This window comes from Paenibacillus sp. IHB B 3415, assembly GCF_000802655.2.
Classification (GTDB): domain Bacteria; phylum Bacillota; class Bacilli; order Paenibacillales; family Paenibacillaceae; genus Paenibacillus_AQ; species Paenibacillus_AQ phytohabitans.
Genome location: NZ_JUEI01000059.1, coordinates 57,672 through 101,582, shown reverse-complemented (window position 1 = coordinate 101,582; position 43,911 = coordinate 57,672). Strand labels below are relative to the sequence as shown.

Here is a 43,911-nt window from a genome sequence, read left to right as displayed (position 1 = left end):
ACGGGGTCGCCGTGGCCGCCCGGGCCCTGGGAATCGCAGCGCTGGAGCTGCGCGCGATCTCGAACCCGGTCGGCCCGCGCGACCGGGCCGCGTGGAAGATCAAAGAAGCCCTGGATGCCCTCACAGCGGCAGCGGCTATTCTACTGGAGGTGCTGTAATGACAACCGAACTTCATATTGCTTTTTCTCCATGTCCCAACGATACCTTCGTATTTCATGCCTGGGCGCACGGGCTGGTGCCGGATGCACCCAAGCTGGAGGTGACCTTTGCCGATATCGATATCACCAACGGTCTCGCGGCAGACGGAGCTGGTCCGGAAGTGCTTAAGATCTCCTACGCTGCGCTTCCCTGGGTGCTGGATAAGTACAAGCTGCTGCCTTGCGGCGGTGCGCTTGGACGGGGCTGCGGCCCGCTCGTATTGACGCGCAAAGGTGCAGGTGCCATCAAACATCCGCGTCAGCTATCCGGCCGCAGAATAGCTGTGCCAAGCGAGCGCTCCACCGCCTACCTGCTCTTCCGGCTGTGGGCTGCGCAGCAGGTGCCGGACGGCCCGGCCGAGATCGTCGTCATGCCCTTCGATGAAATCATGCCTGCAGTACAGAATGGCACGATTGATGCCGGGCTGGTCATTCATGAAGCCCGCTTCACCTACCCGTCCTACAATCTTAACCTGCTGACTGACCTCGGCAGCTGGTGGGAAAGCGACACCGGCCTGCCTATTCCGCTGGGCGCGATCATCGCCCGCCGGGATCTGGACCACGAGTCCATTACCGGCTGGATCCGCAGCTCTTTGCAGTATGCTTGGGATCATCCCCTGGACTGCCAGGAATATGTCCTGAGCCATGCCCAGGAGCTCTCCCCGGAAGTAGCCAAATCGCATATTGATCTTTACGTCAACGAGTTCACGATGAACCTGGGCGAGGACGGCTACGCGGCAATCTCTGCCCTGCTGACCCGTGCGGCTGCTGAGGGTCTTGTGCCTGCCATTGATCCGGAGCTGCTGCGCTAGCTCAGAAGTTGATAGCTTTTTATCCGCCTAGTTTATCCGGCTTCTTGAATATTGCCGCTTGGACTATCTATGATAAAGAACAAACAAAACTCCTATGGAGGCTGATTCCAATGATTCCTTCAGGCAACAGCAAGCCTAATATTGACCGCTTCTTGGGATATCAGGACGAATACGACCGTTACCGGCCCGAAGCGCCGCCGCTGGTTATTGAGCTGCTGAGTAATTACCTGGGCCGCCGTCCGGCCGTGGTCGCTGATATAGGCTGCGGCACCGGTCTGTCCACCTTCCTGTGGAAAGACGCCGCCGACTCCGTAACCGGAGTGGAGCCCAATCCGGATATGCTGGGCAAAGCGCAGGAGAAGCTGAACCGCCTGCACAACGGGGCGCAGGTCTTGTCTTTTGTCCAAGGCTACTCCAATCAGCTTCCCTTCGCCTCAGAGGGCGTCGACATCATTACCTGCTCGCAGTCTTTCCACTGGATGGACCCGGCCAGCACACTTCAGGAAATCTCCCGCTGCCTGCGTCCCGGCGGAGTGTTCGCTGCCTATGACTGCGACTGGCCTCTGGTGCTGCAGCCTGCTGTCGAAGCCCGTTACAATAGGCTGATTGCCACTTCGGATGCCCTTCTTGCCGGGCTCCAGCCCGTTGCCGATCAGGCCCGTAAATGGGACAAAGAAGGACACCTTGGCCGTATCAAAGCCAGCGGATTATTTTCCTATGCGAGAGAAATTGTTTTTCATAATACAGAATCATGCGATGCCCGGCGCTATATCGGATTGGCCCTCAGCCAAGGCGGCATCCAGTCCGTCCTGAAGCTTGGTTCTGCCTCACTAGAGCAGGAAATTGCTGAGTTCTCTGCAGAGGTGGAAGATTATTTCCAGGACCGGACATTGCAGGTGCTAATTAGCTACCGCATGCGGATCGGTGTGAAATAGAAACTTTTCCTGCTATATTCTAGTTATAATCAAGCTCGTAGACTATACTTAATAACAGCGAGACGAAGAACGTCCCGGTTTTCCCCAATTGGGGGAGCCGGGGCGTTTTCTATTTTTACGGGGAGGTTGGAGCCTAATGATATTTGAAGAAGCACATTTGAAATTTATTGACGGGCATCTGAGCAGCAGACCTGAAGGAGAACGCCGGGCGCGCTTGGAGCGGGGGCATAGGCATGCCGAGATCCTGTTTCTGAATAAAGTCTGGTGGCCGCTGCGGGGACATTTTGAAGGGCTGCATCCAGAATACGAGGTCATGGACTGGCGGGGAAGATCCTATTATGCAGACTTTGTCTGGCTGCCCGGATACGTGAAGCTGATTATCGAGATCAAAGGGTATTCCTCCCATGTACGCGACATGGACCGCCAAAAATACTGCAGTGAGCTAAACCGCGAAACGTTCCTGTATGCTATGGGCTATCATGTGATTTCATTCGCGTACGATGATGTTGAGCAGCGCCCTGAGCTTTGTATGACCCTGCTGCGAATGGTGCTGGGCAGATATCAGCCTGCTGAAGCACCTGTATCCCGTGTGCAGCTTATGGAACAGGAGGTACTCCGGCTAGCTATTCAACTCGCCCGGCCCATCCGTCCTCAGGATGTTAAGCAGCATTTCACCGTCGATTATAGAACTGCGGTCCGGACGTTACACAATCTGGCTGACAAAGGCTGGCTTCTTCCCGTCCCCACCAGTAATCAGGAACGGACCGCACGGTATGAGCTGAAGCGCAGTGTGCTTGAATATTTTAATTAGTCTGCATAAGGAGCAATCTACTTGCGGTTCCGCAGCAGACCAAATTTAATGTTACGGCTGCGGGCAGCGGACCAGCTTAATGCGACCCGTTGCGGGCCGTAGACTGACGTAGATGAACATTGCAACATCAAGTGGATCACCACTATACTTTGTCCGCTCGACGTTTGCCCAGTAACAAGTATCCGAAAAGTACGCTGAGCTTTAACAGAACCGCCACCAACCTTCAGGTGGATCGTTGAACCCGCTGCTGGCTGTAGGCTGTAGTGCCGCGAATCAACTGCTGTAACAGTAAGTGGAAAAAGGTATCTTAATTTGTCGATTTCGTAGGATCGTGGGCAAGCAAGTGGAAAAACAGCAACTAATTTGGGTGGTTTCAGCTACTTTGGGTGAAATGTAATAATTTAAGTGCTGTTTCGGTTTATCCAACTGCTGTATTCGCAGGGTTCATTCGTTCACCAGCAAGTGTAGAAAATCCAACTAATACTGCCTATTCCTTCAGTGCCGGTGAGGGCCATACAATTCTCCAACAAGTCATGTCCCCCACCTGTGCTCTGACCCTAGCCTTCCAGCTTCGTCCTTCTCTCCCTCCCTCTAACCTTATCCCTCCAGCCTCCCCCCCTTCTCTCCCCCCAGCAAAAAAAACCCGCATGCGAAACCTCCGCATGCGGGCACTCCAATGACCGGCAACCTACTTCTTATTCATCTTAAACTTCAGGAACAGCTCGTTATAATGGGCAAGCATCCGCTTGCCGAGGTTATCATAGACCTCCAGCCGGTCTGTGATCTCGGCGGGCGGGTAGAAGCGCTCGTCGCCGGAGATGTCCTCCGGCAGCAGCTTCAGGGCAGGAACGTTCGGCGTAGAGTAGCCGACGTATTCCGTATTCTGCGCCGCCACATCCGGGCGGAGCATGAAGTTGATGAACTTATGTGCCCCTTCGATATTGGCTGCTCCGCGCGGAATGACCATGTTGTCAAACCATATGTTCGAGCCTTCTTCAGGCACAACGTAATCCAGCTTGTCGTTCTCATCCATAATCTCTGAAGCATCGCCGGACCAGACGATTCCGACAGCCGCCTCTTCGTTCGCCAGCAGCATCTTGATCTCGTCGCCGACGATCGCTTTCACATTCGGCGACAGCTGGTTCAGCTTGGCCAGCGCTTCCTGCAGATGTTCTTCATTCCTGTCATTGACAGAATAGTGCAGACTGTTCAGCGCCATGCCCATCACCTCGCGTGCTCCATCGACCAGGAAGATATTATTGTCCAGCCGCTTGTCCCACAACGAATCCCAACTGCTGAAATCGATGCCCTCCGTCATCTCAGGGTTGTAGATGATACCTACCGTCCCCCAGAAATAAGGCACCGAATACAGGTTGCCGGGATCAAAGGACAGATCCATGAATTTGGAACCGATATTGGCCAGATTCGGAAGCTTGCTGTGATCCAGCGGCAGCAGCAGGTTCTCTTCCCGCATCTTGGCAATGGCATAGTCGGAAGGGACCACGACATCGAAGACCGTACCGCCCTGCTCAACCTTGGTCAGCATCGCCTCATTGGAGTCAAAGGTCTGGTAGATCACCGTAATGCCGGTTTCCTCCTGGAACTGCTCCAGCAGCTCGGGATCGATGTAATCGCCCCAGTTGTAGATCGTCAGCGTATTGCCGCCGGAATAGCCCTCGGCCGAGTTCAGCCTGGAGGCCAGGAACATCAGCCCGAATGCTACGATCAGAATCGCCAGAAATGTATTTACCAGCTGTTTCATCTAGGCACCCCCGCTTCAGCAACCGGTTCTGCAATATGCATAGCCGGACGGCTCTTCCGCTGGTTAAGGTAGTAGTAGCCTATTACCAGCAGGATGGTGAAGAGGAAGATCAGTGTCGACAGTGCGTTAATCGACAATGAGACCCCTTGGCGCGCCCTCGAATAGATCTCAACCGACAAGGTGGAATATCCGTTGCCTGTTACGAAGAAGGTTACCGCGAAATCATCCAGGGAATAGGTCAGGGCCATGAAGAATCCGCTGAAGATCCCCGGTTTGATGATCGGCAGAATCACCTTCGTGAGCACATCACGGCGCGTGGCCCCAAGATCCCGGGCGGCGTCGGTCAGTGTCGGACTCATCTCCTGCAGATGCGGCAGGATCATAATGACGGCAATCGGAATGCTGAACGCCACATGCGAGAGCAGAACGGAGGTGAAGCCAAGCTTGATCCCAACAATCGTGAACAGGATCAGGAAGGAGGCTCCGATAATTACATCCGGGCTGACAATCAGCACATTATTCAGCGAGAGCAGCGTATTCTTGGCCCGGCGGCTGCGGACATGCTGAATCGCCAGTGCTCCGATGATCGCAATCAGCGTTGCAATCGCCGAGGACAGCAGCGCAATGACCAGTGTGTTAATCATAATAATCATCAGCCGGGTATCGGCCACGACTTCGCGGTAATAATCCAGCGTGAAGCCCTCGAATTCATGCATGGTTCCGCCGCTGTTGAACGAGTAGTACATCAGATAGAAAATCGGCGCGTACAGAACCAGGAAGACCAGCACCAGATAGATATTCGCGATCCCGTTTTTATTTTTGATTTTGTTTCTATTCTTGCTCTTCACGCGCGTCCTCCTTTCCGCGAGCTGCCCGTAAGAATCATGAACAGCGCCATAATGGCGATCAGGAATACCGCAACCGTGGAGCCCATGCCCCAATCCTGTGTGACCAGGAAATGCTGCTCAATGGCGGTGCCGAGTGTAATCACCCGGTTGCCGGCAATCAGACGCGTAATCATAAACAGCGACAGCGCGGGAATGAATACCGCCATGCAGCCGGAGCGGACCCCGGAGATCGTGAGCGGGAATACAACCCGCCGGAACGTCGTCCAGCCGGAGGCGCCCAAATCACGCGCAGCATCCACCAGCGACAGATTCATCTCATCCAGTGCACTGAAGATCGGCAGAATCATGAATGGAATGAAAATATAGACGGACACAAACACAAAGCTGAAGCCGGTGAATAGGATCTGCTGCTCCCCGAGCCCCACCAGATCAAAGAAATTGTTGACCGGGCCGAAGGTGCCGAAGATACCGATGAAGGCATACGTCTTCAGCAGCAGATTGATCCATGTCGGCAGAATAATCAGCAGCAGCCACAGCTGCTTGTGCTTCGTGCGCGTCAGCAGATAAGCAGCCGGATATGCCACCAAGAGCGAGAACAGTGTGATCAGAAAAGCATACCAGAAGGAATTCAGCATCATTCTCATATATACCGGTGTGAAGAAATTGACGTAGTTATCCAGCGTCAGCTTCCCGTCCAGATCGAACAGGGAGTAATAGATAACCAGCAGCACCGGCGCAATGACAAACAGCGCGATCCACAGGTAATACGGGATGAGATAATACGACTTGCCCTTACTCTTCATGGCTCTCCACCTCGCCGTAAGCCTCCAGACGTTTGTCGAACTCTTCCTCCGTTTCACCGAAACGCATAACATGGATCGCTTCCGGATCAAAATACAGCCCGATTTCGCTGCCGACCTCCGCCTTGCGGGTGGAATGGACCAGCCATTCGTGACCCGAGCCGTCATAGCAGCTGATCTCATAATGCACTCCCCGGAACAGCTGGGAATCTACGCGCACTTTGAGCTTGCCCGCTTCAACGGTGGCAATCTCCAGATCCTCAGGACGGATCACAATTTCCACAGATTCATTCGGCTTCAGACCGGCATCGACGCACTCGAACCGGTGGCCGTTAAACTCAACCACATAGTCCTCAATCATTACGCCCGGTACAATATTCGACTCGCCGATGAAATCCGCCACGAACCGGTTGATCGGTTCATCATAGATATCATTAGGCGTACCGCTCTGCTCAATCTTTCCGCCGTTCATGACGAAGATCCAGTCGGACATTGCCAGCGCTTCTTCCTGGTCATGGGTAACGAAAATGAAGGTGATGCCCAGCCGCTGCTGCATTTCCCGCAGAATATACTGCATCTCCGTGCGCAGCTTAAGGTCCAGTGCCGATAACGGCTCGTCCAGCAGCAGAACCTGCGGCTCGTTGACAATCGCGCGTGCAATTGCGACCCGCTGTCTTTGTCCTCCGGACATTTCATTAATGGCCCGCTGGTCATAGCCGACCAGGTTGACGAAGCGCAGCGCTTCCTGCACCTTTTGATTAATAACATCCTTCTTAAGCTTCTTAATCCGCAGTCCGAAAGCCACATTCTCGAATACGTTCAGGTGCGGAAACAGCGCATAGTCCTGGAATACCGTATTGACCTGCCGCTCGTTGGCGGGAATGTGGTTGATGATTTTACCGTTCAGATAAATAGAACCTTCAGTCGGCTCGGCGAAGCCGGCGATGAGTCGCAGAATGGTCGTTTTCCCGCAGCCCGAGGGGCCCAGCAGAGTATAGAATTTACCGCGTTCAATTTCGAAGCTCACGCCTTTTAATACAGCCTCTTCGTCGTCATATTGCTTAATAACCTGATCAAATGAAATAATAGTGCCTTCCGGGGTAGCTATAGCTAACAACCTCCCTTAACTTATGTAGTACAACCTATTTTACCCGCTTCTTGCGGGAGACAATCCAGAAACAGCATGCTCAGCGCGGATAAGCGACAATTCCTCCCCATGTCGGGCAGACTTCAATATATATAGCATATAGGAATAATCCTATATATGCGATAGCTTACATTATTAAATGCATTGCAGAAACTTAACAAGTTCGTAAAAAATGGACCCGGCGGGGCCTGTTTTGAGGTGCTATAATGAAAACGGCTGAAAAACATAAAATTTTTCTTACATTTGCGAAAGAAGATGACTACCATGAACGAGGGGTTACAAGACCGCCTTGAGAAGTTCGGATTATCCCTTTATATGATACGTGTTACCCTTGCTGCATCACTATCCTGGCTCGCGGTACACAGCCTGTATGGCGACCGTTATCTGTACTTTGCGCCGCTGGCGGCGATTCTTATCACCCAGAGCAGCGTCAAAGCCTCCCTCGAAAAAGGGGTGTACCGGCTGCTCGGTATTGTGCTAGGCGGAATCGCCAGTCTGGTTGTGGGCCGCTTCTTCGATGTTGGTGCGCTCTCGATCCTGCTGATGCTGCTGCTCGGCATAGGCGTAGCCACCGCCTGCCGGATTAATATCCAGGCCGTTTCACAGGTTGGCGTCACTTCCGTCCTGGCGCTCACCTTCTATCATGATGGGTACATCGTCTGGAGAGTCGCCGAAACCTTAATCGGTGTACTGATTGCCTTAATCATAAATATGATTATCGTTCCGCCCAAGGGGTTCGTCAAGGTCAAAGACTTGGCACTGAGGGGCAGCCTGACACTGTCCGATGCCTTAACCGGCCTGACGTCCGGCGGACGGGATGCTACGCAGGCGCTGACCGCGCTTAAGCTTTCCGGTGAACTGCTGGGCAAGAGCAAGCAGCTGCAGAAGGAGCTTCACTTCACGCTCTCCCATTACCAGTGCCGCAAAGAGCTCGGTACGCTGTCACAGGCAACCTCCCATCTCAGCAGGGTGCATTCCTACGTCAAAGGAATTTCCGAAGAGCTCTCGCTGCTCCCTGCCCATTATGCCGCAGCCGACTGGATGACAGAGGTCGTGACGGCAACTGCAGACTGCATTGCCTTATATGGAACCCGGACGCTGTCGGATGCGGAATGCGGGCGTTCGCTCCCCGAGAGCCTGCGCCGCGCCCGTGATGTGCAGCTGGCCTGGTTCTCTGAGCTGCAGGGCCAATGCCCGCTCGCCGCATTCCGTGATCTTGGCGCGGTGTTCTCGCATCTGAACCGGATTCTTGAAGAGATCGAACGTGCCGATTATGCGGCAATCTCAGCCGCAGCACAGCCCGCCAAGGCTGCACCGGCGCGCGCTATACGATTCATACAAAAGGGACTCTCCCATAAGCTATAAGCTTGGGAGCGTCCCTTTTTTTCTGTGCGGTTAAGCCTATTCAGCTTTAGAATACATCCTCATGATCTGTTCCCGTAATAACACTATGCCAAGTGCTGATCTCCTGCTCGAACTGCTCCGCCTTCTCACTGTACCGGGCCAGCGTGTCAATGCCCAGCGGCAAATGTACCGGAGGATGGTCACTGCCTGCCTACATTCCAGCAGATAACCGTTATCCGGCTGGCCCGATTTCTCATATTCAACGGCGATGGACTTGGGCAGCAGCACCATTTGATTCTCCTGCACCACATGCACAAGCCCCGCATAACGGATCGTATAATTCCCTTTCGGCACGAACAGCAGCATATGATGCTCCAGGAATAAAGTGCCCTGTGAGCTCTGACTATGGGCACAGGATTCAATGACCGACAAGTCATTGAATTTCAATTCACTTCCACTCTGCCCTCTCGGTTCAACTGGAATTTACACGCATTGATTTTTAGCGGATTATTGGCAGTCATAGGGCTGAAACATATCATTGTTTGTACAATAATTCAATTAGCAGCACGGGTTGAGCAACAACGGCTTTGTCAGAAGGGGTCCTCCCATAAGCTGTAAGCGCTGGGAAACCAGTTTTTCAGGCAACTTAGAGCTGCACATTTTAAGATTATTGATAAATTGGCAGAATACAGTTGAAAAATAGCTCCTTAAGTACTAGAATTAAGCTTGTTTGCAGAAGTTCCTGCAGCGCAGGAACCAGTTATGACCTTTTTTGTCGATTACAGTCGATTGAAATCGCCTCATGCTGAGTGTATATCATTGATCTATTTCTAAAGGCAAACTTCCTGAAAGGGTAGGACGCAAAGCAATGGGCCTAAGAATGCAGAGACTCCGCGTTTATGGTCGCCAGGCTGCCAATAGAGACCACGTAAGCCATCAGTCACCGGGTGATCCCTCAGGCTTTATGATGCTCTTTTCTGTACGAATGCCATTGATTATACGAAAAAGCGAGGTTAAGCTAATGCCGCAGCAATTCATCGAACCAACCCGATATGATTTCGTGGAATCCTTGATGCTTGAACGTACCGGATTCCTGGATTCTTTCTCTGTGGAGGGCCAGACTTCCGGCGGGATGAATGGAGATAAGGATGGAATCATCCTTGTGCAGAATAATCAGATCTTCATTACTCCCCCGCTCTCTGGCGGCAAGCCCGCCCGGATCTCTGCTGTTCATCCTGTAGTGCTGAAGATCAACTGGAAGACCGTTACAGAGCCTATTGAGGTTACCTCAGCGGATCATATTACCTGGGAAATTTGCGAGAAGCCACAGTATCAGATTACAGTTTCACCTGACAAGCTCAAAGTGCATTTCACCTTGTACCGTGCAGAGAAGTACGCCTGGAATCTGGTCAATTGTCCGGCTTCCTTCGAAGCCGCAGTCCGGGCCGAGCCTAACCGGGCGATGCTGCTGTCCACGCTCACCATAGAACAGATTCTCTCTTCGCTGGATAACCGCTCCATTCTGCGGAATCTGAATATCCCGGCCCTATACGCCGAACTGAACAACCCTACATATCTCCCTGTCTGTATCGCAGAAGGGAGAGCCCCGCTGCCCGGCAAGAAATCAAGGCTGCAGCTATCCCTACCGGAGCATACGCTCACAGGCAATGGAATGCTCCGGGAGGGGCGAACTGCGGAAGCTGCAGATTCCTTAGATTATCTCCGGTTTCCGGGAGCCCCCTTCGCCAGAGAGGGAGAGGTCTTTGCCCGCAAGTTGCCGCCCGAAGAGGGATTTCCCGGATTTGACGTAGAAGGAGGCATCTTGCCTCCACCTCCACCGCAGGATATTTATTTCGCAGCCGGAGACAATGCACGGCTGCTTCCAAACGGGGAGATCGCGGCTCTGCGTACGGGCAGACCCCGCATCTGCGGAGACTCCGGCAGCGTCACAACCTGCGATTTCCCGGCCCTATGCCTCATCACCAAGGAAATGGCGGCAACGGCCCGTGAGATTATGTTTGCAGGTGACATCGTTGTACCCTCAGATATTGAAGGCCCTATGTGTATTGAGGCGTTAGGGAATGTGTATGTCTACGGCAACGTCTGCCAATCTACAATTACGGCTACCGGCAGTATCTATATAAGCGGTCAAGTAACCGGCTGCAGCCTGCACACCGGACTTGCCGGGGTACACCAGCACCGCCTGCACCGCTTCTCCAGTCTGCTGCTGACTGAAGTTGGCGGACTGCGGGAAGCCGCCCGGCTGCTGGCCAAGAATGTAGAATCCCGCCAGCAATCCGTGAAATACGGTCTGGTGGTTATGCTGCTGCTGGAGGATAAGTACAGCCATATAGAGTGTCTGATCAGCGATCTTAAATCCGCACTGCTGTGCATGGAAGGGGCTTCCCAGCCCGGTACGGATCAGCTCAAGCAGATGCTGGAGGTTTTTACCCATCCGGGGCAGTTCACCGAGTTTATCACTGACAGTGTTCTGAACAGCTTCTCCCGGCTGCTGCGTAATCTGTGTGAAGACATTGAACTGCTCCAGGAGGAGCATGTCCTCATTAATATCGCCCGTTCCCATAACAGTATCCTGGAGTCCGGCGGAGAACTGATCCTGCGGGACGCGGACGCAGAAACGGTCTAAGCCTGCTGTAATGTAACCCCTGACAAGTAAAAACGGCTGCCCCTCTTCTGAGGGAGCAGCTGCCCCTCTTCTGAGGGAGCAGCCGTTGTTTATTCCTTGCCCAGACCGGGTACCGGGGTCTGCAGGACACTCCCGGCATTCCGGCCCAGCCTGACATTCACCAGAATAATGCTGCTTACAATCAGCAGCATACCGATGACCAGATTCACCGTAATCTGTTCATGCAATAAGACTACACTGGAGCCGATGGAAATCAGCGGAATCAGAAAGGTGAACGAGCCTACCTTGCCGGCCTCTCCTTCATTGATCAGCTTGAAGTATACCATCCAGCCCAGCGCAATCACGAAGACCGCGATGAACAGTGTATTTAATATAAAAGTACTACTCCAGGTAATATCCGCCCAGCTCTCTGAAGCTGAGCCGGCCGCCAGCAGGATCACCCCGCCGATCATAATCTGCATCGCGGTCATCCACAGCATATCTACTCTGGCTGCGTTACGTTTGGTGTAGACCGTAGCCAGCGCCCAGCTGAGTGCACTGGCCAAGGCCAGCAGGACGCCTATAGGCGAGATACTTCCGGTTAATCCCCCAAGGCTTAACGAGGCTACCCCGAGGAAGCCGATTACGAGGCCGGCGATTTTAAGCCCGTACATCCGCTCGCCCAGCCAGATCCAGGCAAAGATTCCGAGCAGCACCGGCTGCAGGAATACAATGGCCGAGAAGAGGCCGGACGGTACATACTGCAGGCCAATCGTCTGGAAGCCATAGTAGAAGACGATACTGAGGAAGGCTGACACCAGATAGACGGGCCAGAGCTGCCGCAAATTCAGCTGCTTCCGCTTCGGCAGAGCCGCGATGATTAGTATAATACCGGCAATGACCGTTCGGATTCCGGCGAACAGCAAGGGCGGGGCATACGTTAAGGCAATTTTGGAGAGCGGCCAGTTGATGCCCCAGACAATAACCAGGAACACTAATAAGCCAATAGTTTGCTTCCGCTTCTGCATGAGTTCACCTCTTGTTCTGATTTCTTCCCAAATGATACAATAGATCCAGTCATAATTGAAATGAATTATTATCATGAGGGGCATACCAGATTAGATATGAATAACACTCAAATTCGCCTATTTGTCTTAATCGCTGAAAGCCGCAGCTTCACCAAGGCGGGTCTTGAGCTGAATATGACCCAGCCCGCAGTCAGCCGGGCCATCTCCGCACTCGAAGCCGAGCTGGACGTGAAGCTGCTGCTGCGCGACCGGCGCAGCGGATTGATGCTGACGGATATCGGCAAGCGGATTCTGGTTATCTGCCGCGGAATCCTCAGCGGCCTCGATAAGATTGATCAGGAGATTGCCGCCGAGAAAGGCCTGGAGAAGGGCCTCATCCGCATCGGCGCCTTTCCGGTTGCCGCTGCCTATTTTGTCCCGAAGATTATCAGTGCCATCACTGCCAAATACCCCGGAATTGAGATCAGATTGTATGAAGGTTCGGTCGCCGAGGTGAAGGACTGGCTGGCATCACGGTTCATTGACGCAGGCCTGATGATACCACCGGTCGAAGAATTCGCCTCCCTGCCGCTGTTCCGGGAGAAGCTCTACGCCGTATTGCCCGGGGATCACGAGCTTCGGCACAAGCAGATCATTTGTGTGAAGGATCTGGAAGCTCAGCCTATGCTGCTCTGCCGGTCGGGCTACGAGCCTCCGGTTGTGGACTTATTTCACCGGGCCAGAAGCAGGCTGAATGTGAAATACGAGGTCAACAGTTACATTACCGCACTGAATATGATCAAGGAGGGGCTCGCCGTCGGCGTGATGTCCCAGCTCTCTCTCTTGTCGCTGCCGCCGAATGTCGTGGTCCGGGAGCTTGCGCCTGATGCTTACCGCGATATTCATATCGCCGTCCATTCCCTGGAGGAGACTTCTATTGCCGTACAATTATTTATTGATACTGCACTGCAGCTGTTCTCCGGCAATGAAGCTGCTCCGCCGTCTCTGGCCGCAGCCGGCCTAATTAACGTTAATGATAAGGATAAGGAGTGATCATGATGCATTATAAGCGTCTCGGAAATAGCGGCCTGCAGGTATCTGCGCTGGGTCTTGGAACCAACTCGTTCGGTAAACGGGCCGATCAGGAGACATCGATCCGCATTATTCATGCCGCCATGGATCAGGGAATCAACTTCATCGATACCGCCAACATCTATGTCGGCTCCGAGTCGGAGAGGATTATTGGACTCGCGCTTGAGGGCAGACGCCATGCTGCCGTTCTGGCTACCAAAGCCGGCCTTCCAAAGCATGACGGGCCAGACGGCAGCGGCTCTTCCCGCCGCCATCTGATGCAGGAGCTGGAAGGCAGCCTGCGGCGGCTGAAGACGGATCATGTAGATTTGTATCAGATTCACACCTTCGATCCCTACACCCCGCTGGAGGAGACGCTGCGCACCCTCGATGATATGATCTCTGCGGGCAAAGTGCGTTATATCGGGGCCTCCAATTATGCTGCCTGGGAGCTGATGAAGGCGCTGGGCATCAGCGAAGCGCGCAACTGGGCCAAATATGTCTCGATCCAGTGCAGCTATTCGCTTGCCGACCGCACACCTGAAGCAGAGCTGCTTCCGCTGTGTCTGGATCAGGGACTCGGCATCATCCCGTACTTCCCGCTGGCCGGCGGCATTCTCACCGGCAAATATACCGGCAGTGCCCCTGCCGGTTCCAGAGCGGAAACCGATCCTAATTTCCGCCGCTTTCTTACCCCCGGACGCATCTCGCTCGGGGAGCAGGTTAGCAGTATAGCGGAAGAGCTGGATACTTCACCGGCGGCGCTGTCTCTGGCCTGGCTGATGAGCAGGCCGGCCGTCTCCACGGTGATTGTCGGTGCCACCCGGGTGGAGCAGGTGGAGCATAACCTGCAGAGTCTCACCGTCCGGCCGGATGCGGCAACGCTACAGAAGCTGGATCAGGCCAGCGCCGCCTTCCGCAGCGGGGAGCCGTTCGCCGTCTACCGGCTGCCGTAACAGCTGCCGGCTCATACACAAAAAAGCGGGTCCCCAGTATACCGTGGACCCGCTTTCCGGCTGCCGTAACAGCTGCCGGCTCATACACAAAAAAGCGGGTCCCCAGTATACCGTGGACCCGCTTTTTTGTGCGTTACATAGACAAACCCCGCTTTAGTCAACCACCAGACAAGTTACCGGCCCGCTGTGGGACTAGCAGAATACGGCATACATCAGATCCTCACACTTGTCTTGTTGCCGGCAGAATGAAGACTATTAAGTAAGCAGTGCAGTCATAAGTGTTGTACGTTCTACAACTTTGTTTCATAGATAGCCGGGTGTGGCGGAGGATTGTTGTATGAAATACAAGAATTGTTCCGCTAAGCCGCATGAAGCAGGAGAATTCATGCCTTTTATACAACAATTTTGGATTTGGGCCGGTTTAACAAGCAAAATGTTGTATTCCGTGCAGGATTTTAGAATATTACCGGATCTCTGTCACGAATAATGGATGAATCAGGAAATTTCTAGCATTAGCGGCCATCCGAAGGTCTTGTGAGACATAGCGCCGCAGGATAAACGGTCAATTATTCTGTATTACACCGCTGCAATAAACCGCTCCATGTCTTCCTGTACGGTGGAAATGCCGCCGATGCCAAAGCTGTCTACCAGCACCTTAGCTACATTAGGTGACAGGAATGCCGGAAGTGTAGGGCCGAGGTGAATGTTCTTCACACCCAGATGCAGCAGCGCCAGCAGCACAATTACCGCCTTTTGTTCATACCAGGCAATATTGTAGGAGATCGGAAGATCGTTGATGTCGTCCAGGCCGAAGACTTCCTTCAGCTTCAGCGCTATGACCACAAGGGAGTAGGAATCATTGCACTGGCCGGCATCCAGCACGCGGGGAATTCCGCCGATGTCGCCAAGCGCCAGCTTATTATATTTGTACTTGGCACAGCCTGCGGTAAGAATCACGGTATCCTCAGGCAGCTCCGCCGCGAAGTCTGTATAATAGCTACGGCTCTTCATCCGTCCGTCACAGCCGGCCATGACGAAGAACTGTTTGATTGCGCCGCTCTGGACGGCGCCGACTACCTCATCTGCTAGATTCATGACCGCCGCATGGGCAAAGCCGCCGATAATCTCACCTGTCTCGATTTCTACCGGAGCGCTGCACTCTTTGGCCTGCTCAATCAGAGCGGAGAAGTCCTTCACCCCGTCTGCTCCTGCTGCAATATGCTGAACTCCCGGATAACCTGTGTTGCCTGTGGTGTACAGCCGGTTCTTATAGCTTTCTTTTGGTGGTACGATACAGTTCGTAGTCATCAGGACCGGGCCACCAAAGCTATCAAATTCTTCAGTCTGCTTCCACCAGGCGTTGCCGTAGTTGCCCACGAAGTGGCTATATTTCTTGAAGGCCGGATAATAGTGGGCCGGCAGCATCTCACTATGCGTGTACACATCGACTCCAGTGCCCTCCGTCTGCTTCAGCAATTCCTCCATATCCTTGAGGTCATGTCCGCTGATCAGAATGCCGGGGTTCGTGCCCACACCTATATTCACTTTGGTAATCTCCGGACTGCCGTAAGCTGCCGTGTTCGCACGGTCGAGCAGCGCCATCACATCCACACCGAATTTGCCGCATTCCAGGACCAGGGCAGTCAGCTCGCCCCCGCTCAGGGTATCATCCAGCACGGCCGTCAGGGCTTTTTCCATAAAAGCATGTGCGCCTGCTTCATAGAATCCCAGCACCGCCGCATGCTCCATGTATGCAGCCATTCCCTTGAGACCATAGGTGAGCAGCTCACGCAGAGAGCGGATATCCTCATGCTCTGTAGCAAGCACACCCACGGTTGCCGCCTTCTCCATCAGTTCCCCGTCCGTACTGGCGCTCCATAGCGCTGCGTCATGTTCAGACAGATACGCGATCACTCCGGCATCCGCAATTCTGCTGCGCCAGTTATCCCGCAGGGCAAGCCCCTCCCGGATCTTCGCAGTGAAGTGTTCCGGAACAAAGTTAGCATTGGTAATCGTAGCGAACAGGCTCTCTATAATAAATTTCTCTGTCACCGGATCGGTAATGCCCAGCTCACGGCCGCTGCGTGCGAACACCGCAATACCTTTGAGCGTATACACCAGAAGATCCTGCAGATTGGCTACATCACTGGTCTTGCCGCATACCCCCTGAATCGTACAACCCGTCCCCTTGGCTGCCTCCTGGCACTGAAAACAAAACATGTCGCTCATTACACATTCACTCCTTATTATGAATTGGATAGCTGGACAGGACAGCTGCGTCCCGCCTTTACAGTTACCAGTAATTGTAGTAGACTTTCGTCTATCAATCGGTAACGGATGTTACCGATTATTATGAATTCGGAGGAAATGTATGAAACCGGAGCCTACCGCACTGCAAGCCTGCCTGTTATTCCGCGGGAAATCCGCAGAAGAGATCGAAATACTGCTGCATACGCTGGCCTATACCGTCAGCACTTACCGCAGGAATGCCATCATCCTCGCCGAAGGCGATCCGGCTGACCGGCTGGGAATTCTGCTCTCCGGCCGGGTCGAGGTGCAGAAGACGCATTCCACCGGCAGCAGCGTTACCATTGCCCACCTCAAGGAAGGACAGACCATCGGGGAGGCCGTGTTATTCCGCAGGGATAATGTAGCCCCCGCCACGGTAACAGCAACGGGACCCTGCAAGGTGATGTTCATCGGCAAGCAGGAGCTGCTGCGATTATTCGCAGCGGACACAGATATCCTCACCCGCTTCATTGAGAATCTGTCCGAACGGCTGGTGCTTGTTAACCGGAAAATCGAGAACCTGTCCGCCGGGCCGCTGCGGCGCCGGATCATAGACTTCCTGCTGGAGCAGGGCACGCAGCAGGCCTCCGATACGCTGAAGCTCCCCTTCAGCCGCAAAGAATGGGCCGGGCATTTGAATACCGCCCGTCCTTCATTGTCCCGGGAGCTTGGATTCCTGCGCGATCAGGGCTGGATTGACTTCAAGGGCAGTGAAATCACGCTGCTGGACCGCAGCCGGATGAATGATTACCTCCTGAGCCTGCCCTCTTCAGCAGGCAACCTGTGAAGAACGCCCCCGGTGCAGAGCAAACCGGGCTAGACTAGACGAACCAAGCTGTTATGTCCCTATAGATTCACCCGAGGAGGATGCAAGCATGTTGCAGTTAACCGCCCCCCCTATCGACCAGCTGCTGGCAGAGCATAGACAATGGTTCAGCAGCGGAATCACGAGAACCCCCGGCTTTCGCCTGGAACAGCTGCAGAAGCTGAAGGACGCTATCAAGCGCAGCGAGCCCCGGATTATCGCTGCCTTGAATAAAGATCTGCGTAAGAGTGAATTCGAGGCGTACGCCACCGAAATCGGATTTACGCTGGACAGCATCGGCTATATGATGAAGCATCTCCGGCGCTGGATGAAGCCGGTTAAGGTAAGATCACCGCTGCACATGTTCCCGGCGAAGAGCAGCATTCTAGCAGAGCCTTATGGGACTGCGCTCATCATCGGACCTTTCAATTATCCGTTCCAGCTGCTGATTGAGCCGCTGATTGGGGCTATTGCCGCCGGCAATTGCGCGGTATTGAAGCCTTCCGAGAGTACCCCGGCTACTTCGGCAGTCATTGAAGACATGATCCGGGAGACCTTTGACCCCGCATATATCCGGGTGGTGCAGGGTGAGAAAGAAACGACAAATCTGCTTATTCACGCGAAATTCGATTATATATTCTTCACCGGCAGCGTGCCTGTAGGCAGAATTGTCATGGAGGCGGCAGCGAAGAATCTAGTGCCTGTAACCCTTGAGCTGGGCGGTAAAAGTCCGGTCATTGTCGACAAGACCGCCAATCTGGAGGCCGCGGCCAAACGGATCGTGTGGGGCAAGCTGATCAATGTCGGGCAGACCTGTATCGCCCCCGATTACCTGTTGGTCCATAGCGATGTTGCAGCTGAGCTGATCGGGCGGATCAAACACAACATCACTGCATTCTACGGAACGGATATCCGGCATAACACAGACTACGGACGGATTGTGAATGAACGCCAGCTGCGGCGGATTGAAGAGATGCTTGAGCAGGACCGCGATAAGCTGATCCTGGGCGGCAGCGTTGTTCCGGAGGATCTGTACATCGAGCCGTCCCTGATCTACCCGGCTTCCTGGAGCGATGCCTCGATGGAGGATGAAATCTTCGGACCTGTGCTGCCGATTATGGAATACAGCCAGATTAGCGAAGCTATCCGGAGTATCAACGATCACCCCAAGCCGCTCGCCCTCTATCTGTTCACTGAGGATAAGCAGGTCGAGGAGCAGGTGATGGGCAGCGTTTCCTTCGGGGGCGGCTGTGTGAATGATACCATTACCCATGTAGCCAGCACCCATCTGCCGTTCGGCGGTGTGGGAAATTCCGGGATAGGCGGCTATCACGGCAAGCATAGCTTTGAGCTTTTCTCCCACCGCAAGAGCATTGTTAAGCGAAGCACGAGACTGGATTTCGGGATTGTCTATCCGCCTTACGGCAACAAGGTCAAGCTGGCGCGGAAGCTGCTGAAGTAGAGGATTATGGAGACGGGATAGCCCCTACCCCACTTTTGCGAAAAAAGAAAAAACAAAAAGGAAGCCTCCCTTGCTAAAAGGAGGTTTCCTTTTTGTTGTTATATTACATACCCAGACTATAAACGGAGTACATTCCGTATACTTATTGCTTCAGCCCGCACGCCGTCCGGCAACCCAGCCCGCAACCTCTTTTTCCGGGATAGGCCTGCTGATATAATAGCCCTGAATCTTGTCACAGCTCGTCCGCTCCAGAAAAGCCAGCTGCTCCGGGGTCTCTACCCCTTCTGCAGTAACATTCAGGCCCATATCGTGGCCGATGGTCACAATGGAGCTGGCCAGCGACATGTTGTTCGGGGTATCGATACTGTCGATGAAGGACTTATCGATCTTCAGTGTGGTAATCGGCAGCTGCTTCAGATAGCTCAGTGAAGAATAGCCCGTTCCGAAGTCGTCCAGCGCGATGCCGATTCCCTTATCCTTAAGTGCTTCCAGCTTGGAGCTGATGGCCTCGAAGGATTCCATGAAGATCGACTCTGTAATCTCCAGCTCCAGATATTCCGGGGCAAGTCCGGTATCCCGCAGCACCGTAAGCACCATATCCGTGAAATCATCCAGCATCAGCTGAATGACCGAGATGTTAACCGAGATATGGTAGCCCGCATACCCCTGGCTCTGCAGATCCTTGATGAACTGGCAGGCGGTGCGCAGCACCCATTCCCCGATAGGCACAATCAGCCGGCAATCCTCGGCGATCTTAATGAAGGACAACGGCGATACGAAGCCCAGCACGGGATTGTTCCAGCGGATCAAGGCCTCGAAGCCCCAAATCTCGTTCGAACCGATATCCACCAGCGGCTGATAATGCAGCGAGAGCTCGTTATTGGAGATGGCGTTTCTTAAATGCATCTCAATAATCATCCGCTCATCAAAATGCTGCTGCATCTCACGCCCGTAGATCACATAAATGCCTTTGCCTGCTTCCTTCGCTTTATACATGGCAATGTCGGCATTCTTCAGCAGTTCCTCCGCGTTCACGCCATTCTCCGGATATTGGGCAATCCCGATACTGGCCGAGATATGTACAACACTGGCACTCAGCTGGAACGGCTCTTTGAAGCCCTGAACCAACGAGTCCGCATAGCGGATCACTTCACTATACCCGTCTACATCCTTGAAAAGAATCACAAACTCATCGCCGCCGAAGCGGAAATGCTTACTGCGCCCGTCGGACAGCTCCAGCAGCCGCTCGCCGACCTTCACCAGCAGCTCATCGCCGAAGGTGTGGCCCATCGAATCATTGATATACTTGAAATTATCAATGTCCAGGAAGAACAGCGCCGCATGGCCGCCGGAGTGCTCCTGAATAAATTTCTTCAGCTCTTCGGAAAGCGACAGCCGGTTCGGCAGGCCGCTCAGTACATCATTATAGGCCAGCAGGCGGTACTTCTCTTCACTGGTCTGCAGCAGCGCCTGGTTCTCCACCACCTTGTTATACTGTTCCAGCAGCTCATCCTGCAGTGCTGTCAGCTCCTCATAGGTAGACTCCAGCTCCTGATAGCTCATCTGCAGCTTGCTCTCATACCCTTTGCGGTCGGTGACATCGACCATCGACCCGGCAAACCGGATATATCCGCCGCCTGCATTACGCAGCACCTTGCCCCGGGCCTGGAACCACTTGTATTCCCCCGACTTGCTGCGCATCCGGTATTCGGCGTAGTAATACGAAGAACGACCCTCCAGATGCTGGGTCCGCAGCCGGTCCTCCTGCTCGGCATCCTCAGGATGCAGGAGGTCTCTCCAGCCGCCGCGGGTCTCATTGACCTCATCCCGTTCATACCCCAGCAGCTCGTACCAGCTGTCCGAGAAGTAATAGATCATCGTGGACATGTCCACGTCCCAGATTACTGCGTCCGCGCCATAGGTGGCCAGGCTGAAGCGTTCATTGCTTTTCTCCAGATTGCTTCTGATCCGTTTCACCAGCTGTACATAGAATAATAAAACAAAGATAAAGGTCAGCAGCACGGCAAAAGCGACAATAATGCTCAGTACCAGCACTTTGTAGGTCTGATAGAAGGAGAACGGCTTGTTGATGATTTCGCTGCCCTCCGGCAGCTTGTCCAGCGGTACGCTGAAATGCTGAAGCTCGTTGTAGTCAAATACATTGCGGACATTGCTGTCAGTCACAACAGGGATATTATCCGCACTCTCCCCCTGCAGGATGCGCAGCGCCAGCTCCGCTGAGGTCTGGCCCTGAATTCTGCCGCTGATCAGACTGCCGCCAAAGGCACCGTGGTTTAGTCCAAAATCATAAATATGGTACACCGGAACACTGCTGCTCTTGCCCAGTTCACTTGAGAACCTGTCAAACTCAACAATTCTTCCGGTAGAGTCACTATAGTATGTAGTCATCAGCACAATACTGTCTCGAGACAGGGCGGATGCCGTTGCTTTAATTTGTTCAATAGAAAAGCGGTTCATAGGGAGGATCTCCAGCCCCAGGTTCAGCGCGTCAATCTGATCCATGACCATTTTGCCGGTCGACAACCCGCTCTCCGAATTATCAAAAACAACATAAACCTTCTTCACGGAAGGGTTGATCTCCAGCGCCATTTGGATCGTACGCGTAGGATCAATCTTCTCGATAACACCTGTGATGTTGTGAGTGTCCGGGATGCCGGCCACACCCAGCTCATTGACACCGCTGAAGATGATCGGAGCATTATCCAGAATCTCCCCTCGGTATTTCATGGCAAAGCTCAGGGCTGCATCATCTGTGGTGAGAACCGCATCAATACGGATATTCTGATACTTGAATTTGATCGTTTCGTAGAAGTGTTCGAGGTTCTCCTGATTGGGATACCGTTTCCAATCCATGTACTCGGTATAGATTACAGGCAGAGCAGCTGCGCTCTTGAGGCGTTCTTCAATGCCCGCACTCTGTTCATCACTCCAGGCAAAACCTTTCTGATAGGAATGCAGCACCAGCACATTCTGAGCGGGAAGTTCTTCGGCGTAGGCGTGTGTGCCTTCTGTCGTACACAGTAAGATAAACAGCGGCAAGAGCAAGCTTTTTAACAACCTGAGATGAATTTTATCTACACCCATTTGCACACTCCCGTTCATCTATCTCAAACTCAGATTTCGATTATAAAACGAGGAATTTCGACATTATACTAAATACTAATTCGTTAAACCCACTTCCCATCCCTCTTTTAAACGAAAAAAGCACCCCATTCTGCACCGGCCGGTATCAGCGTAAAAGATAAGGATAATTTATTGCATAAAGCAAATGAATTCTTATCTTTTAAATTTGCCGCTTTCTTATAATTATAGGGGGAAACGATATTTTAATAAACAACAAATAGAGCGGAGCTGCGGCCTTTGTGGACAGAGAACAGCGCTCACGTTAGAATGAATTTGCAGTTGACTGCTTAGACAGGAGGCCAGGCCATGCCGACCATCAAAGACGTTGCGCTGAAGGCTGGCGTATCGGCAACCACCGTATCCCGGGTGCTGAACAACAGGGGTTACTTAAGTGAAGAATTGAAGCAGAAGGTGCACCAGGCGATGGACGAGCTCAATTACCGCCCGAATGAACTGGCCCGCTCCCTCAGCCGCTCGAAATCAAACATCATCGGACTGATTATTCCGCATGTTTCCCTGCCCTTTTTCGGGGAATTGACCAGTCATATTGAAGAACATGCCTACCGGGAAGGCTACAAGCTGCTGCTGTGCAACTCGTGGCAGGACAAGCAGAAGGAGCAGGAGTATATCAACATGCTGCGCGCAAGCCGGGTGGACGGCATTATTATGGGCAGCCATACGCTTGAAGTAGAGGATTACCGGCAGATGAACCTGCCTCTGGTTACCTTTGACCGGCAGATTTCGCCGGATATTCCTTATGTATGCTCGGATAATTACACGGGAGGACGGCTGGCCACGACCCTGCTGATTCAAAAAGGCTGCCGCCGCCTGGCCCATATCGGCGGGCATCCCAAGCTGAATATTTTATCGCATCTGCGCTGCGTGGCCTTTGAAGAAACCGCGAAGCAGCATGGTGCCCAGTACGTTTCGCTGCATACGGACAACAACAGCTTCGACTTCGAAGCTTATGAGCTGCTGCTGGCCCAGCTGTTCCGCGAGCATCCTGAGGTGGACGGCATCTTCGCCGGCAGTGACATCATTGCCGCCTGTGCCCTGAAGGCCTGCCAGATCAGAGGGCGGCGCGTTCCCGAAGATGTGCGGATTATCGGCTATGACGGCATCGCGCTTCGCAGCCTGCTGTATCCCGCCATCAGCTCTATCCGCCAGCCGATGGAGGCGATGGGCAAGCTGGCCGTCGATCTAATCCTGCGGCAGGTGCAGGGTGAGCATGTCGAGTCAGCATACATCCTGCCCGTGGAGCTGGAGGAGGGCGCTACGACTTAGGGATAGGGATAGGGATAGATATAGGGATAGACATGGGCATAGGCACAGACATGGGCATAGGCACAGACATGGGCATAGGCACAGACATGGGCATAGGCACAGACATGGGCATAGGCACAGACATGGGCATAGGCACAGACATGGGCATAGGCACAGACATGGGCATAGGCACAGACATGGGCATAGGCACAGACATGGGCATAGGCACAGACACAGGCACAGACACAGACACAAAGTCACCCTAACGGGTGAATCAGGCTGGAGCTTATACGGTTATATGACTTATACGGCCTGGGCAGCTCATGCAGATTTCCAGGCCGCCACGCATGGCTTCATTCAGACTGCTTCTGGGGTAGCTCCGGTGAAGCCTGGGGAAATCAAGCGCACTTATGCTCTTCATTTCCTCCTTTGGTGCACGTCTGGGAAATCAAGCGCACTTATGCCCCTCATTTCCTCCTTGGGCCCGCATCTGGTGGAATCAAGGGCACTTATGCCCCTCGTCTCCTCCTTTGGCTCCCAACTGGCGGAATCAAGGGCATTTATGCCCCTCATTTCCTCCTTTGGGCCACATCTGGCGGAATCAAGGGCACTTATGCCCCTCATTTCCTCCTTTGGCCCGCAACTGGCGAAATCAAGGGCACTTATGTCCCTCATTTCCTCCTTAGGCCCGCATCTGGCGGAATCAAGGGCACTTATGCCCCTCATTTCCCCATTCCGGCCACTTCCGGCGGGGATTAGAGGGATTTATCCCTTTCATTTACTCATTCCGCCCACTTTCGGCGGGATTAGAGGGATTTATCCCGGCGGGATTAGAGGGATTTATCCCTTTCATTTACTCATTCCGCCGACTTCCAGCGGGGATTAGAGGGATTTATCCCTTTCATTTACTCATTCCCCCCACTTCCGGCGGAATCAGAGGGATTTTATCCCTTTCATTTACTCCTTCCGCCCACTTCCGGCGGGATTAGAGGGATTTATCCCTTTCATTTCCCCATTCCGCCCACTTCCGGCGGAATCAGAGGGATTTATCCCTTTCATTTACCCCTTCCGCCCACTTTCGGCGGGATTAGAGGAGTACAGCAATAGTTTCTCAATAGTTTCTTAATAGTTTCTTAATAGTTTCTATATTTGATTCAGGGATAGACTCCTGATCCTATCCTATTCACACTTTATAATTGAAAGGCAGGATGGTTCGATGCTAACGCCTACGATTGCTGAGCTGCAGCTGCTGCTGGCAGCAGTACCCGCTGCGTATAACCGTCTCACTCCAGAGGAAGCCGCCGCACCGCGTCCGGGAGGCAAATGGTCCTGTTTGCAACTACTCGGACATTTATGCGATTCGGCAATCAACAATCTCACCCGGTTTATCAAGGTTCAGTACGAACCGCAGCCCCTGCAGCTGGCTTATTATGACCAGAATGAATGGATGACTGCCCAGCAGTATGCCTCGGCTCCGCATGAAGAAGTGCTGACCCTGTGGATCAGCCTGAATCAGTCGGTCCTGCGCGCAGTTTCACGCCTGTCTGCTGAGCAGCTGGCCCTCCTCTTCCTGCGAAACGACGGTACTACAGTCACGCTGCAATGGCTGGTTGAGGACTACGTGGATCACATGAAGCATCACTTGCGGCAAATGTTCCCGGAGCAGGGCTGGGATAGCCCAGCGAAAAATATCCCTAACCAGTAAGAAATAGCTTTGCCGTCCCTTAATAAGGACGGTCCATTCCAGCGGGAAATAGAAGGAGAAGTAATCGTGTGAAACTTATACATTCTTGAATTTCAACAAAGACGCCCGTGTTCCCCACCTACTGAGGGAACACGGGCGTCTAATATCTCACTTAAATGCAAAGCGGAGCACTTCAGCATACTACGCCCCCCTTTTCTTGCCGTACTTCCATCCTTTCCACCACCGCAGCCAAGCCTATCTGCCACTTATCTCGCGCACAGCTCCAGCAGCTTCCCGGCATCCAGCGCCGAGGTAGACGGCAGCAGCAGGTCAGCAGCGCCCAGCTGCGCCGCGCTGCCAATACCTACAGCCTTCATGCCCGCCGCCTTGATCGCGGCGACCCCTGCGGCCGCATCCTCCACGCCGATGCAGTTGCCCGGCGCGGCCCCAAGCAGCTCCGCCGCCTTGAGGAAGATCTCCGGGTCGGGCTTGCCCTTCCGGAGCTCAGCCGGGTCGGCGACCGCCTGGAACCAATGGGCTGCGCCGAGGCGCTCCAGAATCAGCGGCGCATTCAGGCTGGCCGAGGCCAGCCCCGCAGAGATTCCCCGCTCGCGCAGGGAATCCAGCAGCTCAGGAATCCCCGGCAGCAGGTCAGCCGGGGTGATACGGCCGATCATCTGCTTGTAATGATCGTTCTTCTTCTCCGCCAGCCGGAGCTTCTCGGCTTCTGGAAGCAGCGCAAGTCCGCTGCCCTCCAGCACTATCTCCAGCGATTCCATCCGGCTGACCCCTTTCAGCCGTTCATTCTTCTCGCGGCTGAAGGGAATGCCCAGCTCATCGGCGAGTGCCTGCCAGGCCAGATAATGATATTCAGCCGAATCGGTAATGACGCCGTCCAGATCGAAGATTACCGCCTGGAGCCGGCCCGCAAGCGAAATCTTCACCGGCTCCTGCGGAAGCAGCCGCAGCAGCTGGTCCTTATGCCGGATCTCAAGACCCGTGCCGGCCAACAGCGTATATACGGCAACCTCACGATCAACGAATATATCCAGAAGCTGCCCGCGCACGGTGATCTTGAAGCGGTAGCTCTCCCACTGCTCCGGCAGGGCAGGATCAAAGCTCAGCTCCCCTTCATACAGCCGCAACCCTCCAAAACCGTTCACGATCGACATCCACGAGCCGGCCATCGCCGCCATATGCAGCCCGTCCTTGGCGTTGCGGTTAATGTCATCAAGATCCATCCGCACAGTGCGGTCGAAGTAGGCATATGCCCCGGTTAAATCACCGATCTCAGCAGACATGATACTGTGAATACAAGGCGACAAGGAGGAGTCGTGGGTGGTTAGCGGCTCATAATAATTATAGTTGCGGATTTTATCCGCCAGGCTGAACTTGTTCCCGAGCAGGAACATAGCCATCACGAGATCCGCCTGTTTCAGCACCTGGTGGCGGTAGATCACCAGCGGATGATAATTCAGCAGCAGCGGATATTTATCCGGCGGTGTGTGCTCGAAATCCCATTTCTGCTTCGCCAGGAACGTATCATCCTGGGCATAGATGCCGAGATCATTGTCAAAAGGAATAAACATCCTTCCGGCGGCTTCCCTCCAGCCCTCAGCCTCTTCCATGGACAGTCCTATAGCCAGCTGCAGGCGTTCATAGTCAGCAGGATATTCCTCCTGCAGAAGCAGGGCGGTCTCATAGGCATATATGAATTGGTCCTGAACCATGAGATTGGTATAGGCATTGTTATTCACAATCGCCGTATATTCGTCCGGTCCAGTCACAGCATCAATGCAGAAGGCGCCTCCGCGCGCGGGGTTGTAGTGACCGAGATCGGCCCAGAAGCGCGAGGTCTCAAACAGAATCTCCGCCCCTTGGGCAACCAGGAATTCCGTGTCGCCCGTTGCCAGCACGTATTGCTTCAGCCCGTAGGCAATATCGGCATTGATATGGGCCTGGGCGGTCCCAGCAGGGAAGTAGGCGGAGTTCTCCTCGCCGTCTATCGTCCGCCATGGATACAGTGCCCCCTTCTGGGACATGACCGCCGCACGCTCCCGCGCCTTGCCGAGCGTAGCATAGCGGAATTCCAGCAGCGCCCGGCTGACTTCAGGCTGGGTGAAGGTGAAGAACGGCAGCATGTACATTTCCGTATCCCAGAAATAATGGCCTTCATAGCCTTCTCCGGTTAAGCCTTTGGCTCCGATATTGGTCGCGCCGTCCCGGCCTGCCGATTGCAGCAGCTGAAAAGCATTAAAGCGGATACCCTGCTGCAGCGCCGGGTCGCCCTTGATTTCGACATCCGTATGCGCCCAGAAGGTATCCAGATATTCCTGCTGCTCCCCGGCCAGACCGGTGAATCCAAGGTCTCCGGCCATCTCCAGCACACTGTCACTCCGGTTATGCAGCTCCTCCTCCACGTAATCCTTGGAGGTGTGATAGGTTATATATTTGGTGAGTCTTACGGTCTCACCGCTGCGCACCGCAGCAGCATAACACACCGATATCCGCTGTCCGATCAGCTGGTGGCTCATCTCGCGGCCGGACTTTGCCTGCAGCGCATGGCTGACTGCGGTCAGCAGCGCAAACCGCGTATGCCGTGTCCGCTGCTTCATCCACAGCTTCCGGGTGGCAGCGTCGTAGCCGGTATCCTCCAGCAGCAGGCTGGGCTCGGCACTGCCTGCGCCCAGCCGAGGATCATTGGTGGCCTCCGGCCGCCGGATCTCGCCGTCCACGGCAGATTCAAACTTCAGCGTGCCGGAGAAGTTCAGCGCGGTCACTGCATAGTCGATTGCGGCCAGATGCTTGTGCGCAAGCGACACCATCCGGCGGATCTCCAGCAGCACCCGGTGGCCGGCAGGGGATTCCCACTCCACCTCCCGGTGCAGAATACCGCTCTGCATATCCAGCCGGCGTTCATACCGGTGAACCTTCCCTTGGTCCATCCGGAAATCATGTCCTTCAATACTGAGTTCGATCATACGCGCATCAGTCACATTCAGCATCGCCTGATTCCGGGAAGGGAACCCGAAAGCCCCTTCGGGATAGACAATCGGCTCAGAATCATAGAATCCGTTCAGATAGTTCCCGGCTACGGAAGTGCCCGCCTTGCCGTGGTAGCCTTCCTCGAAATTACCGCGCATACCGATATATCCGTTGCCGAGCGCGAATACGCTCTCGCTCCGCTGATTATACTCATCCTCGTAGTGTTCCTCACCGAGACTCCACTCGCGGTAAGGATATAATGCCGGCGGATGTTCATAGGGCTTCATCTTCATCTCTATATTCTCCTCCTGATTGCGAATTTCTCCTGACCGCCGCATCGGATCTCCGGGGGACAGACCTCCGCTCTTTACATTGCCGCCTGAAATGGCGGTACTCATGTACACCCGGCACCTGCTGCTGAGCGAAGGGCTCAGCCTTTCACCGAACCGCCCATCAGACCTCTGACGAAATACTTTTGCAGCAGGAAGAAGATCGCCAGCGGCATCAGCATTGATATAAACGCAGCCGAAGTCAGCAAATGCCAGTCATTGCCGCGTGAGCCGACCAGATCGGCGATCTTCATGGACATCACCTGCACCGACGGCTGGTTGCCGATGAAGATCAGCGACACCAGATAATCATTCCACACCCAGAGGAACTGGAAGATTCCGATGGAAGCGAGCGCAGGCACAGAGAGCGGCAGAATCAGTCTGCTGAAAATGGTAAAGTGGCTGGCCCCGTCAATGAAGGCCGATTCAAACAGATCCTTCGGCAGCTGGCTGATGAAGTTATACATAAAGTACGTAACCAGCGGCAGACCGAAGGCCGTGTGCGCCAGCCAGATTCCGAGATAACTGCCGTTGAGTCCCAGCGACGTGTAATCCTTCAGTACCGGAATCAGCGCAACCTGTATCGGAATCACCAGCATCGCGATAATGATAACGAACAGCGTCTTGCGTCCGGGGAACCGTAGCCAGGCGAAGGCGTATGCGGCAAAAGAAGCGATCAGCACCGGAATCACCGTAGCCGGAACGGCAATCGTCAGCGTATTCCAGAACGCCTGCGATAATCCGCTGCCCTTCTGCACCGTCTCACTGCCGTCGGCTTCCTTAAGCTTGTATTCCTTGCCGGACAGTACATTCTTATAATTATCAAGCGTCAGGTCAGGCGTAGTCTTCCAGCCCTGCTCCTGCATATTGACCGTGCGCGCTCTGCGGTTCTCCCAGATCAGGCGGCTGTCATCCGCCTTCACACCTGCTTTGAGCTGATCATCACTGTAGGTTTTACCGTTCACCTCAATCGGCTGCCGCAGATCCACATCCTTGGACAGCTGCAGCGTTTCGCCGGCCTTCCACTCCTGATGGGGGAAGACCTTCCACCAGCCGGTGTGCAGAATATCCGCAGCCGGACGGAAGGAGGAGGCAAAGAGCCCGAACGTCGGCAGAATCCAGATGAAGCAGATGACGCCCAGTATCAGGTTAACAACGGTTTTGCTGCTTTTTCTTTTCTTTTTGCCGACCATTAGAATCCCCCCTGCTTGCGGAACTGACGCAGATTAATAAGAATAACAGGCAATACCGCGATCAGGAGTACGATAGCCAGTGTTGAGCCGTAACCGAAGTTGCGGTACATGAAGAATTGCCGGTAGAACTGTGTCGCTACTACTTCTGTATCGTATTGACCTCCCGTCATCACCATGACGACGTCAAATATTTTCAATGTAAAGACAATAATGGTTGTGGTTACCGTCAGAATGGTCGAGGAGATAAACGGAATCATGATACCGAAAAAAATCTTCACCTCACCGGCGCCATCCACCCGTGCGGCTTCCAGAATATCGTCAGGAACACCTTTGATGGCTGCAGAGAAGATGACCATGGCAAACCCCGTCTGCATCCAGATCAGGATAATAATGAGGAAGAAATTATTCCAGGGCTGCAGCATACTCGTCCAGGCCTGCGGTTCGCCGCCGAAATAGGTTACGATTGCGTTCAGCAGTCCGATCTGCTCATCGCCCGGCTGATAATAATAGACAAACTTCCAGATCACGCCTGCGGCAACAAAGGATATGGCCATCGGCATGAAAATGATCGATTTGGCGATACGTTCATAACTGCTGCGGTCAGCAAGAATGGCAATAAGCAGCCCGAAGCATACACAGGCCAGCGTCCCCACGAACACCCAGAGCAGATTGTTGCGCAGTGCGGTCGCCATCAGATGGTCGCTGAAGATTGCAGCATAGTTGCTGAGTCCGACGAACTTCTCCGAAGAAGCATTGAAGAAGCTTAAGTACAGGGTCCGCAGCGCAGGCAGGATTAACAGCCAGCCGAGGATAATAACCGCGGGTCCGACAAATACGTAGGGCAGCACTTTCCTGCGGATACGATCGGGATATTGCTCAACCGCCCAGGTCAGGGTGTAATAGATCAGATATACCCCCAGTACGCCCCACAGCACGGCAAGCACCGCAGTCAGCAGCGGGTTCAGCGTAGAATCGCGGAAAAATAAGAAGATCAGCCCGTTAATCACAATGTTGGCGAGCAGCACCCCCAGCGATAAAAGCACCGCCCGGCCGCTGATTCTCTGCTTGGCCTGCGTACCTGGGGCACCGGCCTCCGGCTTTATTTGTGCATCCATATCAGTTCCTCCTAATAAGTTTTGCGCAGCAAAACTCTCTACATAAGCATTCTTTAACAAGAAAAAGAGGGGCAGGATTCATCACTGCTGCCCTGCCCCTCTTCATCATTTCCGTCCCCCTAAGTCCCGCTTACACGCTCCTTAGTTGTTCCAGCCGGACTGGATCTGCTCCAGCGCCTGATCCAGAGTAGCCGTACCGCTCACATAGTCGGTCATGCCTTTCCAGAACGTGCCTGCACCCACCTTGCCCGGCATCAGGTCAGAGCCGTCAAACCGCAGGGTTGAAGCATCCTGCACCAGCTGCGCCATCCGGCGGTCGGATTCGGACTGGTACCAGTCCAGCGGAGCATCATTCATTGGCGCCACTACACCGCCGGATTGTACCCAGCTCTTGATCGATTCGCCTGTAGTGAAGAATTCCATTACTGCACGTACTTCAGGGCGGTCATTGAACATCGCGTAGATGTCGCCTGCTACCAGAACCGGCTTGCCGTATTGCTCATCAATCGGCGGGAGGTAGAACCAGTCATAATCTACATCAACCTTGGCGGTTTCCGGGAAGAAGCTGGTGATGAAGTTCCCCATCAGGTTGAACCAGGCTTTGGGAGGGTTCTCGAACATTGGCTTCGGAGCATCACCGAAAGCAGTGGTTACGATGGACTTAGCTCCGCCGTATACATAATCCTTGTTCAGCCAGATTTTGGACATCACTTCTACAGCATTCTTCACTTCAGGAGAGGTGAACGGCAGCTCCCCGCTTACCCACTTGTCATAGTTCTCAGGAGTTGTGGTGCGCAGCATAATGTTCTCCACCCAGTCGGTGGCTGCCCAGCCGGTAGCCGCGCCGCTCTCAATGCCGATAGCCCAGGCAGGATCACCGTCTTTGGCAATTTGCTCTGTCAGCGCCATCATCTCATCCCAAGTCTGCGGAACCGTGTATCCGGCATCGTCAAATTGCTTCTTCGGATACCAGACCAGACTCTTCACGTTGCTGCGGTTCCAGATCCCGGCCATAATCTTGCCGTCCTTACCGTCCATGGTGGACATATCCAGCCAGCTCTTATTGTAATTGGCTGTCAGCTTCTCCTGATCCAGCACCCCGGTCAGATCGACTACCTTGCCGGTTTTGGCAATGGAAGCCAGGAGACCCGGCTGCGGGAAGTCAGCGATATCGGGAGCGTTGCCGCCGTCAACACGGATATTAATCGTAGCTTCGAATTCCTTGGAGCCTTCATATTGAATATCAATGCCGGTTTTTTCTTCAAACTCTTTGATACTGCTCTCAAATTTCACCTGGTCGGCGTCCACAAACGGGCCGAACATCGTTACCTTAGTCCCTTTATATTCACCTTTCATCGCTAAGTCCAGCGGGCTGCCGGCAGCTGCAGCCTCCGCATTATTTGTCGATTCCTGGTTGTTATCTGCTGCTGTTGCTGCCGGAGCTTCTGTTGCCGCCGGGGCTTCCGTCGGTGCCGCATTATTGTTATTCCCGCCGCATCCGCTGAGCATCAGGGTGAAGGATAAACACAGCACCATAGCGAGTGACAGTTTACGTCCTGGAGCCTTCTTCATTGTTTCATACATCCCCTTTAATTGTTTTTAGAGACTGCATTAGGTCAGCTTAATTCCCGGAATGGCTACCGGCTGAGCACTGGACCACCTCCTTGCAAAGCTTTTCAGAGTATGATAATTTGTACAGTTTAATGTCAGGGATTCCTGAGTCAGCAACATAGATATAGCGCTTACATTTCCATAATATCACATACTGAATGCGTTTCCAATACTGCAAATTCATCTTTTCCAACGTTTTATTTTTAATTTGTGATATTCCTGCACCTTTCTACCTCTGGCAATCGTATTTCCAGCAGATTTCCGTGTAAACTAACCATATTAACTTACATTAATCTGCTGAATCCCTGTGAAAAGCTTTTCAAATTTAGAAAAAGAGACCGCTCTGCCCCTCCACAACCCAGGCAGCAGCGCTTCAATCCTGCCCGCAAGCAGGTTTCATTTCTCACGCGAGGATTCTCTTACAACCAGCTTATGCTCCATCTTTTCTTTCATGACAGCCACAGAGCCGGTCGTTAATAACTCATGCAGCTTCTCCGCAGCCCGGTAACCCAGCTGATAAATCGGCTGTGCGATCGTTGTCAGCTTCGGAATGAACATGCCGGACATCCGCAGATTGTCGAAACCGATTACCGACACCTGACCCGGCACCAGAATATTGCGGTCCTTCAGATAAGAGATCGTTCCCATGGCAAACTCATCGGCCACGCAGAATACAGCAGTCAGCTCCGGATACTCACTGAACAGCTCATGCGATGCCTGATACGCCTGTTCAAAGCGGTGATTGGCGTATTTGACCTTCTCCACATTACGTTCCAAACCGAATTCCTTGAGCGCTCTGACGAATCCAGCAACACGCGGCGGCCCGGACACCGAGTTATCATGATTGAAGCCGATCATTCCGATCTCCTGGTGACCCAGCTCAATCAGGAATTTCACCGCATCATACGCTGCCTTCTCATCATCGACCTCCACCGAAGCCACCTCATACTCATCAGAGTGGGAAGAGACCAGCACGAACGGAATTCTGCAGCCTACCAGCTTCTCATAATACTCCGGGTACAGCACATCACTGGCGAACACGACTCCGTCCACCTGCTTCTCATGGAAGGTATCGATATAAGACAGCGTCCGCTCCTTGTCACGGTCTGTATTGCAGATCATCAGACTGTAGCCGAGCTTAATGCAGGCATCCTGCATCCCCCGGATCACCCCCGCGAAATACAGGTTCTCAATATCGGGAATAAGCAGGCCCAGTGTAAAAGACTTCTTGTAAATCAAACCGCGCGCAAACGCATTAGGCTGATACTTCAGCGCTTCTATGGCTTCCATCACCCGGCTGCGTTTACTCTCAACTACCGTGTCCGGCGCATTCATTACACGGGAAACCGTGCTGATGGATACACCGGCCATCCTGGCTACATCTCTGATTGTTGGCTTCATAGCTCTGACTTCCTTTTTATAAAGATAAGAGTTTATATGCTTACGCAATAAATGTTCCTTATCTTTCTCGCTGAAACGGATACCTGAGCCGATATGTAATATCGCTGCTCCGGAAGCATAGGCTTTCCTGAAGCACAGCGTAGCCGTTTCTATTTAGAAAAGCTTTTCAAAGCGATTATAGCAAGGCTTCCGTAACTTGGCAAGATCTTTGTTATGCGCTTACATTAAACTTCACTTGGGACGATTTTTCAATAATTAATCCTCTTTATGCTATTCACCGGCTGCGGATTTTACCTGTTTGGCTAATGGACAACGCCTATTTTTTAATCACCTCCGTCCATCTGAAAAGCTTCTCAATTCACTGCTGACCCTTACTCTGCTGATCATTATGTAGCTATAGCACATTAATCGCTGTACCTATAATGAGTGAACTTACGTATATAGATCTAACTTGCTGAACAACGCCTGCATATCTGTTGAGAGTAGCGAGTGTGGAATGCCGCACCGCAATGAGTGTTCGCTTTAGTTGCACAAAATACAGTTAGATAAACCGCACTTAAGACAAGAACCATTCAAATTACCGGTCAGTCACTGCGGGACTGGCGGAGTACGTCAAAGCGTACGTGAATGCCTTACACTCAATTCTCCAGCGGCAGAGTGGAGACTTCTTTGGAAGCACTTTAGCTACTTTAGCTACTTTAGCTACTTTAGACACTGCAGAACTGCAGAACTGCAGAACTACAGACACTATAGATACTGCAGAACTGCAGACATAAATGTTGTACGTTTTACAACTTTGATTGATGGATAGCCGGGTGATCGGGCGGATTGTTGTATGAAATACAACAATAATCCTGCTGAGCCGCTTGAACAAGGTGAAATGTTGCCTTTTGTACAACAATTTTGGATTAGGACCGATAGGAGAGGAGAAATGTTGTATTTGGTGCAGGATTTTTTAATAAGTTACTGGATCTCTGCCACGGAGGCGGATTAAATCGGAAAATTCCTGCGTCAACGGTAGCCGCCTAGAAGTTCAAATAATCACAGAATAAAGGCTTAGTCAGGATTGGTTTTATGTTGGAGTTTATGTTGGAGTTTTATGGTGAAATCTTGAGTTCAGTCTAGACAATGCTTAGGATAAGGGGCCATCGCAGCCAGCCTGCAGATCAGAGCAATGAGCCCGGTGCTAATCCTGTACTGATCCGGAAGAATACCGGATCAATCGATATAGATTCTTCATCAGTAATATCCCTCCATCCGTAATATCCCTTCATCCGTAATATCCCCTCTTCCTCTGTACCGCTTACTTAAAGTGTGTAAATAATATTATTTCATGTTATAATTGGCGGGTAGATCAATCTATAGCTGCAAATACTGCTTACTGATGCTGAAGCATCCATTATGGGAGGGATTATGGTGAAGCAATTGCACGACATTCCGTTCTCCGTGCTGGATTTAGCCCCTATTCGCGAGGGCGGAACAGCGGCGGATTCATTTCATAACACACTTGATTTAGCACGTCATGCCGAAGAATGGGGATACCACCGTTACTGGCTGGCGGAGCATCATAATATGCCCGGCATTGCCAGCTCTGCCACGTCCCTTGTGATTGGACATGTAGCTGGAGGAACCAAGCGTATCCGTGTCGGCTCAGGGGGCATCATGCTCTCCAACCATGCACCGCTTGTTATCGCCGAGCAGTTCGGCACGCTGGAGTCCTTATATCCCGGACGCATCGATCTTGGCCTCGGCCGGGCCCCCGGCTCCGACCAGGCCGCTGCCAGAGCGCTGCGCCGTGGTCTTGGCAGCGACGGCAGCGAATTCCCCGAGCAGCTCAGCGAGCTCCGGGCTTATTTCGACGCTAACGGGGCGGGCAGCCGCCCGCTCGGTGTACGCGCCGTTCCCGGCGAAGGACTGAATCTTCCGATCTGGCTGCTTGGCTCCAGCGGCTTCAGTGCCCAGCTTGCGGGCCAGCTCGGTCTGCCGTTTGCTTTTGCCAGCCACTTTGCACCGGATTACCTGCTGCCGGCACTGCATTTGTACCGCAGCAGCTTCAAGCCTTCTGCAGTGCTCGATAAGCCCCATGTCATGATCGGACTGGGAATAACCGCCGCAGATACGGTGGAGGAAGCGCGCAGACTGGCCACCTCACAGCAGCAGCAATTCCTGAATATCATCCGCGGCCGTACCGGCAAGCTCCAGCCTCCGGTGGACAGCCTGGATGGAATCTGGACGCCGCAGGAGAAGGCGATGCTGCTAAGCAAACAGCAATATTCCATTGCCGGCGATCCTTCGCTAATCAAAGAACGGCTGCTGGAGATTCTCGAGGAGACTGCTGCCGACGAGTGGATTATTGCATCACAGATTTATGATCACTCCGCACGCCTGCACTCTTATAAGCTGGTATCCGAGCTGCTGCAGGAGAAATAAACCGACCGCCCATCAAATACCCGGCCCATTTAACTACACACGGAGAGATCCGTGCATGTAGCTTAAATGGGCTATTTGTATGCAAGAAACACCGCTAGTCTCTTCATTTACAGCTTAACAATGAATCGTTCTCTATAAAATACCACTTATTCATTAATATCCGGAGAAATAATGAGTTAACAGTAGTAAACTGTAGTAAACAAATTATTATGTACATTAAATCTTCATTTATACCTTATTTAAACCGATTTCACTGTTTTTATTTATCTTTAAATTTGATTATACTGTAGTTATTCGTTATAACGAACAAATGCGCAATAGCATTCTTCGGGTTCGTTCTATCGGGTACTATCGCCCTGTTTCGTAGTGGTTCTCTGAAAAACCACTTTATTCGACAAAGCATGCGCAGGCAGGCATGAATCGTGGCGGATCGTGGCTGGAAACTGCAGAATTAGGCGGTTATAAGCTAGGAAATACGGGTTGTAGGCGGGCGAGTGAACTAGAAATAGAGTAAAGATGACTTCCCAGAAGAGAGGGGCGGGAATGTGAAAAAGAGCTATCGCGCGTCCTTGCTAGGCGCTTATATTCTAGTTGTTCTGGCTGGTGTCGTATGGCATGCCGGAGGGGCCAGCGCCGAGGACACGATTAAGCTGACCGTAAATTCGCATACGACCAGCACTGCGACCATGAACAACATGCAGCCGGGAGATACTATGGCTTCAGATTATACGGTCATCAATGAAGGAAATGACCCGTTTGATTATTCTGTAGACTTCAAATTCCTCTCCGGGGACGCAGAATTGTACAAAATCCTGCAAATGACCCTGCAAAAAGAGGGAGTAATCATCTATTCAGGGGTAATGAGCGAGGCAGAAGGCCGGGTGACTATCGGCTCGCTTGAGGGCGCTGCGCAAGAGGCCATCCAGATGGATGTGTTATTCCCACCTGAAGCCGGCAATGAATTTCAGGGGAAGACGGTGAGTGTAGCCTTTGAATTCACCGCTACGGCAGAGCCTGAGCCTACGGCAACGCCGGTACCGACCGCGACACCAGACCCTACAGCTGGGCCTACCGCAGAACCGACTGCTGAGCCTACGGCTGCACCGACTGCTACGGCAACGCCAGAGGGACCCGGCAGCACGCCAACAGCAACAGCAACAGCAACAGCAACAGCAACAGCAACAGCAACAGCAACAGCAACAGCAACAGCAACAGCAACAGCAACAGCAACAGCAACAGCAACAGCAACAGCAACAGCAACAGCAACAGCAACAGCAACAGCAACAGCAACAGCAACACCGGCCCCAACGGATCCGCCATCCAGCAGCACGGCACCTGCCCTAACGCCAGCCCCATCACCAACCGCTACGGCAACACCGGCAGTTGATGAAGTGACTGTAAGTGAAGCACCGGTACCGCTGGGCGGCGGGGATAACAATGGAGGCAGCAGCCCATCCGCTACGCCAGACGCCGGAGCTGTCACCGCCGGCAGTACACCAGCACCTTCACCGGATGACGGGGCAACCCTTACCGATGACGAGCTTCCGCTCGCCGGACCGGATGAGGACGGCAGGCTGCCGGATACCGCAGAGCCCTGGTACAATCTGATTCTGGCCAGCATGGCTGTAGCTATTCTCAGTCTGATCGTCATCCGCAAGCTCGGATCGAAGAAATAACAATCCGCACAAGGCTGGAGGAGAGAGTATGAAGAAGCGTTCCGGTATATCCTTAGCCGTGAAGCTGATCTTCATACTCTCTTTATGCGTCATGCTGTATTCGGCCGTCCAGATCTTCAAAGCTCCCGCAGAAGCCCGGGAAGCCCTGCAAACCTGGGAGAAAAAGAGGGAGGAAGCCCAGTTCACCACCGCAACAGAGGAAGAGACTCCGCTGCCTGACGGCATGATGAGCAACCCTGTAGAACAAGGCGGCGCCAATCCCGCATATACGGAGGGGGAGGTTATTGGAGAGATCTATTTTCCAAAGCTGGACAAACGGGTGGCTATTCTGGAGGGGACGGGACGGGCCGCTCTAAAAAAAGGGGCAGGACATGACGAAGGAAGCGCAGCCATAGGCTCCACCGGCAACAGCGTACTGGCAGGACATCGCGACACAGTGTTCCGGAGCCTTGGGGATCTGGATGTGTCCGATATCATTGAACTCGAAACGGCGGAGGGGAAGTTCACCTATGAGATCACAGGGAGCACGATTGTAGACGCAGAAGCACGGGGAGCGATTAAGCCAAGCGCAGAACCTGTCCTTACCCTGATCACCTGCTATCCCTTCTCCTACGTCGGTTCAGCTCCTGACCGCTATCTGCTCTCGGCTAAGCTGATCGCAAGCCAGCCGCTGGTTAGGCAGCCGTAAGCAGACATTTCTCTCTTCGGAAGTCCGCACGGAGATGAGACCTCTGGCGGATCGTGATAATATAGACATACGAAGATGAAGAGGAGATGACCTGAATTGAAACAAGAGCTGATCAAGCGTTTTATTTCTTATGCTGAAATGGATACCCAATCGAATGAGGACAGTGAGACCTGCCCTTCCACACCCGGCCAAATGGTGCTTGCCCATAAGCTGGTAGAGGAGCTGCAGGAGATCGGGCTGACGGAAGTCACAGTGGACGAGCATGGGTATGTTATGGCTTCACTACCGGCCAACACGGACAAGGATGTTCCGGTAATCGGCTTCCTGGCCCATTTGGATACGGCAACTGATTTCACCGGCACGAATGTGAAGCCGCAGATTATTGAGAACTATGACGGGAACGATATTGTGCTGAATGAGGCGCTGAACGTCGTCCTTACCACACAAAGCTTCCCGGAGCTGAGCGGCTACAAGGGGCATACCCTGATTACCACCGACGGCACTACCCTGCTGGGGGCAGATAACAAGGCTGGTATCGCGGAGATCGTTACGGCGATGGTGTATCTGCTCGCGCATCCGGAGATCAAACATGGCAAGATCAGAGTCGCTTTTACCCCGGATGAAGAAATCGGACGCGGCCCGCATAAGTTCGACGTTGCAGCATTCGGCGCTTCCTATGCCTATACCGTTGATGGCGGCCCGCTCGGAGAGCTGGAGTATGAGAGTTTCAATGCCGCTGCCGCCAAAATCAGCTTCCATGGGGTTAACGTGCATCCCGGTACGGCCAAGGGCAAGATGATCCACTCTTCCAAGATCGCCATGGCCTTCCATCTCCGGCTTCCTGCCGGTGAAGCGCCTGAATTCACGGATGGATACGAGGGCTTTTATCACCTGATCTCCATGCAGGGCAATGCCGAGCACAGCAAGCTGCAGTATATTATCCGTGACTTTGACCGCGAGCATTTCGAGAACCGCAAAGCCCATATCGCTGCCATTGTGGATGAATTCAAGTCTACTTACGGAGCAGACAATGTTGTGCTGGAGATGAATGACCAGTATTATAATATGCGTGAAAAAATTGAGCCGGTGCGCCACATCGTTGATATCGCCCAGGAAGCAATGGAGGGTCTGGGAATAGTGCCAGTGATCCGCCCGATCCGCGGAGGGACCGACGGCTCACAGCTGTCCTATATGGGCCTGCCGACACCGAATATCTTCACCGGCGGCGAGAATTTCCACGGCAAATTTGAATATGCCTCTGTAGATGTAATGCTGAAGGCTGTTCAGGTTATCGTAGAGATTGCCCGTCTGGCTGAGCAAAAAGCTTAACGCCTCCTGCATAGCACAAATACCCCCGGATAAAGCGCATCCCGCTTATCCGGGGGTATTTGTGCTGCGCGGAGCTGCTTCCACGGAGTCTTCTCCGGCCCGGCCCCCGGCAGGCTGCAGTTCAGGTCCACTCTGGGCCAGTACCTCCCTGTATCCTTCGCCCCAGTGTTTGATACTAAGCAGGCCGGATTCCAGGCCCCGGGCCCATTCGGTCAGAGAATACTCGACCTTCTGGGGCACCTGCGGGTACACCTCACGATGAACCAGACCATCACGCTCCAGCTCCCGCAGCTGCATGGCCAGCATCCGCTGGGTAATTCCCGGACATAATCTGCGCAGTTCATTGAACCGCTTTGTACCGCTGATTAGTTGGTAGAGCAGGACTCCTTTCCATTTGCCACCGATGACCTCGAGCGTCCGCTGAAAAGAATCCATTTCTTCATCACGCCTCATCTCTTCCGCATCGCCGGAACTATCGTTTCTCCCCTGTACATTCATATCTGCAAACTCCTCATTGTAGGATGTTCCGTTAATTAATACGATTGTATCATATATAGATTTCCACGTTTATGCCAATATGGCAAAAAACCTCTGGAAGCCTTAAATATAGGCACCCAGAGGTCATCAATAGTTACAGACGCAGGACAGACGCCCTCCTGCTACCTGCTATTTACTGCTTAACCGGCAGCCAGCCCGGCGTATGAATCAGTGCATTCCAGAGCGGGTCCGGGATTACAAGCTCAGCTTGGGCGGAAGGGTCCAGCTCAGTCTTAATCTCAGCTGCACGCCCTTCGGCAACCTTCTGAACCCAGTCCGGTTCAATCAGGAGCGGACGGCCCAGAGCGACCAGGCTGATCCCGCTGTCCAGACCCTTCAGGGCATCAGCGGCGGTATAGAGCGAGCCTACTCCAATTACCGGAGCCTTGCCTCCCACGCGGTCTACAATCTGCTCGATCCGCGGACGGCTGTCCTCGGTACCCCGGCGCGGCTGCGACCACAGCTCCATCAGGGAAGCATGCAGATAATCAAGCCCTTCCCCTGTCAGTGCATCGATTAGCGCAAAGGTATCAGCCATCGTAATTCCCGGTGTTTCCGGCTCTTCAGGCGAGAAGCGGTACCCTACAAGGAATTCCCCCTGTGCATGCTGCTTCACCGCATCCTTGACACTGCGCAGAACAGCCCGCGGGAAGGTCAGACGCTTCTGCAGATCGCCGCCCCAGCGGTCTTCGCGCCGGTTCGAATGCGGGGAGAAGAACTGCTGCAGCAGATAGCCGTTGGCACCGTGAATTTCCACACCATCGAATCCGGCTTCGATCGCCCGGCGTGTAGCTTCTCCGAAATCAGCGATAATTCCGGTAATTTCTTCATCAGTCAGTGCGCGCGGAACCGGTCCTTGCCCGCCGCCCGGAAGCTCGGACGGCACATCACTTGCGCTGACCGTCTGCCCGTCCGGCAGCTGCGCCGGAGGGCATTGGCGACCGCCATGGAAGATCTGCAGAACCGCCTTCGCCCCTTCACCCTTAATGGCCTCAGCCAGCCCGCGAAGGCTCGGAATCAGCCCGTCATGGTCAGCACCGAATTCACCCGGGAAGCCTTTCCCGCCGCGTGATACATATACACAGGCGGTAATAACCATTCCTGCCCCCTTGGATCGGCGGATGTAATAATCAAGCTCCGGCCCTGAGACGGTTCCATCCTCATTCGAGGAGAAATTAGTCATCGGCGCCATCACCACACGGTTCTTCAGTTCAATGCCGTTCGCGAACTTAAACGTCTCCAGCAGCGGGCTATATTCTGTCTTCAGCAGCATAATTATCAATCTCCTCCATTTGTCTAAATCTATATGAATTTCATTTCATCGATCTGTCGCGGTCAGGGTCATCTTTCCAAATGACGTTCTCCCCGTAATTCTTGCCCCAGTCATACATCATGCGCAGCACAGGCATCAGCGTATGCCCATACTCCGTCATAGAGTATTCTACTCTCGGCGGGACCTCAGCATACACCCGCCTGAATACCAGCTGATCTTCCTCCAGCTCACGCAGCTGATTGGTCAGCATTTTCTGGGTAATATGCGGAATCAGCTTCTTTAGCTCGCTAAAGCGCTTGGTCCCTTCCAGGCCCAGGTGCCACAATATGATAAGCTTCCATTTGCCGCTGATGACAGCAAGCGTAAGCTCCTTCTCGCAGTTGATTTCCTTCAGATTGATACGGTCTTTAATCTCAGTCGCCAATATAAGTCCCTCCTTTCGTTCCTTAATATCATACTACAATACACCCGGGGACTGCACACCGCCAGAAGACGCCCTGGGGCAGACCCCATATATACGTAACAGACCGCTGGCCTAGGGCCAGCGGTCTGTATGCTGCATAAGAGTATTATGGTTATTCCTTGACCAGGCTTCCCTGCAGGCTGGCTGCACTGAAGTCCGGCTGGGCTTCAATCGTAGTGTCGCCTGCAGCTTTGGCTTTGTCCAGGGCGGCGTTATAACGTGTGTTCAGATCCTGAAGATCCTTGTCCAAATCTCCGCCGGTAAAGATATATCTGTTGAACACATCCATCTTCTTCGTTCCTTCCAGACGTCCTTCGGTAGCTGTGAATGGAGTTGCCGGATAGATTCCGTCATACTTGGTTGGCAGGAAGTCTTCGATTCCCGGGATATCCGGAGCTTTCGCTGCGGCAGCAACAGAAGGAATAACAGAAACCCCGTATCCGCCTTCCTGGTATGCGATCTGTACCTCATCGCTGTACATCCACTCGATAAACTTCCAGGCGGCCTCTTTCTGCCCGGAGTCTTTGCTCATCGCCAGATAGCTGCCGGAGATGACCTGGCTGGCGCCGTTCTGCTGGCCGTCCACGGTTGGTGGCAGTGCTGCCGCCCAGCGGATTTCGGTCGGGAATTGAGTTTTGTACACACTAGGCTCAACAGAATGGTTGAAATACATCCCGATTTTACCTTGAGCGAACTGTGCCCGCAGGGGATCAATATCAAGCGATTCCGAACCCGGCATCATGCTGCCGTCCACTACGATCTGCCGCAGGGCTTCAAGCGTCTCCTTGTACATGCCGAAGTCGAACTTAGCGGTCTGGAAGTTAAAACCTTCCGTTCCTTCTGTCTTACTGAGGGTTGTGATCGGATGGGCAATGCGTTCAAACCCGCTTCCGCTCTTGAAATTACCGGCGAATCCGTAAGCACCGCTGTCTTTACCCGCCTCAGTAATCTTCTTGGCATCCTCCACCATTTCAGCAAGTGTAGTTGGCGGCTCTGCAATCCCGGCCTTCTCGAACAGATCGACGTTATAGATCAGGCGCCAGAACTGGCCAATATTCGGCAGGGTGTAGATTTTGCCGTCAACCATATTCTTCTCATTAATGAGCACGCTCTCGAACCGGCTCTTCATTTCCGGCGCGATATAGCTGTCGAACGATTCCAGATACCCTTTCTTGACCCAGGCCGGTACATTGCCTGTATCCACGCGCAGAATATCCGGGGCCTGTTTACTGGAGAAGGCGATATCCACCGACTGGGCGTAGTTGTCAGCCATCACCTTGAATTCAATATCAACATTAGGATTAAGCCCCTCGTACTCACTGATCTTCTGCTCAATGAAATCCGAATCATGACGGTCGATGGACCAGTAGACCAGCTTGGTTTGCTCAGCGGAGGTATCCCCGCCCTCTGCCTTTGTATTATTTGAAGCGGTTGACGAGGAGCATGCAGCCAGCGATCCTGCCAGCAGCAGCGAAGCTCCAGCCAGCATCCATTGATTTCTTTTCATCTTGAAACCCTCCCTTTTCTTTTTGTAATCGCATTCATTTCATATAAAAATTATAGAATGACTGCGGGGTTGTAAGTGAAGGAGAAAACAACTATTCAGGGGAGACGAAATCACTGTTTCCGCGCTGCACCTCCGAAGTGTATTTGGAGCGGAAGTCGGTCGGCGTCATGCCGGTATATTTCTTGAACAGCTCGGTGAAATAAGGACGGTCCTCATAGCCCAGCGAGATGGCGATATCCTGAACCTGCATGCCCTCGAGCACCCGTTCCTTGGCCTTCTCCATTCTGCGGCTGATAATGTACTGGGCGAGTGTCATCCCCATTTCCTTCTTGAACAGATTGGAGAAATAGCTGGGGCTGAGATGAACCTCCCTCGCACAATCGGCAACCGCAAGGTTGCGGTGCAGATTCT

35 protein-coding genes, 1 pseudogene and 1 riboswitch (1 of these 37 cut by a window edge) are annotated in these 43,911 nt (G+C 53.3%); of the genes and pseudogenes, 18 read left to right on the top strand and 18 right to left on the bottom strand.

All coding sequences use genetic code 11. The features are described 5' to 3' along the window. The 4 genes and pseudogenes from QW71_RS39165 to QW71_RS24065 form a co-directional block, all read left to right on the top strand. Nucleotides 1-158, top strand: a pseudogene (locus tag QW71_RS39165) (futalosine hydrolase); the annotation flags it as partial. Continuing rightward, nucleotides 158-1,009, top strand: coding sequence for a 1,4-dihydroxy-6-naphthoate synthase (locus tag QW71_RS24075; protein WP_039304906.1), 852 nt, complete (start codon nucleotides 158-160; stop codon nucleotides 1,007-1,009). The pseudogene QW71_RS39165 and the gene QW71_RS24075, both read left to right, overlap by 1 nt. 110 nt (nucleotides 1,010-1,119) lie before the next feature. After that, a complete protein-coding gene (locus QW71_RS24070; protein ID WP_039304903.1) occupies nucleotides 1,120-1,944 on the top strand; it encodes a class I SAM-dependent methyltransferase in 825 nt (274 codons plus the stop codon). A 136-nt stretch (nucleotides 1,945-2,080) separates the two neighbouring features. Further along, a complete protein-coding gene (locus QW71_RS24065) occupies nucleotides 2,081-2,755 on the top strand; it encodes a DUF559 domain-containing protein (RefSeq protein WP_039304900.1) in 675 nt (224 codons plus the stop codon). 688 nt (nucleotides 2,756-3,443) lie between these two features. Here the strand turns inward: QW71_RS24065 and QW71_RS24060 are convergent. Genes QW71_RS24060 through QW71_RS24045 form a run of 4 tightly spaced genes read right to left on the bottom strand, consistent with a single transcriptional unit; the run spans nucleotide 3,444 to nucleotide 7,282 of the window. Continuing rightward, the gene (locus tag QW71_RS24060) at nucleotides 3,444-4,517 is read right to left on the bottom strand and encodes a PotD/PotF family extracellular solute-binding protein (RefSeq protein WP_039304897.1); all 1,074 of its coding nucleotides are present in this window, start codon (nucleotides 4,515-4,517) and stop codon (nucleotides 3,444-3,446) included. Next, complete coding sequence (locus QW71_RS24055; protein ID WP_039304962.1) at nucleotides 4,514-5,341, bottom strand: ABC transporter permease; 828 nt, start codon at nucleotides 5,339-5,341, stop codon at nucleotides 4,514-4,516. The genes QW71_RS24060 and QW71_RS24055 overlap by 4 nt, the downstream gene beginning before the upstream one ends. Before the next feature lie 20 nt (nucleotides 5,342-5,361). Continuing rightward, the gene (locus QW71_RS24050) at nucleotides 5,362-6,168 is read right to left on the bottom strand and encodes an ABC transporter permease (RefSeq protein ID WP_039304894.1); all 807 of its coding nucleotides are present in this window, start codon (nucleotides 6,166-6,168) and stop codon (nucleotides 5,362-5,364) included. After that, nucleotides 6,158-7,282, bottom strand: a complete 1,125-nt coding sequence (locus QW71_RS24045) for an ABC transporter ATP-binding protein (RefSeq protein WP_174479840.1) — start codon at nucleotides 7,280-7,282, stop codon at nucleotides 6,158-6,160. Before QW71_RS24045 ends, QW71_RS24050 begins: the two co-directional genes overlap by 11 nt. 294 nt (nucleotides 7,283-7,576) lie before the next feature. On the opposite strand from QW71_RS24045, the gene QW71_RS24040 reads away from it, so the two are divergent. After that, on the top strand, nucleotides 7,577-8,677 hold the full coding sequence (locus tag QW71_RS24040; protein ID WP_039304891.1) for an aromatic acid exporter family protein: 1,101 nt from the start codon (nucleotides 7,577-7,579) through the stop codon (nucleotides 8,675-8,677). A 36-nt stretch (nucleotides 8,678-8,713) separates the two neighbouring features. On the opposite strand, the gene QW71_RS24035 is transcribed toward QW71_RS24040, so the two are convergent. Beyond that, nucleotides 8,714-9,103 carry a hypothetical protein gene (locus tag QW71_RS24035; protein ID WP_039304888.1) on the bottom strand — a complete coding sequence of 130 codons (390 nt, stop codon included), beginning with the start codon at nucleotides 9,101-9,103 and terminating at the stop codon, nucleotides 8,714-8,716. Nucleotides 9,104-9,481: 378 nt separating this feature from the next. After that, a riboswitch (cyclic di-GMP riboswitch) is annotated at nucleotides 9,482-9,575 on the top strand. 102 nt (nucleotides 9,576-9,677) lie between these two features. Between QW71_RS24035 and QW71_RS24030 the strand changes: the two genes are divergently transcribed. Next, nucleotides 9,678-11,303, top strand: a complete 1,626-nt coding sequence (locus QW71_RS24030; protein ID WP_039304885.1) for a flagellar assembly protein A — start codon at nucleotides 9,678-9,680, stop codon at nucleotides 11,301-11,303. Nucleotides 11,304-11,392: 89 nt separating this feature from the next. Here QW71_RS24030 and QW71_RS24025 read toward each other — a convergent pair whose 3' ends face one another. Next, the gene (locus tag QW71_RS24025) at nucleotides 11,393-12,310 is read right to left on the bottom strand and encodes a DMT family transporter (RefSeq protein WP_047013945.1); all 918 of its coding nucleotides are present in this window, start codon (nucleotides 12,308-12,310) and stop codon (nucleotides 11,393-11,395) included. A gap of 96 nt (nucleotides 12,311-12,406) precedes the next feature. Here QW71_RS24025 and QW71_RS24020 point away from each other — a divergent pair, with 96 nt between their 5' ends. Together QW71_RS24020 and QW71_RS24015 are read left to right on the top strand one after the other, a co-directional pair. After that, nucleotides 12,407-13,342 (top strand): LysR family transcriptional regulator, encoded by a 936-nt coding sequence (locus tag QW71_RS24020; RefSeq protein WP_047013944.1) that lies wholly within the window; start codon nucleotides 12,407-12,409, stop codon nucleotides 13,340-13,342. Nucleotides 13,343-13,347: 5 nt separating this feature from the next. After that, entirely contained in the window at nucleotides 13,348-14,316 is a 969-nt protein-coding gene (locus tag QW71_RS24015; protein ID WP_039304882.1) for an aldo/keto reductase, read from the top strand. Nucleotides 14,317-14,892: 576 nt separating this feature from the next. Here the strand turns inward: QW71_RS24015 and hcp are convergent. Then, nucleotides 14,893-16,545: a hydroxylamine reductase gene (hcp, locus tag QW71_RS24010; RefSeq protein WP_083442695.1), complete on the bottom strand. Its 1,653-nt coding sequence runs from the start codon at nucleotides 16,543-16,545 to the stop codon at nucleotides 14,893-14,895. Between the two features lie 142 nt (nucleotides 16,546-16,687). On the opposite strand from hcp, the gene QW71_RS24005 reads away from it, so the two are divergent. Together QW71_RS24005 and QW71_RS24000 are read left to right on the top strand one after the other, a co-directional pair. Then, nucleotides 16,688-17,392 carry a Crp/Fnr family transcriptional regulator gene (locus QW71_RS24005; protein ID WP_039304878.1) on the top strand — a complete coding sequence of 235 codons (705 nt, stop codon included), beginning with the start codon at nucleotides 16,688-16,690 and terminating at the stop codon, nucleotides 17,390-17,392. Between the two features lie 88 nt (nucleotides 17,393-17,480). Next, nucleotides 17,481-18,872 (top strand): aldehyde dehydrogenase, encoded by a 1,392-nt coding sequence (locus tag QW71_RS24000; RefSeq protein ID WP_039304875.1) that lies wholly within the window; start codon nucleotides 17,481-17,483, stop codon nucleotides 18,870-18,872. Between the two features lie 150 nt (nucleotides 18,873-19,022). Here the strand turns inward: QW71_RS24000 and QW71_RS37265 are convergent, their stop codons facing one another. Then, nucleotides 19,023-21,977, bottom strand: a complete 2,955-nt coding sequence (locus QW71_RS37265; protein ID WP_047013943.1) for an ABC transporter substrate binding protein — start codon at nucleotides 21,975-21,977, stop codon at nucleotides 19,023-19,025. 345 nt (nucleotides 21,978-22,322) lie between these two features. Here QW71_RS37265 and QW71_RS23990 point away from each other — a divergent pair, with 345 nt between their 5' ends. From QW71_RS23990 to QW71_RS23975, 3 genes are all read left to right on the top strand, one after another. Further along, nucleotides 22,323-23,300: a LacI family DNA-binding transcriptional regulator gene (locus QW71_RS23990; RefSeq protein WP_039304871.1), complete on the top strand. Its 978-nt coding sequence runs from the start codon at nucleotides 22,323-22,325 to the stop codon at nucleotides 23,298-23,300. 32 nt (nucleotides 23,301-23,332) lie between these two features. Further along, nucleotides 23,333-23,545 carry a hypothetical protein gene (locus QW71_RS39975; protein WP_052770154.1) on the top strand — a complete coding sequence of 71 codons (213 nt, stop codon included), beginning with the start codon at nucleotides 23,333-23,335 and terminating at the stop codon, nucleotides 23,543-23,545. A gap of 950 nt (nucleotides 23,546-24,495) precedes the next feature. Further along, entirely contained in the window at nucleotides 24,496-24,984 is a 489-nt protein-coding gene (locus QW71_RS23975) for a DinB family protein (RefSeq protein ID WP_052770153.1), read from the top strand. A 245-nt stretch (nucleotides 24,985-25,229) separates the two neighbouring features. Here QW71_RS23975 and pgmB read toward each other — a convergent pair whose 3' ends face one another. The 5 genes from pgmB to QW71_RS23950 all read right to left on the bottom strand — a co-directional run bounded on the left by pgmB (nucleotide 25,230) and on the right by QW71_RS23950 (nucleotide 33,597). Then, nucleotides 25,230-28,346: a beta-phosphoglucomutase gene (gene pgmB / locus QW71_RS23970; RefSeq protein WP_235441531.1), complete on the bottom strand. Its 3,117-nt coding sequence runs from the start codon at nucleotides 28,344-28,346 to the stop codon at nucleotides 25,230-25,232. A 32-nt stretch (nucleotides 28,347-28,378) separates the two neighbouring features. Continuing rightward, nucleotides 28,379-29,470 carry a carbohydrate ABC transporter permease gene (locus tag QW71_RS23965; RefSeq protein WP_039304866.1) on the bottom strand — a complete coding sequence of 364 codons (1,092 nt, stop codon included), beginning with the start codon at nucleotides 29,468-29,470 and terminating at the stop codon, nucleotides 28,379-28,381. Next, on the bottom strand, nucleotides 29,470-30,585 hold the full coding sequence (locus tag QW71_RS23960) for a carbohydrate ABC transporter permease (RefSeq protein WP_042218315.1): 1,116 nt from the start codon (nucleotides 30,583-30,585) through the stop codon (nucleotides 29,470-29,472). Before QW71_RS23960 ends, QW71_RS23965 begins: the two co-directional genes overlap by 1 nt. A 141-nt stretch (nucleotides 30,586-30,726) precedes the next feature. Next, nucleotides 30,727-32,157 carry an ABC transporter substrate-binding protein gene (locus tag QW71_RS23955; RefSeq protein WP_039304863.1) on the bottom strand — a complete coding sequence of 477 codons (1,431 nt, stop codon included), beginning with the start codon at nucleotides 32,155-32,157 and terminating at the stop codon, nucleotides 30,727-30,729. Between the two features lie 435 nt (nucleotides 32,158-32,592). Beyond that, nucleotides 32,593-33,597 carry a LacI family DNA-binding transcriptional regulator gene (locus tag QW71_RS23950; RefSeq protein ID WP_039304861.1) on the bottom strand — a complete coding sequence of 335 codons (1,005 nt, stop codon included), beginning with the start codon at nucleotides 33,595-33,597 and terminating at the stop codon, nucleotides 32,593-32,595. An 835-nt stretch (nucleotides 33,598-34,432) separates the two neighbouring features. Here QW71_RS23950 and QW71_RS40595 point away from each other — a divergent pair. The 5 genes from QW71_RS40595 (at nucleotide 34,433) to pepT (ending at nucleotide 39,720) form a co-directional block, all read left to right on the top strand. Beyond that, nucleotides 34,433-34,591, top strand: coding sequence for a hypothetical protein (locus QW71_RS40595; RefSeq protein WP_160311834.1), 159 nt, complete (start codon nucleotides 34,433-34,435; stop codon nucleotides 34,589-34,591). A 419-nt stretch (nucleotides 34,592-35,010) separates the two neighbouring features. Beyond that, nucleotides 35,011-36,027 carry an LLM class flavin-dependent oxidoreductase gene (locus QW71_RS23945; RefSeq protein ID WP_083442692.1) on the top strand — a complete coding sequence of 339 codons (1,017 nt, stop codon included), beginning with the start codon at nucleotides 35,011-35,013 and terminating at the stop codon, nucleotides 36,025-36,027. A 545-nt stretch (nucleotides 36,028-36,572) separates the two neighbouring features. After that, entirely contained in the window at nucleotides 36,573-37,703 is a 1,131-nt protein-coding gene (locus QW71_RS40855; protein ID WP_039304855.1) for a hypothetical protein, read from the top strand. 28 nt (nucleotides 37,704-37,731) lie between these two features. Then, entirely contained in the window at nucleotides 37,732-38,391 is a 660-nt protein-coding gene (locus QW71_RS23935) for a sortase (RefSeq protein WP_052770152.1), read from the top strand. A 96-nt stretch (nucleotides 38,392-38,487) separates the two neighbouring features. After that, nucleotides 38,488-39,720 (top strand): peptidase T, encoded by a 1,233-nt coding sequence (pepT, locus tag QW71_RS23930; protein ID WP_039304852.1) that lies wholly within the window; start codon nucleotides 38,488-38,490, stop codon nucleotides 39,718-39,720. 45 nt (nucleotides 39,721-39,765) lie between these two features. On the opposite strand, the gene QW71_RS39155 is transcribed toward pepT, so the two are convergent. The 5 genes from QW71_RS39155 to QW71_RS23905 all read right to left on the bottom strand — a co-directional run. Beyond that, nucleotides 39,766-40,173 carry a helix-turn-helix domain-containing protein gene (locus QW71_RS39155; protein ID WP_235441532.1) on the bottom strand — a complete coding sequence of 136 codons (408 nt, stop codon included), beginning with the start codon at nucleotides 40,171-40,173 and terminating at the stop codon, nucleotides 39,766-39,768. A 217-nt stretch (nucleotides 40,174-40,390) separates the two neighbouring features. Further along, nucleotides 40,391-41,524, bottom strand: a complete 1,134-nt coding sequence (locus tag QW71_RS23920) for an NADH-dependent flavin oxidoreductase (protein WP_039304925.1) — start codon at nucleotides 41,522-41,524, stop codon at nucleotides 40,391-40,393. Between the two features lie 46 nt (nucleotides 41,525-41,570). Beyond that, nucleotides 41,571-41,954 (bottom strand): helix-turn-helix domain-containing protein, encoded by a 384-nt coding sequence (locus QW71_RS23915; RefSeq protein ID WP_039304848.1) that lies wholly within the window; start codon nucleotides 41,952-41,954, stop codon nucleotides 41,571-41,573. Nucleotides 41,955-42,105: 151 nt separating this feature from the next. Then, the gene (locus tag QW71_RS23910) at nucleotides 42,106-43,500 is read right to left on the bottom strand and encodes a sugar ABC transporter substrate-binding protein (protein WP_039304845.1); all 1,395 of its coding nucleotides are present in this window, start codon (nucleotides 43,498-43,500) and stop codon (nucleotides 42,106-42,108) included. A gap of 91 nt (nucleotides 43,501-43,591) precedes the next feature. After that, nucleotides 43,592-43,911, bottom strand: the final stretch of a protein-coding gene (locus QW71_RS23905; RefSeq protein ID WP_052770151.1) for a response regulator. 1,342 nt of this gene lie beyond the right edge of the window; the window shows 320 of its 1,662 coding nt (coding positions 1,343-1,662); the start codon falls outside the window, past its right edge; the stop codon is at nucleotides 43,592-43,594.

Excerpts from the sequence above, each read along its gene's own strand:
- QW71_RS40595 (WP_160311834.1), top strand. The coding sequence starts at position 34,433 with ATGAAATACAACAATAATCCTGCTGAGCCGCTTGAACAAGGTGAAATG.
- QW71_RS24020 (WP_047013944.1), top strand. The coding sequence starts at position 12,407 with ATGAATAACACTCAAATTCGCCTATTTGTCTTAATCGCTGAAAGCCGC.
- QW71_RS24040 (WP_039304891.1), top strand. The coding sequence starts at position 7,577 with ATGAACGAGGGGTTACAAGACCGCCTTGAGAAGTTCGGATTATCCCTT.
- QW71_RS24065 (WP_039304900.1), top strand. The coding sequence starts at position 2,081 with ATGATATTTGAAGAAGCACATTTGAAATTTATTGACGGGCATCTGAGC.
- QW71_RS23910 (WP_039304845.1), bottom strand. The coding sequence starts at position 43,500 with ATGAAAAGAAATCAATGGATGCTGGCTGGAGCTTCGCTGCTGCTGGCA.
- QW71_RS23955 (WP_039304863.1), bottom strand. The coding sequence starts at position 32,157 with ATGAAGAAGGCTCCAGGACGTAAACTGTCACTCGCTATGGTGCTGTGT.
- QW71_RS23945 (WP_083442692.1), top strand. The coding sequence starts at position 35,011 with ATGGTGAAGCAATTGCACGACATTCCGTTCTCCGTGCTGGATTTAGCC.
- QW71_RS23950 (WP_039304861.1), bottom strand. The coding sequence starts at position 33,597 with ATGAAGCCAACAATCAGAGATGTAGCCAGGATGGCCGGTGTATCCATC.
- hcp (WP_083442695.1), bottom strand. The coding sequence starts at position 16,545 with ATGAGCGACATGTTTTGTTTTCAGTGCCAGGAGGCAGCCAAGGGGACG.
- QW71_RS24030 (WP_039304885.1), top strand. The coding sequence starts at position 9,678 with ATGCCGCAGCAATTCATCGAACCAACCCGATATGATTTCGTGGAATCC.
- QW71_RS23965 (WP_039304866.1), bottom strand. The coding sequence starts at position 29,470 with ATGGTCGGCAAAAAGAAAAGAAAAAGCAGCAAAACCGTTGTTAACCTG.
- QW71_RS24060 (WP_039304897.1), bottom strand. The coding sequence starts at position 4,517 with ATGAAACAGCTGGTAAATACATTTCTGGCGATTCTGATCGTAGCATTC.
- QW71_RS24000 (WP_039304875.1), top strand. The coding sequence starts at position 17,481 with ATGTTGCAGTTAACCGCCCCCCCTATCGACCAGCTGCTGGCAGAGCAT.
- QW71_RS39155 (WP_235441532.1), bottom strand. The coding sequence starts at position 40,173 with ATGAGGCGTGATGAAGAAATGGATTCTTTTCAGCGGACGCTCGAGGTC.
- QW71_RS24050 (WP_039304894.1), bottom strand. The coding sequence starts at position 6,168 with ATGAAGAGTAAGGGCAAGTCGTATTATCTCATCCCGTATTACCTGTGG.
- QW71_RS24070 (WP_039304903.1), top strand. The coding sequence starts at position 1,120 with ATGATTCCTTCAGGCAACAGCAAGCCTAATATTGACCGCTTCTTGGGA.
- QW71_RS39975 (WP_052770154.1), top strand. The coding sequence starts at position 23,333 with ATGGGCATAGGCACAGACATGGGCATAGGCACAGACATGGGCATAGGC.
- QW71_RS23990 (WP_039304871.1), top strand. The coding sequence starts at position 22,323 with ATGCCGACCATCAAAGACGTTGCGCTGAAGGCTGGCGTATCGGCAACC.
- QW71_RS24005 (WP_039304878.1), top strand. The coding sequence starts at position 16,688 with ATGAAACCGGAGCCTACCGCACTGCAAGCCTGCCTGTTATTCCGCGGG.
- pgmB (WP_235441531.1), bottom strand. The coding sequence starts at position 28,346 with ATGAGTACCGCCATTTCAGGCGGCAATGTAAAGAGCGGAGGTCTGTCC.
- QW71_RS23975 (WP_052770153.1), top strand. The coding sequence starts at position 24,496 with ATGCTAACGCCTACGATTGCTGAGCTGCAGCTGCTGCTGGCAGCAGTA.
- QW71_RS37265 (WP_047013943.1), bottom strand. The coding sequence starts at position 21,977 with ATGGGTGTAGATAAAATTCATCTCAGGTTGTTAAAAAGCTTGCTCTTG.
- QW71_RS23960 (WP_042218315.1), bottom strand. The coding sequence starts at position 30,585 with ATGGATGCACAAATAAAGCCGGAGGCCGGTGCCCCAGGTACGCAGGCC.
- QW71_RS23935 (WP_052770152.1), top strand. The coding sequence starts at position 37,732 with ATGAAGAAGCGTTCCGGTATATCCTTAGCCGTGAAGCTGATCTTCATA.
- QW71_RS24025 (WP_047013945.1), bottom strand. The coding sequence starts at position 12,310 with ATGCAGAAGCGGAAGCAAACTATTGGCTTATTAGTGTTCCTGGTTATT.
- QW71_RS24075 (WP_039304906.1), top strand. The coding sequence starts at position 158 with ATGACAACCGAACTTCATATTGCTTTTTCTCCATGTCCCAACGATACC.
- QW71_RS24015 (WP_039304882.1), top strand. The coding sequence starts at position 13,348 with ATGCATTATAAGCGTCTCGGAAATAGCGGCCTGCAGGTATCTGCGCTG.